Annotated in this window: 62 protein-coding genes and 1 pseudogene (1 of these 63 running past the window's edge); 30 read left to right on the top strand and 33 right to left on the bottom strand. The window is 69.5% G+C overall.

Annotated features, from left to right (window positions below; all coding sequences use genetic code 11):
• The 4 genes in view from VF522_RS18595 to atpE are tightly spaced (at most 49 nt apart) and all read left to right on the top strand, a layout consistent with a single transcriptional unit that may run on beyond the window.
• Positions 1-297, top strand: partial view of an HAD-IB family hydrolase gene (locus tag VF522_RS18595; RefSeq protein WP_330909800.1) — the 3' portion only. It extends 384 nt beyond the left edge of the window; 297 of the gene's 681 nt are visible here — the last part of the coding sequence; its start codon lies beyond the left edge, outside the window; its stop codon occupies positions 295-297.
• Complete coding sequence (pcnB, locus tag VF522_RS18590; RefSeq protein ID WP_330909799.1) at positions 294-1,871, top strand: polynucleotide adenylyltransferase PcnB; 1,578 nt, start codon at positions 294-296, stop codon at positions 1,869-1,871. The genes VF522_RS18595 and pcnB overlap by 4 nt, the downstream gene beginning before the upstream one ends.
• A gap of 6 nt (positions 1,872-1,877) precedes the next feature.
• Positions 1,878-2,363: a 2-amino-4-hydroxy-6-hydroxymethyldihydropteridine diphosphokinase gene (folK, locus tag VF522_RS18585; protein WP_330909798.1), complete on the top strand. Its 486-nt coding sequence runs from the start codon at positions 1,878-1,880 to the stop codon at positions 2,361-2,363.
• Positions 2,364-2,412: 49 nt separating this feature from the next.
• Positions 2,413-2,655: a F0F1 ATP synthase subunit C gene (gene atpE, locus VF522_RS18580; RefSeq protein WP_187074787.1), complete on the top strand. Its 243-nt coding sequence runs from the start codon at positions 2,413-2,415 to the stop codon at positions 2,653-2,655.
• 79 nt (positions 2,656-2,734) lie between these two features.
• Here atpE and VF522_RS18575 read toward each other — a convergent pair whose 3' ends face one another.
• From VF522_RS18575 to VF522_RS18565, 3 genes are read right to left on the bottom strand one after another with little or no spacing between them, the layout of a single operon-like run.
• Positions 2,735-3,208 (bottom strand): protein-tyrosine phosphatase family protein, encoded by a 474-nt coding sequence (locus VF522_RS18575; RefSeq protein ID WP_330909796.1) that lies wholly within the window; start codon positions 3,206-3,208, stop codon positions 2,735-2,737.
• A 16-nt stretch (positions 3,209-3,224) separates the two neighbouring features.
• A complete protein-coding gene (locus tag VF522_RS18570; RefSeq protein ID WP_330909795.1) occupies positions 3,225-4,502 on the bottom strand; it encodes a cytochrome c in 1,278 nt (425 codons plus the stop codon).
• The gene (locus VF522_RS18565) at positions 4,499-5,263 is read right to left on the bottom strand and encodes a c-type cytochrome (protein ID WP_330909794.1); all 765 of its coding nucleotides are present in this window, start codon (positions 5,261-5,263) and stop codon (positions 4,499-4,501) included. Before VF522_RS18565 ends, VF522_RS18570 begins: the two co-directional genes overlap by 4 nt.
• A 114-nt stretch (positions 5,264-5,377) precedes the next feature.
• Between VF522_RS18565 and VF522_RS18560 the strand changes: the two genes are divergently transcribed.
• Complete coding sequence (locus VF522_RS18560) at positions 5,378-5,566, top strand: hypothetical protein (RefSeq protein ID WP_330909793.1); 189 nt, start codon at positions 5,378-5,380, stop codon at positions 5,564-5,566.
• A gap of 30 nt (positions 5,567-5,596) precedes the next feature.
• On the opposite strand, the gene VF522_RS18555 is transcribed toward VF522_RS18560, so the two are convergent.
• A complete protein-coding gene (locus tag VF522_RS18555) occupies positions 5,597-5,878 on the bottom strand; it encodes a 2Fe-2S iron-sulfur cluster-binding protein (RefSeq protein ID WP_330909791.1) in 282 nt (93 codons plus the stop codon).
• Positions 5,879-5,926: 48 nt separating this feature from the next.
• Here VF522_RS18555 and VF522_RS18550 point away from each other — a divergent pair, with 48 nt between their 5' ends.
• The 4 genes from VF522_RS18550 (at position 5,927) to VF522_RS18535 (ending at position 8,673) form a co-directional block, all read left to right on the top strand.
• Positions 5,927-6,847 carry a DUF808 domain-containing protein gene (locus VF522_RS18550; protein WP_330909790.1) on the top strand — a complete coding sequence of 307 codons (921 nt, stop codon included), beginning with the start codon at positions 5,927-5,929 and terminating at the stop codon, positions 6,845-6,847.
• Positions 6,848-6,956: 109 nt separating this feature from the next.
• Positions 6,957-7,121, top strand: a complete 165-nt coding sequence (locus VF522_RS18545; protein ID WP_330909789.1) for a hypothetical protein — start codon at positions 6,957-6,959, stop codon at positions 7,119-7,121.
• Between the two features lie 100 nt (positions 7,122-7,221).
• Positions 7,222-8,115, top strand: coding sequence for a hypothetical protein (locus tag VF522_RS18540; RefSeq protein ID WP_330909788.1), 894 nt, complete (start codon positions 7,222-7,224; stop codon positions 8,113-8,115).
• Between the two features lie 192 nt (positions 8,116-8,307).
• Positions 8,308-8,673: a proteophosphoglycan ppg4 gene (locus tag VF522_RS18535; RefSeq protein WP_330909787.1), complete on the top strand. Its 366-nt coding sequence runs from the start codon at positions 8,308-8,310 to the stop codon at positions 8,671-8,673.
• Positions 8,674-8,744: 71 nt separating this feature from the next.
• On the opposite strand, the gene VF522_RS18530 is transcribed toward VF522_RS18535, so the two are convergent.
• From VF522_RS18530 to VF522_RS18520, 3 genes are all read right to left on the bottom strand, one after another.
• The gene (locus VF522_RS18530; protein WP_330909786.1) at positions 8,745-9,233 is read right to left on the bottom strand and encodes a DUF4864 domain-containing protein; all 489 of its coding nucleotides are present in this window, start codon (positions 9,231-9,233) and stop codon (positions 8,745-8,747) included.
• An 11-nt stretch (positions 9,234-9,244) separates the two neighbouring features.
• On the bottom strand, positions 9,245-9,385 hold the full coding sequence (locus VF522_RS18525) for a hypothetical protein (RefSeq protein WP_330909785.1): 141 nt from the start codon (positions 9,383-9,385) through the stop codon (positions 9,245-9,247).
• 364 nt (positions 9,386-9,749) lie between these two features.
• Entirely contained in the window at positions 9,750-10,619 is an 870-nt protein-coding gene (locus VF522_RS18520; RefSeq protein WP_330909784.1) for an NUDIX hydrolase, read from the bottom strand.
• A gap of 68 nt (positions 10,620-10,687) precedes the next feature.
• Here VF522_RS18520 and VF522_RS18515 point away from each other — a divergent pair, with 68 nt between their 5' ends.
• Positions 10,688-11,743, top strand: coding sequence for a serine hydrolase domain-containing protein (locus VF522_RS18515; protein ID WP_330909783.1), 1,056 nt, complete (start codon positions 10,688-10,690; stop codon positions 11,741-11,743).
• Positions 11,744-11,754: 11 nt separating this feature from the next.
• Here the strand turns inward: VF522_RS18515 and VF522_RS18510 are convergent, their stop codons facing one another.
• The 3 genes from VF522_RS18510 to VF522_RS18500 form a co-directional block, all read right to left on the bottom strand.
• On the bottom strand, positions 11,755-12,726 hold the full coding sequence (locus VF522_RS18510; protein WP_330909782.1) for a PA2778 family cysteine peptidase: 972 nt from the start codon (positions 12,724-12,726) through the stop codon (positions 11,755-11,757).
• Positions 12,727-12,733: 7 nt separating this feature from the next.
• Positions 12,734-13,093, bottom strand: coding sequence for a PA2779 family protein (locus VF522_RS18505; RefSeq protein WP_330909781.1), 360 nt, complete (start codon positions 13,091-13,093; stop codon positions 12,734-12,736).
• A gap of 252 nt (positions 13,094-13,345) precedes the next feature.
• Complete coding sequence (locus VF522_RS18500) at positions 13,346-13,729, bottom strand: HPF/RaiA family ribosome-associated protein (protein WP_330909780.1); 384 nt, start codon at positions 13,727-13,729, stop codon at positions 13,346-13,348.
• Positions 13,730-13,868: 139 nt separating this feature from the next.
• Between VF522_RS18500 and VF522_RS18495 the strand changes: the two genes are divergently transcribed.
• Together VF522_RS18495 and VF522_RS18490 are read left to right on the top strand one after the other, a co-directional pair.
• On the top strand, positions 13,869-14,534 hold the full coding sequence (locus tag VF522_RS18495; protein ID WP_330909779.1) for an alpha/beta hydrolase: 666 nt from the start codon (positions 13,869-13,871) through the stop codon (positions 14,532-14,534).
• An 86-nt stretch (positions 14,535-14,620) separates the two neighbouring features.
• Positions 14,621-15,208: a YidB family protein gene (locus VF522_RS18490; protein WP_330909778.1), complete on the top strand. Its 588-nt coding sequence runs from the start codon at positions 14,621-14,623 to the stop codon at positions 15,206-15,208.
• Positions 15,209-15,295: 87 nt separating this feature from the next.
• On the opposite strand, the gene VF522_RS18485 is transcribed toward VF522_RS18490, so the two are convergent.
• Positions 15,296-15,769, bottom strand: a complete 474-nt coding sequence (locus tag VF522_RS18485; RefSeq protein WP_330909777.1) for an SRPBCC family protein — start codon at positions 15,767-15,769, stop codon at positions 15,296-15,298.
• 168 nt (positions 15,770-15,937) lie between these two features.
• Here VF522_RS18485 and gshA point away from each other — a divergent pair, with 168 nt between their 5' ends.
• A complete protein-coding gene (gene gshA / locus VF522_RS18480) occupies positions 15,938-17,491 on the top strand; it encodes a glutamate--cysteine ligase (RefSeq protein ID WP_330909776.1) in 1,554 nt (517 codons plus the stop codon).
• A gap of 101 nt (positions 17,492-17,592) precedes the next feature.
• A complete protein-coding gene (locus VF522_RS18475; protein ID WP_330909775.1) occupies positions 17,593-18,096 on the top strand; it encodes a hypothetical protein in 504 nt (167 codons plus the stop codon).
• An 84-nt stretch (positions 18,097-18,180) separates the two neighbouring features.
• On the opposite strand, the gene VF522_RS18470 is transcribed toward VF522_RS18475, so the two are convergent.
• Both VF522_RS18470 and VF522_RS18465 read right to left on the bottom strand, forming a co-directional pair.
• Positions 18,181-19,683, bottom strand: a complete 1,503-nt coding sequence (locus tag VF522_RS18470) for a tripartite tricarboxylate transporter permease (protein WP_330909774.1) — start codon at positions 19,681-19,683, stop codon at positions 18,181-18,183.
• Between the two features lie 9 nt (positions 19,684-19,692).
• A complete protein-coding gene (locus tag VF522_RS18465; RefSeq protein WP_330909773.1) occupies positions 19,693-20,157 on the bottom strand; it encodes a tripartite tricarboxylate transporter TctB family protein in 465 nt (154 codons plus the stop codon).
• Positions 20,158-20,289: 132 nt separating this feature from the next.
• On the opposite strand from VF522_RS18465, the gene VF522_RS18460 reads away from it, so the two are divergent.
• Positions 20,290-20,727: a MarR family winged helix-turn-helix transcriptional regulator gene (locus tag VF522_RS18460; protein WP_330909772.1), complete on the top strand. Its 438-nt coding sequence runs from the start codon at positions 20,290-20,292 to the stop codon at positions 20,725-20,727.
• 141 nt (positions 20,728-20,868) lie between these two features.
• Complete coding sequence (gene infA / locus VF522_RS18455; RefSeq protein ID WP_330909771.1) at positions 20,869-21,129, top strand: translation initiation factor IF-1; 261 nt, start codon at positions 20,869-20,871, stop codon at positions 21,127-21,129.
• Positions 21,130-21,175: 46 nt separating this feature from the next.
• On the opposite strand, the gene VF522_RS18450 is transcribed toward infA, so the two are convergent.
• The 3 genes from VF522_RS18450 to VF522_RS18440 form a co-directional block, all read right to left on the bottom strand.
• The gene (locus VF522_RS18450; protein ID WP_330909770.1) at positions 21,176-24,364 is read right to left on the bottom strand and encodes a response regulator; all 3,189 of its coding nucleotides are present in this window, start codon (positions 24,362-24,364) and stop codon (positions 21,176-21,178) included.
• Complete coding sequence (locus VF522_RS18445; RefSeq protein WP_330909769.1) at positions 24,321-24,965, bottom strand: hypothetical protein; 645 nt, start codon at positions 24,963-24,965, stop codon at positions 24,321-24,323. The genes VF522_RS18450 and VF522_RS18445 overlap by 44 nt, the downstream gene beginning before the upstream one ends.
• A gap of 178 nt (positions 24,966-25,143) precedes the next feature.
• On the bottom strand, positions 25,144-25,638 hold the full coding sequence (locus VF522_RS18440; RefSeq protein ID WP_330909768.1) for an RcnB family protein: 495 nt from the start codon (positions 25,636-25,638) through the stop codon (positions 25,144-25,146).
• A 171-nt stretch (positions 25,639-25,809) separates the two neighbouring features.
• Between VF522_RS18440 and VF522_RS18435 the strand changes: the two genes are divergently transcribed.
• From VF522_RS18435 to VF522_RS18420, 4 genes are all read left to right on the top strand, one after another.
• The gene (locus VF522_RS18435) at positions 25,810-26,478 is read left to right on the top strand and encodes a response regulator transcription factor (protein WP_330909767.1); all 669 of its coding nucleotides are present in this window, start codon (positions 25,810-25,812) and stop codon (positions 26,476-26,478) included.
• The gene (locus VF522_RS18430; RefSeq protein WP_330909766.1) at positions 26,478-28,334 is read left to right on the top strand and encodes a sensor histidine kinase; all 1,857 of its coding nucleotides are present in this window, start codon (positions 26,478-26,480) and stop codon (positions 28,332-28,334) included. The genes VF522_RS18435 and VF522_RS18430 overlap by 1 nt, the downstream gene beginning before the upstream one ends.
• Positions 28,335-28,451: 117 nt before the next feature.
• Positions 28,452-28,679, top strand: a complete 228-nt coding sequence (locus tag VF522_RS18425; RefSeq protein WP_330909765.1) for a hypothetical protein — start codon at positions 28,452-28,454, stop codon at positions 28,677-28,679.
• Positions 28,663-29,061, top strand: a complete 399-nt coding sequence (locus VF522_RS18420; RefSeq protein WP_330909764.1) for a hypothetical protein — start codon at positions 28,663-28,665, stop codon at positions 29,059-29,061. The genes VF522_RS18425 and VF522_RS18420 overlap by 17 nt, the downstream gene beginning before the upstream one ends.
• 34 nt (positions 29,062-29,095) lie before the next feature.
• Here VF522_RS18420 and VF522_RS18415 read toward each other — a convergent pair whose 3' ends face one another.
• The 3 genes from VF522_RS18415 to VF522_RS18405 form a co-directional block, all read right to left on the bottom strand.
• A complete protein-coding gene (locus VF522_RS18415; protein ID WP_330909763.1) occupies positions 29,096-30,529 on the bottom strand; it encodes a UdgX family uracil-DNA binding protein in 1,434 nt (477 codons plus the stop codon).
• Between the two features lies 1 nt (position 30,530).
• Positions 30,531-31,805: a putative DNA modification/repair radical SAM protein gene (locus VF522_RS18410; protein WP_330909762.1), complete on the bottom strand. Its 1,275-nt coding sequence runs from the start codon at positions 31,803-31,805 to the stop codon at positions 30,531-30,533.
• 79 nt (positions 31,806-31,884) lie between these two features.
• Positions 31,885-32,247, bottom strand: coding sequence for a hypothetical protein (locus VF522_RS18405; protein WP_330909761.1), 363 nt, complete (start codon positions 32,245-32,247; stop codon positions 31,885-31,887).
• 114 nt (positions 32,248-32,361) lie between these two features.
• On the opposite strand from VF522_RS18405, the gene VF522_RS18400 reads away from it, so the two are divergent.
• The gene (locus tag VF522_RS18400) at positions 32,362-33,306 is read left to right on the top strand and encodes a LysR family transcriptional regulator (protein WP_330909760.1); all 945 of its coding nucleotides are present in this window, start codon (positions 32,362-32,364) and stop codon (positions 33,304-33,306) included.
• Here VF522_RS18400 and VF522_RS18395 read toward each other — a convergent pair.
• The 5 genes from VF522_RS18395 to VF522_RS18375 all read right to left on the bottom strand — a co-directional run bounded on the left by VF522_RS18395 (position 33,287) and on the right by VF522_RS18375 (position 36,050).
• Entirely contained in the window at positions 33,287-33,601 is a 315-nt protein-coding gene (locus tag VF522_RS18395; RefSeq protein WP_330909759.1) for a hypothetical protein, read from the bottom strand. The genes VF522_RS18400 and VF522_RS18395 overlap by 20 nt on opposite strands.
• A gap of 172 nt (positions 33,602-33,773) precedes the next feature.
• Positions 33,774-34,694 carry an EamA/RhaT family transporter gene (locus VF522_RS18390; protein ID WP_330909758.1) on the bottom strand — a complete coding sequence of 307 codons (921 nt, stop codon included), beginning with the start codon at positions 34,692-34,694 and terminating at the stop codon, positions 33,774-33,776.
• Positions 34,691-35,086 carry a hypothetical protein gene (locus tag VF522_RS18385; protein ID WP_330909757.1) on the bottom strand — a complete coding sequence of 132 codons (396 nt, stop codon included), beginning with the start codon at positions 35,084-35,086 and terminating at the stop codon, positions 34,691-34,693. The genes VF522_RS18390 and VF522_RS18385 overlap by 4 nt, the downstream gene beginning before the upstream one ends.
• Before the next feature lie 58 nt (positions 35,087-35,144).
• On the bottom strand, positions 35,145-35,828 hold the full coding sequence (locus VF522_RS18380; RefSeq protein ID WP_330909756.1) for a hypothetical protein: 684 nt from the start codon (positions 35,826-35,828) through the stop codon (positions 35,145-35,147).
• Between the two features lie 3 nt (positions 35,829-35,831).
• A complete protein-coding gene (locus VF522_RS18375; protein ID WP_330909755.1) occupies positions 35,832-36,050 on the bottom strand; it encodes a hypothetical protein in 219 nt (72 codons plus the stop codon).
• Between the two features lie 114 nt (positions 36,051-36,164).
• Between VF522_RS18375 and VF522_RS18370 the strand changes: the two genes are divergently transcribed.
• Positions 36,165-38,966, top strand: coding sequence for a PAS domain-containing protein (locus tag VF522_RS18370; RefSeq protein WP_330909754.1), 2,802 nt, complete (start codon positions 36,165-36,167; stop codon positions 38,964-38,966).
• 12 nt (positions 38,967-38,978) lie between these two features.
• On the opposite strand, the gene VF522_RS18365 is transcribed toward VF522_RS18370, so the two are convergent.
• Entirely contained in the window at positions 38,979-39,854 is an 876-nt protein-coding gene (locus tag VF522_RS18365; RefSeq protein WP_330909753.1) for a hypothetical protein, read from the bottom strand.
• Between the two features lie 549 nt (positions 39,855-40,403).
• Between VF522_RS18365 and VF522_RS18360 the strand changes: the two genes are divergently transcribed.
• The 3 genes from VF522_RS18360 (at position 40,404) to VF522_RS18350 (ending at position 43,994) form a co-directional block, all read left to right on the top strand.
• Complete coding sequence (locus tag VF522_RS18360) at positions 40,404-40,778, top strand: hypothetical protein (protein WP_330909752.1); 375 nt, start codon at positions 40,404-40,406, stop codon at positions 40,776-40,778.
• A 79-nt stretch (positions 40,779-40,857) separates the two neighbouring features.
• Positions 40,858-42,009, top strand: a complete 1,152-nt coding sequence (locus tag VF522_RS18355) for an aminotransferase class V-fold PLP-dependent enzyme (protein ID WP_330909751.1) — start codon at positions 40,858-40,860, stop codon at positions 42,007-42,009.
• 152 nt (positions 42,010-42,161) lie between these two features.
• On the top strand, positions 42,162-43,994 hold the full coding sequence (locus tag VF522_RS18350; protein WP_330909750.1) for a long-chain fatty acid--CoA ligase: 1,833 nt from the start codon (positions 42,162-42,164) through the stop codon (positions 43,992-43,994).
• Positions 43,995-44,008: 14 nt separating this feature from the next.
• Here VF522_RS18350 and VF522_RS18345 read toward each other — a convergent pair whose 3' ends face one another.
• Positions 44,009-44,377, bottom strand: a complete 369-nt coding sequence (locus VF522_RS18345; RefSeq protein ID WP_330909749.1) for a DsrE family protein — start codon at positions 44,375-44,377, stop codon at positions 44,009-44,011.
• Between the two features lie 115 nt (positions 44,378-44,492).
• On the opposite strand from VF522_RS18345, the gene VF522_RS18340 reads away from it, so the two are divergent.
• A complete protein-coding gene (locus VF522_RS18340; RefSeq protein ID WP_330909747.1) occupies positions 44,493-45,458 on the top strand; it encodes an AraC family transcriptional regulator in 966 nt (321 codons plus the stop codon).
• Here VF522_RS18340 and VF522_RS18335 read toward each other — a convergent pair.
• From VF522_RS18335 to VF522_RS18320, 4 genes are all read right to left on the bottom strand, one after another.
• Positions 45,455-45,763 carry an MTH1187 family thiamine-binding protein gene (locus tag VF522_RS18335; protein ID WP_330909746.1) on the bottom strand — a complete coding sequence of 103 codons (309 nt, stop codon included), beginning with the start codon at positions 45,761-45,763 and terminating at the stop codon, positions 45,455-45,457. The genes VF522_RS18340 and VF522_RS18335 overlap by 4 nt on opposite strands.
• A 19-nt stretch (positions 45,764-45,782) precedes the next feature.
• Positions 45,783-45,926 (bottom strand): hypothetical protein, encoded by a 144-nt coding sequence (locus VF522_RS18330; protein ID WP_330909745.1) that lies wholly within the window; start codon positions 45,924-45,926, stop codon positions 45,783-45,785.
• A gap of 129 nt (positions 45,927-46,055) precedes the next feature.
• The gene (locus tag VF522_RS18325; RefSeq protein WP_330909743.1) at positions 46,056-46,577 is read right to left on the bottom strand and encodes a hypothetical protein; all 522 of its coding nucleotides are present in this window, start codon (positions 46,575-46,577) and stop codon (positions 46,056-46,058) included.
• Positions 46,578-46,626: 49 nt separating this feature from the next.
• The gene (locus tag VF522_RS18320) at positions 46,627-47,631 is read right to left on the bottom strand and encodes an AraC family transcriptional regulator (protein WP_330909742.1); all 1,005 of its coding nucleotides are present in this window, start codon (positions 47,629-47,631) and stop codon (positions 46,627-46,629) included.
• Positions 47,632-47,712: 81 nt separating this feature from the next.
• On the opposite strand from VF522_RS18320, the gene VF522_RS18315 reads away from it, so the two are divergent.
• From VF522_RS18315 to VF522_RS18295, 4 genes and pseudogenes are all read left to right on the top strand, one after another.
• A complete protein-coding gene (locus VF522_RS18315) occupies positions 47,713-47,985 on the top strand; it encodes a DUF4242 domain-containing protein (protein ID WP_330909741.1) in 273 nt (90 codons plus the stop codon).
• Positions 47,986-48,145: 160 nt separating this feature from the next.
• Positions 48,146-49,026 (top strand): annotated as a pseudogene (locus VF522_RS18305) (restriction endonuclease).
• A 48-nt stretch (positions 49,027-49,074) separates the two neighbouring features.
• Positions 49,075-49,380 (top strand): hypothetical protein, encoded by a 306-nt coding sequence (locus VF522_RS18300; RefSeq protein ID WP_330909738.1) that lies wholly within the window; start codon positions 49,075-49,077, stop codon positions 49,378-49,380.
• 4 nt (positions 49,381-49,384) lie between these two features.
• On the top strand, positions 49,385-49,678 hold the full coding sequence (locus VF522_RS18295) for a hypothetical protein (RefSeq protein ID WP_330909737.1): 294 nt from the start codon (positions 49,385-49,387) through the stop codon (positions 49,676-49,678).
• A gap of 15 nt (positions 49,679-49,693) precedes the next feature.
• Here the strand turns inward: VF522_RS18295 and VF522_RS18290 are convergent, their stop codons facing one another.
• The 3 genes from VF522_RS18290 to VF522_RS18280 all read right to left on the bottom strand — a co-directional run.
• On the bottom strand, positions 49,694-51,337 hold the full coding sequence (locus VF522_RS18290) for a pentapeptide repeat-containing protein (RefSeq protein WP_330909736.1): 1,644 nt from the start codon (positions 51,335-51,337) through the stop codon (positions 49,694-49,696).
• 273 nt (positions 51,338-51,610) lie between these two features.
• On the bottom strand, positions 51,611-51,901 hold the full coding sequence (locus VF522_RS18285; protein WP_330909735.1) for a nucleotidyltransferase family protein: 291 nt from the start codon (positions 51,899-51,901) through the stop codon (positions 51,611-51,613).
• Between the two features lie 64 nt (positions 51,902-51,965).
• Positions 51,966-52,913 (bottom strand): glutamate--tRNA ligase family protein (locus VF522_RS18280; RefSeq protein ID WP_330909734.1); only part of this gene is annotated, 948 nt, incomplete at its 5' end.

Genomic DNA, 52,913 nt, shown 5'->3' with positions numbered 1-52,913 from the left:
GGCGTGGCCGAGCTGATCTCGGTCGAGCTCGAGCGCGACGCCTCGGGCTGGATCACCGGCGCCATCGCCGGCGTCGCCTCCATGCGCGAGGGCAAGGTGGTGCGCGTGACCCAATGGCTCGCCCGGCGCGGCCTCGACTGGCTCGACGTGGAAACGATGTTCTACTCCGACTCCACCAACGACGTCCCGCTGCTGGAGCGTGTGGACCACCCGGTGGCGACCAACCCGGATGCGCGGCTGCGCACGCTCGCACTCGAGCGAGGCTGGCGCATACTCGACCTCTTCCCAAGACAATGATCAAGAAGTTCATCGACAAGCTCCTCGCGGGCACCACCGGCCGCAAGCCGAAGTTCGGCAAGCGCATGGAAGTGGGGCCCCAGGAGCACGCGATCGATCCCACGCTGGTCGACGAGCGCGCCCTCAACGTGGTGCACACGCTCAAGGAGGCCGGCTTCGAGGCCTACATCGTCGGCGGGGCGGTGCGCGACCTGCTGCTCGGCCTGCGGCCCAAGGATTTCGACGTCGCCACCAACGCCACGCCGGAGCAGGTCAAGGGCCTGTTCCGCCGCGCGTTCATCATCGGCCGGCGCTTCCGCATCGTGCACGTGGTGTACGGCCGCGGGCGCGAACACGAGGTGATCGAGGTCTCCACGTTCCGCGCCTACCTCGACGCCGCCGCCGCCGAAGCCGTGAGCGGCAACGAGCGCACCAGCAAGAGCGAGCTGGCCGGCATGCACCACGCGGTGGACGCCTCCGGCCGCGTGCTGCGCGACAACGTGTGGGGTCCGCAGGAAGAGGACGCCGCGCGGCGCGACTTCACGATCAACGCGATGTACTACGACCCGGAGCGCCGGATCGTGGTCGACTACCACGGCGGCATCACCGACGCGAAGAAGCGCGTGCTGCGCATGATCGGCGACCCCGCCACGCGCTACCGCGAGGACCCGGTGCGGCTGATCCGCGCGGTGCGCTTCTCCGCCAAGCTGGCGGCGCTCGGCTTCAAGTTCGATCCGAAGACCAAGTCGCCGCTGCTGCCCAGCCTGCCGCTGCTCGACGAGGTGCCGCAAAGCCGCCTGTTCGACGAGATGCTCAAGCTGCTGCAGACCGGGCATTCGCTGGCGACGATCGAGCAGCTCAAGACGCTCAACATGGCCACCGGCATCTATCCGCTGCTGGACCTGGTCGTCGAGCGGGCCGAACAGCCGTTCGTGCGCGCCGCGCTGCAGGACACCGACCGCCGGGTGAGCGAGGACAAGCCGGTGGCGCCCAGCTTCCTGCTCGCCTCCGTGCTGTGGTCCGACGTGCGCGATGGCTGGGCCCAGCGCATGCACCGCAAGATGCATCCCTTCCCGGCGCTGCAGGAGGCGATCGACGAGGTGTTCGACGCCCGCATCGGCGACATCTCCGGCCGCGGCAAGCTCGGCGCCGACATGCGCGAGATCTGGATGATGCAGCCGCGCTTCGAGAAGCGCACCGGGACCACGCCCTTCAGCCTGGTGGAGCAGCCGCGTTTCCGCGCCGCCTTCGACTTCATGCGGCTGCGCGCCGACATCGGCGAGGTCGACGTGGTGCTGGCCGACTGGTGGCAGGAATTCAGCCAGGCCAGCGACCTGGTCCGCGAGGACCTCGTGGCGCAGCTGCGCGACGAGCACCAAAAGCAGCAGCGCAAGGTGCGGCGCGTGCCCAAGGCGGCGCCGGAAGGCGAGCGCGAGCCGGAGCGCGGCGAGCGCGAGTCCGCGCCCGAGAGCGCGCCGGCCGAGGGCGCCGCTTCCGATGCGCCGCGCAAGCGCCGGCGCCGCCGCCGCAAGCCGGGGCAGGGCGCCGGCGGTGGCGCGGACGCGCAGGCGCCGTCGGGCGACGGCGCGGAGTAGCGCGCCATGCGGGACCCGGTGACCGCCTTCATCGGGCTGGGCGCCAACCTGGGCGATCCGCTGCGCGCGCTGCGCGAGGCCCTGCAGGCGCTGGACCGCCTGCCCGGCACGCGGCTGGTGCGCAGCTCGCGCGTCTACCGCAGCGCGCCGGTCGACGCCGGCGGGCCGGATTACTTCAATGCCGTGGCGCAGGTCGACACGCGGCTGGACGCGCCCGGCCTGCTGGCGGGCCTGCAGGCGATCGAGCAGGCGGCCGGCCGCGAGCGGCCCTACCGCAACGCGCCGCGCACGCTGGACCTCGACCTGCTGCTGTTCGGCGATGCGCGCATCGCCAGTGCCGCGCTCACCGTGCCGCATCCGCGCTGGCGCGAACGCGCGTTCGTCCTGCTGCCGCTGCACGAGCTCGCGCCGGATCGCGTCGGCGCCGGCGACCTCGCCGCGGTGGCGCACCAGCGCATCGAGCCATTACCTCCCGCGTCATGGCCCGCATGACGTCGGGCGCGCATCATTCGTGCAGGTTCAACAACGAATGGAGCGGATCATGTCGGACACCGGTCTCATCGCCGTCGCGTGCGGCCTCATCATCGGACTGGGCGCCATCGGCGCCTGCCTGGGCATCGGCACCATGGGAGGCCGCTTCATCGACGGCGCCGTGCGGCAGCCGGAGATGATGGAACCGCTGCAGACCAAGATGTTCCTGCTCGCGGGACTGATCGACGCCAACTTCCTGATCGGCGTGGGCGTGGCGATGATGTTCGTGTTCGCGAACCCGTTCGCGAAGTGATCCCGTTGTCATTCCCGCGGAGGCGGGAATCCAGGGCTCCCGACGCCCTGGATCCCCGCCTGCGCGGGGATGACGAAATTCAGAACCATTCGACGATTCCCGACTGCTCCGCATTCTGCGGATTCGATCCCGCAAGCCGCACCCGATGCAGCGCCTCTTCCGATTCCAGCCCGAGCGCCTTCAGCACGCAGGCCGCCGCGGTGCCGGTGCGGCCCATCCCCGCCGCGCAATGCAGGAACACCGCATCGCCCGCGCGGATCCCGTCGGCGATCGCCTGGATGTCGCGGCGAAAGCCGGCCGGGTCTTCGGGCAGGCCGAAGTTCTTCATGGGCACGTGCAGCCAGCGGAAGGGCAGCCGTCCGCGCACCACGGCAGCGTGGTACTCGGGCGAGAGCTCCCGCAGTTCCAGCCGCGGCGTGAGGCACACGACCACGGCCAGGCGCGCGCGGTCGGCCTCGGTCTGGAAGCTGTTCCAGCTTTCGAAGCGGCCCGGCATGGCGCCGAGCCACAGCTCGCCCGGCACCTCGGGCAGGTCGACACGTCGCAAGGCCATGGCGGAATTGTGACGACTACTGGCGGATGCTGCTGCGCTGCTGCGCCACGCCGAGCTCCGAGACCGGCGCGGCGCGGTTGTTCCACGACGAGCGGATGTAGGTGATGACGGCGGCAACGTCCGCATCCGACAGCGTCGTGGCGAAGGGCGGCATGCCGAAGGGGCGCGGGTTGCCGCGCGTGGCCGGCGGGAAGCCGCCGTGGAGCACCACCTGCACCAGGTTCGAGGTCGCGGGCATGGTCACGGCCCGGTTGCCGGCCAGGCGGGGATAGGCGCCGGGCACGCCCTGGCCCTGCTCGCCGTGGCAACTCGCGCAGTGCCGCTCGTAGACCTTGCCGCCGCGATCGAGCACGGCCGTCGAAGCCGTGGGCAGTTCGCGCGGATCGGTCTCGGCCGGCACCGGCGGCAGGCTCTTGAGGTACACGGCCATCGCCCGGATGTCGCCCGGCTCCAGGTGCTGCGTGCTGTGCAGCACCACTTCCGCCATCGGCCCGAGCACCGTGCCGCGCGGCGAGCTGCCGGTCGCGAGCAGCCGCGCGATGTCGTCCACCGACCAGTCGGCCACGCCGGCCTCGCTGGCCGAAGCGAGCGAAGGCGCGTACCAGTTCTGCATCGGGATCAGCCCGCCCGACAGGTCCATCGCGTCGCTGGTGGCGCCGAGCGCATTGCGCGCCGAATGGCAGGCGCCGCAATGGCCCAGCCCCTGCACCAGGTAGGCGCCGCGGTTCCATTCGGGCGTGCGCGAGCGGTCCTCCTCGTACTTGCCGGACCGGAAGTAGAGCAGGCGCCACACGCCCAGCGCGGCCTGCGTGTCGTAGGGCCAGCGCAGGCGGTGCTGCCGGTTCGGCTTGTACACGGGCGGCAGGCTGCGCAGGTAGTCGAACAGGGCGTCCGCGTCGGCGCCGCTCACCTTGGTGGTGTGCGTGTACGGGAACACCGGGTAGAGCAGGCGGCCGTCGCGCGAGCGGCCCTCGTGCAGCGCGCGGCGGAAATGCCCCGCCGACCAGCGGCCGATGCCGCTCTGCGCATCGGGCGTGATGTTGCTGGCGAACACGGTGCCGAACGGCGTCTCGACCGGACGCCCGCCCGCATAGGCGAGTCCGCCGCGCTCGGTGTGGCACAACATGCAGTTGCCCGCCCGCGCGAGATAGGCGCCGCGGGCGACCTGCTCGGGCGAGGGCGGTGCCGTCGGCGGCGCATCGTGCACCCGCGTGCCACCCCAGAAGTTGAACATCCACACCAGTCCCGCGAACACGAGCAGCAGGGCGAGCAGGATCCACAGCACGCGTTTCATCGCGCCGCCTCCGCCACGGGAGGCAGCGCCGCACCGCAGCGCATCGGCGGCGGCTCCGGCGCCGGCGGCGGCTGGGCGCGCCGGCCCTTGCGCTTCACCGGCGCGGGGGCCTCGGCGCCGACCGGCTTCGGGTTCTTCGGCAAGGGCTCCGCCGCGAGGAAGGCCGTCACGGCCGACAGGTCCTCGGGCGGGAGGCGCCGCGCGATGTCGGCCATGCAGTCGGGCGCGAGCGCGCGGCGCTGGCCGGTGCGCCAGGCACCGAGCTGCGCATTGAGGTAATCGCGCGGCAGCCCGAGCAGGCCGGGGAAGCCGGGCGCGACGCCGGTGAGCGCCTTGCCATGGCAGGTCGCGCAGGCCGGGATCCGCTGGTCCGGGTCGCCGTGCAGCGCGAGCGCGCGTCCGCGCTCCAGCGTCTCGGGCGGCAGCGTCGCGCGCGCCGGTTGCGGATAGGGCAGGTCGAGGTTGGCGAAGTGCTGCGCGATGTCGTAGAGATAGGCATCCGACAGCGTGTCGAGCAGGCCGGCCATCAGCCCGTAGTGCCTGCGGCCTTCGCGGAAGTTGAGCAGCTGGTTGTACAGGTAGCCGGCCGGCTTGCCGGCGATGCGCGGGTAGTAGCCGTCCGGACCGGCGCGGCCTTCGCTGCCGTGGCAGCTGGTGCAGGCCAGCGTGCGCTGGGCCATGGTGTCGTGGAACACGATCGGGGCCGCGGGCGCCGCGGCGGCGCCGAACGAAAGCAGGAGCAAAAGAAGCAGGCCACGCATGGGCCGGGACTATGCCATTGTTCTCGCCGGTGCCCCCTGCCGTCGGTGCGTTGCGGACATGGACATGGCCGGCGTCCTACAACGTGCACGAGTTGCGCCTCCTAAGGTGGCCCCATGAACCTCTACCGACGTTCGAGCCGGCCGAAGCCGCAGGCGGAAGCGCCGCGCAGCCGGCGCCAGCCGCCCCCGGGAGACGAGGGCACCAATGCGACGCAGCCCCGGCCCGATCCCAAGGCCGAGCCGATCCCGGACGGCGAGCACAAGTACGTGCCGCGCAGCCCCTATCGCACCGGCAACTACTGACGCGGTGCGGCGCGCCCTGGCCGCGCGTCCTCAATCGCCCAGGACCACGTCCGACTGCGGATACGCCACGCAGGGCAGCACCCAGCCGCCCGCGCGTTCCTCCGGCAGCAGCCCCGGCCATTCGATGCGGTAGCGCACCGATCCCTCGTAAAGCGGCCTCAGGCAGGTGCGGCAGGTTCCGTTGCGGCAGGAGCTGGGCAGCACGATGCCCGCCATCGCCGCAGCGTCGAGCAGCGTGTTCCACGCATCGGTTTCGAAGGTGCGGCCCGAGGGCAGCAGGCGCGCTTGGTACGGCCCGTCGGGCCCCGGCATGGACATCGCCTGATCATAATCAGCGGCCTTCACCACGACCGCACCTCCATGGCCCTCTCCAGCCTGCTCGCCCTCATCGACGACATCGCGTCCATCCTGGACGACGTCTCCGTGCTCACGAAGGTGGCGGCCAAGAAGACCGCGGGCGTGCTCGGCGACGATCTCGCGCTGAACGCGCAGCAGGTCACGGGCGTGAAGGCCGAGCGCGAACTCCCCGTCGTATGGGCGGTCGCCAAGGGCTCGCTCCTCAACAAGGCGATCCTGGTGCCGGCAGCGCTCGCGATCAGCGCGATCGCTCCCTGGGCCGTGACGCCGCTGCTGATGCTGGGCGGCGCCTTCCTCTGTTTCGAGGGCGCCGAGAAGCTGGCGCACCGCCTGCTGCACAGCCGCCTGGAGGACCAGGCCCACCACAAGGACCTGGTGGAGGCGGTGGCCAACCCGCAGGTCGACATGCAGGAGCACGAGAAGGCCAAGATCAAGGGCGCCGTGCGCACCGACTTCATCCTGTCGGCCGAGATCATCGTGATCGCGCTGGGCACCGTGGCGAACGAGGACTTCGTCACCCGCGTGGCCGTGCTGGCCGGCATCGCGCTGCTGATGACCGTGGGCGTGTACGGCCTGGTCGCCGGCATCGTCAAGCTCGATGACTTCGGCCTGCACCTGACGCGGCGCGCCTCGGCCGCCGCGCAGGCGATCGGCCGCGCGATCCTGCGCACCGCGCCGTGGCTGATGAAGGCGCTGTCGGTCGCCGGCACCGCCGCCATGTTCCTGGTGGGCGGCAGCATCCTGGAGCACGGCATCCCGGCGCTGCACCACTGGATCGAAGGCTTCACCGAGGATGCGGGCGCCTGGCACACGCCGGTGGCGATGCTGGCCGATGCCGTCGTGGGACTCGTCGCCGGCGGCATCCTTGTCGCCATCTACGCGCTGGTGCGCAAGATGCGCGGCAAGTCCGCGCTCCCCGCGTAAACCCTGAGCGCGCGTAGGCCAACTCCTACGGCGCGAAGAGAGTTGCGCGGATAAACGCGCTGCGCTTCTGACCCAACAATGGCTCTTCGACACACGAGGGAGAGTCGTCATGCCGGAACTGCAGCCGTCCACGTCCACCGCCACCGCCATGCCGGTGGTGCTCGATGCCACTCCGGCCTTCGACGATGCCGACTACGCGCTCGGATGCGAGTGCGCGGACCCGTCGCTGCAGATCGAACGCTGGGGGCAGGACGCCCCCTCCGATCCGAACTGAGGATCCCTGAGGTCGCGCTCCTACACGGGGTGCATGGATCGGCGCACGCAGCAGTCCCGCTTCCCTCCCTAAGCTGGGCTTCCTCCGAGCGAGAAGCAACATGCAGAAACCCCGTACCGACCGCCGTGGCCGCAACGAGGCCGGACCCTCCGAGTTCCTCGATTGGGTGAAGAAAGGTGCGCTGGCAGGCGCACTCGTCCTGTTCGTCCTGGTCCCGGGGCTGCAGGTGTTCAAGGCGCCGAAGTCGCCGCCGCAGGCGCAGCCGCCGGTGGCCAGCGCGCCGACGCAGCCCCTGCCGCACGCGCCCCGCGCGGCGCCTCCCGCCCCCGGCACGCAGCTCGCCGATTTCCGCGGCGAGGATCCCTCGCCCGACGCGCGCCTCGTGGCCAACTGGGTCGCGCACACCCGCAACAACAAGAACCGCGGCTTCGTGATCGTCGACAAGAAGGACGCGCGGGTCTACGTGTTCGCTCCCGACGGCAAGCTGAGGGACAGCGCCCCGGCGCTGCTCGGATCGGCGCAGGGCGACGATTCGTATCCCGGCATCGGCGACAAGCCCCTGAGCGAGATCAAGCCCTACGAGAAGACCACGCCCGCGGGCCGCTTCGTCGCGGAGATGGGCCTCAACTCCGGCAACGAGGACGTGGTCTGGGTCGATTACGACGCCGCCGTGTCCATGCACCGCATCCGTCCGCTGCATGCCAGCGAGCAGCGCCTGGAGCGGCTCGCCTCGCTCACCACCGACGACAACCGCATCTCCTTCGGCTGCATCAACCTGCCGGTGAGCTTCTACGAGAACGTGCTGTCGCCCACCGTGAAGAAGGAAGGCGCGGTCGTCTACGTGCTGCCGGAGAAGAAGACGCCGCAGCAGGTGTTCGGCGCCTTCGACGTGACCGACCCGATCCAGTGGGCGGCGGCACAGGCGGAGCAGCGCGAAAAGGTGCAACGCGTCGCGCTGCAGGCCGCGGCGACGAAGCCCGCCGTCGCTCGATAGCCCAGCCTTTATACGAGACCGGGACCGCTGCAGGCGGTCTTCGAGCCGCCCTGAAGCCTGCGGGAATGCCTCGGCGCGCGTGACTACAGCGCGGCGCGGGCCGCACTGACATGGCCGCATGGGCCGCTTCTTATCTTGGGGGGCCGGCGATACAGCCGGTGACATACCAACCGAACCAAGGAGCTCCCGACCATGTCCCTGCCCAAGATCCTCGCCGCCACTGCGGCCGCCGCCGCGTTCGGCATCGCGTTCGCCCAGGGCACGCCGCCGCGTCCGGCCGCCGATCCCGCCACGGGCGCGGGCCAGCGCAGCACGCAGAACACGCCGATGGGACAGAGCGGCACGCCCGGTGGCGGTGGCACCGCCGCGCCGGGGTCCACGGCAGGCCCGGCGGCGGGCTCGACTGCCGCGGGCACGGGCACCGGCAACGCCGCCTCCCCGGGTTCCATGAGCTCCGGCGCCACCGCCGCGAACACGACCGAAGGGACGAAGAAGGTCGCCAGCAGCAAATCCGGCGCGAAGAAGGCCACGCGCAAGGTGAAGGCCGATCGCGGCTGAATGCGAAAGAAGAAGGCCGCCCGCGGCGGCCTCCGGGAGACAGGCCCGCTGCGGCGGGCCTCCTTCATGCCTCAGGTGAGGATCTGCCGGCCCTCGGGCGTGACCACGCAGCCGCTGATGCGCCACTGATTGTCCTGCTGGCGATTGAGCAGGTAGGTCAGCGACCAAGCCGAGCCGCCATCGTCGCTGATGCGCACCTTCTGCACGGCGATCGTGCCGTCGGTTTCCGGCTTCAGGAACAGCATGCTCGAGGCCTGCATCAGCATCGGGTACTGCTCCTTCACGGTCGCCAGGAAGGTTTCCGCATTGCCGAACTGCGTGCGCAGCTCGGGGTCGGCCAGGGCGAAGGCGCTGTTGGCGTCCTGCTTGGCGAGCGCGGCGAGCTGCTGCTGCACCACCTGCTGCACCATCTGCGTCGGCACGTGGCGGGGCGCTGCGGCCTGCGGCGGTTCGGACAGGATCACGCCGCCCATCAACACGGCGCTGAAGACCAGCGACCAGGTGACGGCAGGGCTGCGCAGCCCGCGGCGGCGCGTCCGGATCAGGGTGGGGTACTGCACGTGTCGTGTCCTCAGTTTGTCTGGCAGTCGGCCGCCTGCACCTGCCGGGCTTCGGGTACCGCCAGCGTCTCGGCGCGCGCCTTCATCTGCATGCTGGCGGCCGCAAGGGCGATGCCAACGAGGGTGAAGAAGCGCATCATCAGCGGGCTCATCGAGGTTCTCCGGGTGTGCTTGTGGCAGGGCTCCAGACTAGGTTTGGTGCGCATTAAGCCCTGTAGGCCAACGGCGGTGCACCGCGTGGGAGCCTGCATCCCGCTGCTGCCGGTGGCTTCACGGCGGCCGCCCGGCCATGGAATAAGTCGCGGGGAGGGTTCCGCAAGGGAAAGCCAGCGGTCCACTGGACAATGTTCTCGCTGATCGCCTGCGGGAGCGGAGAGTCCGATACCTGTCGTCGTAGCGCGGAACCGGCTGGCTTTGATGGATTGGAGTGCGCGGCCCGCGGACGATTCGCAGGCCTGCCGCGCAAGCCGCTGTAGGCAGGCTTTGGCCCGGCCTGTGGGAAGCCGGGTCCGGGTGCTAGTCGCCCAGGAGCATCGCGAGCCCGCCTTCGGGCTCGAAGCGCTTGTTGCGCCAGGACAGGCGCGTGGGTCCCGGCAGCACCTGCTCGCGTTCCGGGTGCCAGGGATCGCCGGGATAGCACAGCACCCGCACGCCGTCGACGTCGCTGGGTTGCGGGCGGATGCACGGCGGCTTGCGCGCGCGCGCCGCGGCGACCGCCTCCTCCACGCTGCGATGCCGCGCCAGGTGCGCCAGGCTCATGATCTGCGGCGGCGCGAGCTCGATGGCGCCGTCCCAGTACCGGCGCAGCGCGGTGCGCGGCGGCAGCCACAGGCTTTCGGTCGCCTCGTGCTCGTCGTGCGCCGGCTCCTGGCCTTCGGGCACCGCCGCGACGAAGAAGCGCGTGTCGAAGCGCCTGCGCACCACGCTGCTGATCGTGGGCGTGATCCACCGCGACCAGGGCAGCAACGCGCTCGCGGCGAGCGTGGGTGCCAGCGGAGCCAGCACTTCATCGAAACGCGGGCCTTCGCGCAGCGCCGACCACAGCGACCGGGCCTGCGCCGGCGGCAGGTCGGCGAACAGCACGCCGGTTTCCTCGAACACCTCCCGGATCGCGGCGACGAACAGGGCGGCGGCTTCTTCCGCCTGCAGCTCCGGTTCGCCGAGCCGCGCATGCAGTTGCGCCGGCGTGGCGTCGAGGCGGTCCGCCCAGTCGGCATCCTCGCGATCCAGCTTGCCGCCGGGAAACACGTAGGCTCCGGCCAGCACGTCCGATTGCGCGTGGCGGCGCAGCAGGAACACCTCCAGCTCGCCCGCGCGATCCCGCAGCAGCACCACGGTTGCGGAAGGAGCGGCCGGGCCGTGATTGTGGAAGGTCTGCAACTCCATCCGCGCAGGCTATCAGACCGGCCGGCGCGCCGGAACGGCCGCGGGCGCGGGCGTCGTATCCTTGCCGCATGAACGACTTCCACGACGCCATCTCCTACGCCCAGTCCCACGAGGTACCCTGGACCCGGGACCCGCAGGCCGACCTGGCGCACTGGGGCGTGCACCACGCGGATCCCTCGCCGTTCAACTGCCTGCGCGGGCCGGTGCATCCGCGCGGCGGCGTGTCCGGCGTGATCCGCGTGCGCGGCGAGGAAGTCGCGAGCTGGGGCGACCCGGAGCGGGCCGACCAGACCTTCAGCGTGGCCAAGACCTACCTCGCGCTGCTCGCGGCCGTGGCGCATGCGCGCGGGCTGCTGCCCGATCCCAATGAGACGATCGCCTCGCGCCTGCCGGGCATCGGCTTCGACGACGCGCACAACCGCGCGATCACCTGGGCCCACATGCTGGAGCAGACCGGCGAGTGGCAGGGCAGCTGCTTCGGCATGCCGGACCAGGTGGAGCACCACCGGCACGTGGCGCACGATCCCAAGCCGGCGCAGGGCCGCAAGGGCGAGCAGCGCGCGCTGCTCGCGCCCGGCGGCTACTGGGAATACAACGACGTGCGCATCAACCAGCTGTCGCTGGCCCTGCTGCACCTGTTCCGCCGCCCCTTGCCCGAGGTGTTCATGGAGGACGTGCTGCGGCCGCTCGGCGGCGGCGCGGACTTCCGCTGGGAGGGCTACGACGATGCGTGGGTCGAGATCGACGGCGCGCGCATGCAGTCGGTGCCGGGCGGCACGCACTGGGGCGGCGGCGTCAGCGTCAGCACGCGCGACCAGGCGCGCATCGCGCAACTGCTGCTCGACGGCGGCCGCCACGCGGGACGGCAACTGCTGCCCGCGTCCTGGATCGCGCGCATGCAGCAGCCCTGCGCGATCGCGCCGTTCTACGGCTGGCTCGTATGGCTGAACCGCGCCGGCACCTTGTTCGCGGATGCGCCGCGCGACAGCTGGTTCATGATCGGCGCCGGCGGCAACTACGTGTGGATGGATCCGGCGCACGAGGCGGTGGTGGTGGTGCGCTGGCTCGATCCGGCGCGCGCGCCGGGGTTCGTCACCCGCGTGGCGCGCGCGCTGGGGCAGTAGCCTGAAAACTCCTAGCCGCCCTTGCGCAGCCGTTCCTCGATCAGCTGGCGCGTGGTCCGCACTTCGCCGGCGAAGGGACTCTGCGGATCGCCGGCGCGGCGGATCACCCCGAGCGCTTCCGTGTTGCGGCCCTGGTCCGACAGCGTCTGCGCGAGATTGTTGAGGACGATCACCGATTCCGGATTCTTCTGCAGCGCCGTGCGCAGCACGTTCGCAGCCTCCTCCAGCGAGCCGCGCTCGTGCAGGTGGTTCGCGAGGCCCACCGCCGCGGGCAGGCTGTCGGGCCAGCGCTTGAGCGCCGCCGCATACCCCTGCACCGTCGCGTCCTTGTCGCCGCCGCGCGCCAGGCCCAGCAGCGCCTCGAGCCAGCGCTTTTCGGTGGCGCTGGCCGGGATGCGGTCGGGCGGTGTGACGACCATCGCCCAGTAGCCGCCCTGGATCCAGGTGCGCTCGAAGGCGGTGAACGACGTCTCCTGCCGCCGCTCCAGTCCCGAGCGCAGCAGGATGGTCCCGGTCTCGTAGTCGTAGCCGTTGACGACGGCGTAGTGCCATTGCGCGAACATCGGCCCGACGTCCTGCAGCACGATCACCGGATTGCCCGCCGCCACTTCGCGCAGCAGGTCGGCGTAGCTGGGCTCTAGCCGGTAGCTCACGCGGCCATGGCGGCGCGGCGTGGCGAGCATCTCCAGCTGCAGGCTGCCGCGGCGCGACGGCAGCCACACGTCGTTGACGAGCGATGCGGGCGTCATGTTCCGGCCGCTGAATGTCATCGCCGTCGCGAGCGCGGCGGGCCCGCACTGGTACTGGTCGTCGGGATAGAAGGGCACCTGGGTGAGCTCGGCCGCGCGCGGTACGCCGGCCGGCCACGCGTCGCGCAGGCCGACCGTCTGCGGGATCAGCGAACTGCAACCCGCCAGCAGCAGCACGGCGGCTCCGAGCAGGAGCCGCCGTGCGAGGTGCGGAGTCGTGGGGGACGCCGGCATCCCGTGCTTACCTGCGGATCACGTAGTACCAGATCAGCGCCGCGACCACCACGATCGCGACCCAGCCCCAGGTGCTGATGCCGCCCGCTGGAGCGGTCTGGATGTCCTGCGCCAGCGCCTGGACTTCCTGCTCGGACATTGCCTTCACACGTTCGCGCGCCGCGGCGGGATCGACGCCTGCCGCCTGCAGTTGCGTGATCACTTCCGCACGGTCCAGCGAGCCGAGCACGAGGCTGCGCTCCGGCGACACGGTTCCCGCGGCTGCCTGGTCTGCACCGATCAACCCGGCCTGCGCGGTCTGGAATGACAGCGCGAGGAGGGAGGCCACCAACGCGCGACAGGTCGTTTTCTTGAATGCGAGGTTCATGGATCGCTCCTTGATTGTGGTTCCGCACCCGGCAGGAGCGCCGAAAGCGGAGCGACATTTACGCACGCGCGCAGAGGGCATGGAGCCGCGCTCCACCTAAACGAAACACGTTGGCACAAGTGTTGCGGGCAGTGTCTGCACCCGGCCATGGCCGGGCGGCGGAGCCTTCCTCGCGCCGGCACAGGAGCTGGCGGCCGATCGTGCGTGGCACCGCGACCGCGGCATGCCACGCCCGATGGCGGATCGAAAGGATCAGGCCTGCGGCGGCACCAGGTCGATGACCTCGGGGTCGCGGCGGATGGTGTCGCGGGCGCGGTGCTCGCGCCGGTCCAGCTTGCCGAAGGCGTGCTCCAGCGCCTTGGCCAGCTTGTCGGCCGCGCCACGGAAGGCGAGGTTCTGGTCGGCGCCGTAGTTGGTCACGGCGATGGGGTCGCGGCCCGCGACGCGCGCTTCCATCATGCAGCGCTTGTCGATGCCGCCGCCCTTGGCCGCATGGTTTTCGTCGGTCAATTGCACTTCGATGCTGGTGAGGTCCTGCTCGAAGCGCCCGAGGTGCTCGTTGAGGTAGTCGCCGGCCCAGCGTTCCAGGGCGTCCTTGTTGTCGATGTCGTTGCTGGTGTTGACTTGCACTTTCATGCGGTTTCCTTTCCTCGTTCCCACCACTGTGACGACGGCCGGGTTGCCCCGCAAGTCGGACGCCTTCGATTGCCCTGTCGGACACGGCTTGCCTCCCGCCTCAGGCTATGCTCGGCCATCCCAGAAGGAGAACATCGCAATGCTGGACATGATCGAGGCGGAATCGGGCGACAACCCCACCGCGAGCATCATCATCCTCCACGGCCTCGGGGCCGATGGCAACGATTTCGTGCCGATCGCGGAGGAGCTGGACCTCGACGCCGTGGGCCCGGTGCGCTTCCTCTTCCCGCACGCCCCGGAGATGCCCATCACCATCAACGGCGGCTATCGCATGCGGGCCTGGTACGACGTCGTGTCCTTCGACGCCGATGCGCCGCAGGACGAGGCCGGGCTGCGACGTTCGCAGGCGCTGGTGGAGGCGGTCCTCGCGCGCGAACAGGAGCGCGGCATCCCCGCGCACCGCATCGTGCTGGCCGGCTTCTCGCAAGGCTGCGCCATGTCGCTGCTCGCCGGCCTGCGGCATCCGCAGCGCCTGGCCGGCATCTGCGGCCTGTCGGGCTACCTGCCGATCGCGCACACCACGGCCGCGGAACGCAGCGAAGCGAACCGGCAGACGCCGATCTTCCTGGCGCACGGCACCCACGACGAAGTGGTGAGCTTCGATCGCGCGGAAGCCTCGCGCGATGCGCTGCTTGCGCTGGGCTATCCGGTCGAATGGCACGAGTACCTGATCGGCCACGGCGTGCATCCGCTGGAAGTGACGCAGCTCAACGACTGGCTGTTGCGGGTGCTGTCCGCCTCCTAGCGCGGGCAAGCGGCGACCGCCGCCTACACCGCGGCCGCGCTGCATCCGTAGGCTCGAAGGCATCCAAGGAAACATAGGAGCTTTCGATGATGAATCCGATGCTCGGGCAGGTGCTCGGCGGCCTCTTCGGCCAGGCAATGGGGCGGCGCGGCATGCGCACGGGTGGCATGGGCAGCGGCATGGGCGGCCTCGGTGGCGCCCTCGGCGGCGCGGTGCTGGGCGGCATGCTCGGCGGACGCCGCGGTCCCGCGGGGGTCCCGGCCGGTCGCGGCATGGGCTCGAACCGCACCGCGCTCATGCTGATGCTGCTGCCGATGGCGATGCGCTGGGTGCAGCGCAACGGCGGCATGGGCGCCGTGCTGGACCGCTTCCGCCAGAAGGGTTATGGCTCGCAGATGCAGTCCTGGGTCTCCACCGGCGACAACCAGCCGCTCGACGAGCGTGCGGTGGAACAGGTGGTCGGCCAGCAGGATTTGCAGGAGATGGCGCAACGCCTCGGCGTGCCCGAGGAGGAAGTGCGCCAGGCCTTCGCCGAGGTGATGCCGGAGATGGTGAACCAGCTCACGCCCGACGGCCGTCTCGAAGCGCAGGCGGACGACGTGCTGGACGAAGGCCGGCAGGCGCTGGAGAAGGAGATCGAGGACGCGCAGCAGCGCGAGGCCTCGCCGCATTGAGGCCACGTCGTCCTTCCCGCGGAGGCGGGAATCCAGGGCACTGGAAGACAGGAAGCCCTGGTTCCCCGCCTCCGCGGGGATGACGAGTCAGACCTCCCCGCCGAACGCCTTCACCAGGTTGTCGATGTACTTCTCGACGAGTTTCTCGAACTCCGACGCCACCACCGGCTCGACGACCACCTTCATCAGCCCGGGCACCGGCACGTCCACCGTGCCGTCGGTCTGCAGCACGATCTGCGTGGACTTGCCCTGGTTGTCGCTGATCTTCCAGCTGCCGCCGACCAGCGCGTTGCCGACGCCCTTCACCGGCGTCCACTTCACGCTGCCCCTGGCCTTGTCGCTGCTGTATTTGCTGGCGTAGACGGTCTGGATGTGCACCTGCGCCGTGCCGACCTTCTGCATCTCCCACTGGTAGACGCCGTCGCCGAGGTCGGTGAGCTTCTCCACCTTGGGGAAGTACGACACGGACTTCGGCACGTCCGACAGCACGGCGAACACCTCGTCGTACTTCGCCTTCACTTCGAACTCGTAGCCCAGGTCGATGCGCACGCTGACGGTCATGGCGGTCTCTCCTCGTGGTGGCCGTCCCATTCTGCCAGCCGGGGCGCGATTCGCCCCTACCACAAGCGGGGGGACGATGCTTGATTCTCCCCAAGCAGGTTTTCCCCAAAGGTGTTAACTTCGCACGCGAACGAGAAGAGCAGTCCCCCGGGCGCGAGACGAACATCCATGAGCAACCTGCAAGAAGCCTTGAGCACGCTGGCGCCCGCGCGTCTGCAAGGCATCCGCCGCGGCATCGAGAAGGAAAGCCTTCGCGCCGCGGCCACCGGCGCATTGGCGCCGACGCCGCATCCCGACGCGCTGGGCTCCGCCCTCACGCACCCGAACATCACCACCGACTACAGCGAGTCGCAGCTCGAACTGATCACCGGCGTGCACGCCAGCGTGGAGCAGTGCCTGGAAGAGCTCACGCAGGTGCACCAGTTCGTGTACCGCGCGCTCGGCGACGAACTGATGTGGGCGAGCAGCATGCCCTGCACGCTGCCCGCCGACGAGACCATCCCGATCGGCCGCTACGGCTCCTCGAACGTCGGCCGCGCCAAGAGCGTCTACCGCATGGGCCTGGCGCATCGCTACGGCCGCCGCATGCAGACGATCTCCGGCATCCACTACAACTGGTCGCTGCCGGGCGTGAGCGATGCGCAGTACTTCGGCCTGATCCGCAACTTCCGCCGCCACGCCTTCCTGCTGCTGTACCTGTTCGGCGCGTCGCCGGCCGCGTGTTCCAGCTTCGTGACGGGCCGCAAGCATGAACTGCAGACGCTGTCGCCCGGCACCGTGTACATGCCGTACGGCACCTCGCTGCGCATGGGGCGCCTGGGCTACCAGAGCGATGCGCAGGCGAGCCTCGCGGTGAGCTACAACAGCCTGGAAGGCTATGCCGATTCGCTGTACGAGGCGCTCACGAAGCCGTACCCCGCGTACGAGGCGATCGGCATCGTCAATCCCGGCGGCGAGTACAACCAGCTGGCCACCAGCCTGCTGCAGATCGAGAACGAGTTCTACGGCACCATCCGCCCCAAGCGCGTGATCCGTCCGGGCGAGCGTCCGCTGCACGCGCTGCGCGAACGCGGCGTCGAATACGTGGAAGTGCGGCTGATGGACCTCGATCCCTTCGTGCCGGTCGGCATCAAGGCGCAGACGATCCGCTTCCTCGACATCTTCCTGCTGCACTGCCTGCTGTCCGATTCGCCGCACGACACGCCGGCGGAGATCGCGGCGCTGGGCCGCAACCAGCACCGCACCGCCGCCTTCGGCCGCGACCCGGCGCTCGTGCTGGAACGCGATGGCCGCGAGGCGAAGCTCACGGACTGGGGCGCGGAGATCGTCGCCGAGTGCGCGCCGATCGCGCAGCTGCTGGATCGCGTGCACGACACCAGCGACTACGGCGATGCGCTGCGCGCCGCCGAGGCGCTGCTGGGGAACCCCGACATGCTGTCGTCCGCCCGCGTGCTCGCGGCGATGGCGCGAGACCACTCCAACAGCTTCTCGGCCTTCTCGCTCGCGCAGTCGGAACAGCTCAAGGCCAAGCTGCTCAAGCTGCCGTACGGCGGCACCCTGCACGCGCACCTGGAAGCGGTGGCCCGCCAGTCCGTCGAGGACCAGAGGGCGGTCGAAGCCGCGGACACGATGCAGTTCGAGCAGTACCGGCAGCAGTACATCTCCGCCGAGCGCCTGGGCCTGGGCAAGGCCGCTGTTGCGCCGGCGCTCGCCGCCGTCTGACCGCCCGGCCGCCACCGGCGACCGTTCGGGCACAACTGCGCTGGTGCGCGGGCGATTCCGGCTATTCCTACGGGGATGCGAATCTCAAGGAGGACCACTGAATGAAAACAATGCGCTCCCAGCGCCTGCTGGCCGTGCTGATGTCAGCACTGATGACCACCACTTCCGCTCTGGCGGGCCCCCCGCCGTGGGCGGGCGGCGGCAAGGGCGGCGGTGACGAGGACCATGGCCACAAGCACAAGGGCTCCAAGAAGTCCGACGGCCATGGCTCGCGCAAGCCGGAAAACGGCGCGTTCTTCAACGACCGCAATCGTGACTCCGTGCACGTGTACTACGCCAACGCGGGCAAGGGCGGCAAGTCCTGCCCGCCCGGCCTGGCGAAGAAGAACAACGGCTGCATGCCCCCGGGCCAGGCGAAGAAGTGGAACATCGGCCAGCCGCTGCCGTCCGACGTGGTGTGGGTGGCCGCGCCGCCGCAGATCGTGGTGAGCCTGCCCCCGGTGCCCGTCGGCCACAAGTACGTGCAGGTCGCAGGCGACATCCTGCTGATCGCCGTCGGCACCAAGATGGTGGTGGACGGCATCAACGGGCTGGCGAGCCGGTAACCGTCACCCCCGCGGAGGCGGGGGCCCGGGGCATCCAAAAAAAATGCGGCGCATGCGCCGCATTTTCAATTGCGCAGGCAATGCCTACGCCTCCTGGAACGCGTCCTCTCTCGTCTTCTTGATGGCGGGCAGCGCCACGATCACCAGCAGGGCCAGCGTCGCGAGCAGCAGGCCGAGCGACAGCGGGCGCGTCACCAGCGTCGAGAACTCGCCGCGAGACAGCAGCAGCGCGCGCCGCAGGTTCTCTTCCATCATCGGGCCCAGCACGAAACCGAGCAGCAGCGGCGCCGGTTCCATTCCGCAGCGCGAGAAGACGTAGCCGAGGACGCCGAAGCCGGCCGTCATGAAGACGTCGAAGGTGTTGTTGTTGATCGAGTAGACGCCGATGCAGCAGAACACCAGGATCGCCGGGTACAGGTAGCGGTAAGGCACCTTCAGCAGCTTCACCCACAGGCCGATCAGGGGCAGGTTCAGCACGATCAGCATCGCGTTGCCCACCCACATGGAGGCGATCAGGCCCCAGAACAGCTCCGGGTTGCTGGTCATCACCTGCGGCCCGGGCTGGATGTTGTGGATGGTCATCGCGCCCACCATCAGCGCCATCACCACGTTGGACGGGATGCCCAGCGTGAGCAGCGGCACGAAGGAGGTCTGCGCGCCGGCGTTGTTGGCCGCTTCCGGTCCCGCGACGCCTTCGATCGCGCCGTGGCCGAATTCGGCGTTGCGCTTCGACAGCTTTTTCTCCAGCGTGTAGGCGGCGAAGGAGGACAGCGTCGCGCCGCCGCCCGGCAGGATGCCGAGCACGGTGCCCAGCGCGGTGCCGCGCAGCGCGGCGGGCATCATGCGCCGGAAGTCGTCGCGCGTCGGGAACAGGTTCGTGACCTTGTTGGTGAAGGTCTCGCGGTGCTCGCGCTGCTCCACGTTGGTGATGATCTCGGCGAAGCCGAAGATGCCCATCGCCACCCCGACGAAGTTGATGCCGTCGGTGAGTTCCGGGATGTTGAAGGAGTAGCGCGCGACGCCCGAGTTGACGTCGGTGCCGACCAGGCCCAGCACGAGGCCGAGCAGGATCATGCCGATCGCCTTGACCAGGGAGCCCGAGGCGAGCACCACCGCGCCGACGAGGCCCAGCACCATCAGCGAGAAGTATTCGGCCGGGCCGAAGTTGAAGGCGAGTTCCGCCATCGGAACGGCGAACGCGGCAAGCACCAGGGTGGCGAAGCAGCCCGCGATGAACGAGCTGATGCCGGCGGTCGCAAGGGCCGCGCCGGCGCGCCCCGTGCGCGCCCTCAGGTAGCCGTCGATCGCGGTCACGACCGAGGATGACTCACCGGGCAGGTTGACGAGGATGGCGGTGGTGGAGCCGCCGTACTGCGCGCCGTAGTAGATGCCGGCAAGCATGATCAGTGCCGCCACCGGCTGCAGCGTGTACGTGATTGGCAGCAGCATCGCGATGGTGGTCGACGGGCCGAGGCCCGGCAGCACGCCGATCAGCGTGCCGAGCAGGCAGCCGACGAACGCGTAGAACAGGTTTTGCAGGCTGAGGGCGGTCTCGAAGCCCAGTGCGAGGTGGGAGAGCAGTTCCATGCGCGTTCCTCAGCGGATGAAGGAGGGCCACAGCGGGATCTGCAGGTTGATCCCGTAGATGAAGACGCCGACGCTGAAGGCGATCAGCACCACCAGCGCGAGCAGAGTCCCGCGCCAGGTGAACTCGTGGCTGCCGCGGCTGGAAACGAGCACGAGGGCGGCGAGGGCGAGCACGAGGCCGCCCTTCGTCAGCAGCAGGCCGAACAGCACCACCGACCCGATGATCCAGGCCAGGGCGCCCAGCTCGAGCCGCTGCAGCTTGTCTTCGGCGGTGTGGGGCCTCAGTCCGGTGGCCGCCGTCGCGATGCCGACCGCGACCAGCAGGACGCCGATCCAGAACGGGAACCATCCCGGCCCCATGCGGGCGGGGTCGCCGAGGTGGTAGTTGAGGGCGCCGAGGCTGAAGCCGGCGCCTGCGAGGACGTAAATCAGGCCTGCGGCCACGTCCTTCTGGCTGCGGATGCGTAACTTCATTGCATCTTGTCTCCGTGGAAAGGCCCGATTTATATCATGGCATGATCTAAATGCATCATGTTGTGAGGTAACCCCGAGCGGCGCCGGGGTGTACAGTGGCGCCGCCGGGCAGGGTCTGGCAGGACGGGGACGATGGACAAGAGCAGGACGCGCCCGCTGGACAAGGCGGGACTGGAGCGGCAGTCGCGGTTTCGCTACGAGCTGCGGAAATTTCTGCGTTTCGGCGAGGAGGCCTCGCGCTCGGCGGGTGTCACCGCCGTGCAGCACCACCTCATGCTGCACACCCAGGGTTTCCCAGGACGGGAATGGGCCAGCGTCGGCGAACTGGCGGAGCGGCTGCAGACGGCGCCGCACGGCGTCGTGGCGCTGGTGTCGCGCTGCGAAGAGGCCGGGCTCGTGCGCCGGCAAGCCAACGCCGGCGATGGGCGCCTGGTCGAAGTGCACCTCACGGCCAAGGGCCGCCGGATCATGGAAAAACTCGCGGCGCAGCACCACGCGCAGCTCGGCGGGCTGGCGGCGGTGATCGACGCCGCGCGGGCCAGCGCGGTGCACGAGGCGGGCGAGGCCTAGGTCCCGGGCACGCGACACCCGGCTGCTGTTACGCGCGGCCCCGCTGCGGCTTACAATGTGGTAGTCGGGGTGGAAGCGCCTTCAGGCGCGGCCGGCCCTCCAAGCTGCTCACGGCGCCTCGGCCGTGCCAGAAGGAATTGCATGGCGAAGGAAGAACTGATCGAGATGAACGGCCGCGTGGCCGAAATCCTGCCGGACTCGCGCTATCGCGTGATCCTCGACAATGGGCACGAGCTGGTCGCGTATACCGGCGGCAAGATGCGCAAGAACCACATCCGCATCATCGCGGGCGACCTGGTGAGCCTGGAGCTCTCGCCCTACGACCTGACCAAGGGGCGCATCATGTTCCGCCACCTGCCCAACCGCGCCGCGGGCGCCCCGCAGCACCAACGCCGGCGTTAGCAAAGCAAAAGCGGCCGCCGGCCGCTTTTTTTCGCCCGGTCCGCGCTCAGACCACCTGCACGCTCGCCAGGTGTTCGCGCAGGCGCTCGATCTCCTGCCGCAGCGCCACCGCATCCGCTTCCGGCGCGCGGGCCGAGATCGCCCGGCTTTGCCAGGCGGCCCAGGCGAAGCCGAACAGGGCCAGGCCACCCGCCGCGCGGTGCGCCATGCCGCGCAGCTGCTTGCGGTCGCCGGCGGCCAGCGCGCCCGCCATCGCTTCCACCATCTGCCGCCGCGATGCGAGAAAGGCCGGCACTTCGGCCAGCAGCTCGGGGTCGACACGCACCGGTGCGCCAGCCGGCACCGGCGACTGCTGCGGCGCGCGGGTGGGCAGCGGCAATTCCAGCGGCACCTGCGTGGACGGGCCCGCCCCGCGCTCCTCGAGATCGTGCAGGGCTGCCAGCAGCGCCTCGCGCGTGAAGGGCTTGGTGAGGAACAGGTTGCTGCCGGCCGCCAGGCCGCGCGCGATCGAATCCGCATCGTCGTTGGACGACATCATCACGATCGTGCAGGCCCGCCGGCCTTCGCGCGCTTCCCGCGCGCGGATGCGCTGCACGGCACCGGTGCCGTCCAGCACCGGCATCTCCATGTCGATCAGCACGATGTCGGGCCATTGCCGCGCGACGGCGTCCAGCGCGGCCTGCCCGTGGGCCGCGGTTTCCACGGTGAAAGGCGGCGAGGGCAGGTAGCGCAGCAGCAACACGCGGTTGTACTCGTCGTCGTCCACCAGCAGCACCCGCCGCGGCGCGAAATCGGCGGCGCTGACCGCCGGCCGCGCGGCCACGTCGGCCTGCGCCTCGCGCGGCGGCGGCAGCGGCTCCGCGCCGAGCGCGCTCAGCGTCAGCGTGAGCACGGTGCCGGCATCGCCCGTGTCCATCTCGAGCTCGCCTTCCTGCACGCGCGCCATCAGCCGCGCCGAGTAGGTGCCCAGCCCGGTGCCGCCGCTCTTGCCCGCGGTGGCGTACTTGTCGAAGAAGCGGCTCGCCACCGTCGCCGGCACGCGTCCCGGATTGCGCACGAGCACGCGCAGCGGATCGCCGGCCTCGAGCGCCATCGTCACCGTGCCGCCGGGCGGCGCCGCCTCGATCGCGTTCTTCACCAGGTTGGCGAGGATGGAGTAGCACAGCAGTTCCTCGGCGCGCGCGTACACGGGCCCGTGCTGCGGCTGCTCCACGCGGATGCGCACCCGCGCGGCCTCGGCCAGGCCCTGCAGGTCCAGCAGCACGCGCTGCGCCACGTCCACCAGGTTCACCGCCTGCGGCTTGAAGTCGTAGGTGCCCAGCTCCATGCGCGAGAGGTCCAGCGACAGGTTGACCATCTCCAGCATGCGGTAGCCGGCGCGCTCCGCGATCGTGAGCAGCTCGCGGTGTTCGGGCGGGACCGCCGCGTCCTCGCGCAGCAGGCGGGCGACGCCGATGATGCTGTTCAGCGGCGTCTTCAGGTCGTGGCGCGACATGCGCTCCACGTCCTCGCGCAGCCGCGCGTTCTCGGCGAGCGCCTCGTTCTGGCGCTGCAGGCCTTCGGCCAGCCGGCGCTGGTCGGTCACGTCGTGGAAGGAGCAGATGTAGCGCAGCGTGCGGCCGTCGCCGCCGCGCAGGCTGATCGCGTCGGCGTGCACCCAGACCGGGCTGCCGTCGCCGCGCATCAGCCGGTATTCGTGCGCTGCGTGCTTCATCTCGCCGCCGCGCACCGAGCGGTCGCGCAGCTGCTGCAGGAAGGCGTCCTGGATGCGGTCGCGGTCGCGCGGGTCGATCAGGTCGATGAACACGGGCCAGTCCGAGGTGTCGGTCCCCGGCGGATGGCCCATGATCTCCAGCAGCCGCGGCGAGTAGCGCGTGAGGTTGCGCGTGTAGTCCCAGTCCAGGATGCCGGCGTGGGTCGCGCGCACCAGCAGGTCCACCTTGCCGCGCTGCTCCTCGCTGCGCCGCTCCTCCGCGGTGAGCGCGCGCGCCAGCCGCCGCAGCATCACGATCGCCGGCGACAGCACGAAGGCCAGCAGGCCGAAGGCGATGATGCCGCGCTGCGTGACGTCGGCATGGAACTGCACGAGGTTGGCGGCGAGCGCGGCCAGCAGGAAGGCCATGCCCGCCAGCAGCACGCCGGCGTCCTTGCGGCCCTGGCGCATGACGCGGGCCACCATGGCGGTGACGTACAGCCCCATCGCCACGCCGAGGCCCTGGCCGAAGAATGCCGTGTGGCTGTAGACGCGCCCGGGCGTGAGGGCCGCCACCAGGACCAGCAACAGGCAGATCGCGACGAAGCCGCGCACCACCGGGCGCCGCAGCGTGCGCGGGAAGAGCCGGTCGACCAGCGCCGCGAACAACGCCATCGACGCGAACCAGGAAAGGTACTCCAGCTTGAGGTAGATCTCCCAGGGCGTGTCGGTGCCGGCCAGCTGCAGCAGCAGGCGTTCGCCGGTCATGTCGGCGTACACGGCCTGCGCCAGGCAGAACAGGCCGAACAGCAGCGGCTCCTTCTCCTTGGGGCGCGCGAGGAAGAAGAACACCGGCGAGATGCCCAGGACCAGGTAGGCGCCCAGCAGGATGGTGTCGAGGGCGAGCCGCTGCTTGTAGTCGCGCGCCAGTTCGTCGATCGGGCCGGCCACCGGCGGCCGCACGAAGCCGCCGGCGCGGTGCGAGAAGTTGGACACGTGCGCGGTGATGCGCAGCGGGCAGGGGAAGGGATCGGTCAGCACCGCGCGGCGTCCCACCGTGGGCCGCGCGGTGTCGGCGGTCGCGCCCGGAAAACCCTGCGTGACGACCAGGCGCCCGTTGACGTACAGCTGCATCGCCGAGCGCTGCATCGGCACGACCAGTGCGAGCTGTTCGCCCGCGGGGCACCGCACCTGCAGCTGGTAGGTGGCGTAGCCGTCCGGGCCGGGCGTCTTGCCGTCCGCGACGACGTCGTTCCAGCTGCGTCCGACCGCGGCCGTCGCCGTCAGCGGCCCGCCGAATTGCGGATCGACGAACGCCTGCCAGGCGAAGGCCCATTCGCCGCGCAGCGAATGGATGCGGGCGGTCGCGCCGGGCGCGGTGAGGTCCAGCACGCCGCCCTCGGCCTCCTCGTGCGCCGCGAGCGCGAGGCTCGACCCGAACAGCAGCGCCAGCGCCGCCAGCGCGCGCGCGGCGCGCGAGCGCCAGCGCGTGGACGGGCTAGAGGCCGGCAGGGCGGGTCGGCGCGAAGTTGTCGCCGCCATCGCCGTGGCGCTTCATGTCCTGGTCGCGCAGGGCCAGCAGGCGTTCGAGATCGGCCCGGACTTCGTCGATCGGGCGCGGGGTGAACATCGGGCCTTCGATGATGCCGGCGGGGCGGGTGACGGGCGCCACGGACGCGGGGCCGGTATCGAACACGCTCTGCGGCGGGGCCATCCAGGAGCCCGGGTGCGGCAGGGCCGGGCAGGCGGCCTTGTCCTCCAGTGCGAACTGCCAGGAGAAGCCGGCGAGCCAGGCGTGGGCCTGCGGGTCGAGCATCAGCAGGCGCTGCTGGAAGTCGTCCTCGAGCGCCACGCCGTGCAGCATCAGGCGCGGATCCCAGTGATGGATCAGGAAGCGCACGTGCATGCCGGCCTCGCGCTTCGGGCTGTTGGTCCGCAGCATGTCGGCCGAAACCCAGCCCGGCGGGATGCCGTTGCGGGTCAGGGTCTCGCGCAGGGCCACGCGCAGGAGGTCCTTGCGCACCGAGTGCACCGAGGAGCTGCCCTGGGTCATCTGCGACTGGCGGAACTGCGTGCTGTTGCCGCCCGGGCGCGAATCGCGGGGCTTGCCGGCAGCCGCCTTCTTTCCGAACAAATCGAACATGCCCATTGCTGACCCCTGCTGTCGAGCGCCCGAGTGTTACACGCTGATGCAAACGGGCCAAGCACGTCCGGCTTGCTTGGGGGGCCGTCGGGCGGGAAATCGCGCCGTCTGTTGCATCCAAGCCATGGGTACGAGGGCCCGACCCGGACTCGGGCTGCCCTCGGCGGTCGACCCCGGCTCAGTTCACCAGCAGGTTGGCGATCAGGCCGGTGGCCAGCGCCACCAGGAGGAAGTCGGAGCCGACCTGTACCCACTGGTGGCCGTACGGCGGCGCGTAGAGGCCGGGATAGGCGTTCCAGTCGTTCACGTAGTAGCTGTGCGCGCGGTACTGCGTCGGCAGGTAGCCGCCGCGGTAGAAGTGCGGGGTGTAGCTGCGGTAGCCGGGCTGCGTGTGGACGTAGCTCGGCTGCTGGACCGCGTAACGCCGCTGCGGCTCGACGTAGCGCGGCTGCGCGGCGCGGTAACCCTGCTGCCAGGCGCGGTCGACGCGCTGCTCCTGGCGGTCGCGGCGGTCGTCGCGGCGCTCCTGGCGCGCCTCGCGCCGTTCCTGGCGCTGCTCGGCGCGGTCGTGGCGGCGATCGTCGCCGTGGCCGCGCCAGTCCTGGGCCGACGCCACGCCGGTGATCCCGAAGGTGCCCGCCAGGACGGCGCAGACGATGGCTGATTTCTTCATTGCGTACTCCTGATTTCGATAGCAGGATGGTGCGCGCGCCCCTTGTCGCCCCTGCGAAGGGGGAGCGCCGCCCGTGCAAAGGCTGGTGACAGGATGTGCACGGGGCTTCCGATCGGCAGATGGCCGCGGCGGGGCCCGGTGCAAGAATGCGGGCGCACCTGGGGAGTTGCGATGCCGACCACCGTGCTCATCGTCGACGACGAACCGGAATTCATCCGGCGCTTCACCAATGCCGTCCTGACCGACCCGGAACTCACCCTCGCCGGCAGTGCCGCCAGCGCGCGCGCCGCGATCGCCATGCTCGATGCCCAGCCGCCCGACGTGATGCTGCTGGACCTGGGCCTTCCCGACCGCAACGGCGTCGAGGTGATCCGCCATGCGGTGCAGCACCACAAGTCCTGCGACGTCCTGGTGGTCACCATGTTCGACGACGACCAGCACGTGATCGACGCCATCGAGGCCGGCGCCGCCGGCTACCTGCTGAAGGACGCCACGCGCGAGAGCATCGTCACCAGCATCCGCGAGCTCAAGGCGGGCGGCTCGCCGATCAGCCCGGGCATCGCGCGGCGCGTGCTGCAGCGGTTCCGGGTCGCGGTCGCGCCGGTGCAGGAGCCCGCGCCCGCCGCGGCGAAGGCGCCTGCCGCGCCGTCGCCGCTCACCGATCGCGAGACTGAGCTGCTGCGCCTGACCGCCAAGGGCCTGAGCTTCGACACCATCGGCGAGCTGATGGGGATCTCGCCGCACACGGTGGTGGCGCACGTGCGCAAGATCTACCGCAAGCTGGCGGTGCATTCCCGCGGCGAGGCGGTGTACGAGGCGACGCAGCTGGGGCTGCTGTGATGCGGCGCTCCGCCCTGCGTTGCGCCTGCGCCTGGCTGCTGGCGACACTGGCCTGCGCGGTGCAGGCGGCGCCCGGCGTGCAGGAAGTGCTGCGCGGCGAGATCGCGATCGTCGACGCCGCGCGTCCGCCCGGTGCCGCCGCGGCCTGGCAGCCGGTCTCGCTGCCCGATCTCTGGCCCAAGTCGCGGCCCGAGGCCCCGCGCTCGGTGGCCTGGTACCGCATGGCCTTCGACTATCCGCAAGGCGTGGGCGAACCCTGGGCGGCCTATCTGCCCTATCTCTACGACGGCGGCGAGGTGTGGGTCAATGGCGCGCTGGTATCGCGCATCCAGGAGACGAGCGAGCGGGCGCGCGTGCGCTGGATCCGCCCCCACCTGGTGCAGCTGCCGCCCGCCTTGCTGGTGCCGGGGCGCAATGAACTGCTGGTGCGCGCGCCGATGCCGCGGGCGGGCCAGGCCATCCGCTTCCCGCGCGTCACGGTCGGCCCCAACGAGGCGCTCGCGCACATGCACGACATCCGCCTGTTCTGGACCAGCGTGACGCCGCAGATCTCCGCCGTGGTGTGCTTGCTGGCGGCGCTGTGCGTGGGCTTCATCTGGCTGCGCCGCCCCGCCGAGGTGATCTACGGCCTGTTCGGCGTGGCGGTGACGCTGTGGGGCGTGCGCACGCTCAACTTCGTGGTCGAAGTGGTGCCGGCCGAATGGTGGACGCCGTGGCGCACGATCTACCACGCGTCCACCGGCGGCTTCATCGTGGCGATGACCATGCTGGCGTGGCGCATGGCCGGCGTGCGGCTGCCCTGGTTCGAGCGCGGCATCTTCGCCTACTGGCTGATCGGGCCCTTGTGGATGCTGGCGCAGGGCGCGGCCGGCGAGCCTTTCGTCAACCGCTGGTGGCTGGCCGGCTTCCTGCCGATCGGCGGCAGCATCGTCGCCGTCTCGGTGTGGTCGCTGCTGCAGCGGCGCACGCTGGAAGCCGCGGCGCTGCCCATCGCCATGGTGATCGGAGCGCTCGCGGGCATGCACGACTACATCGTGAACTGGGAGCTCGATCCTCCCTTCATGGCGGCCTGGACGATCCACCGCGTGAACCTGCTGCACTTCGGCGCCGACCTCGTGCTCGTGGCCATGGGCGGGTTGCTCACGGCGCGCTTCGTGCGCACGCTGCATTCGATCGAGCTGATGAACCAGAGCCTGGAATCCCGCGTCGACGACCGCGAGCGGGAGCTGGCCGCCAACTACGCGCGGATGGCCGCGCTGGAGCGCGAGAACGCGGCCGCGCAGGAGCGGCAGCGCATCATGCGCGAGATCCACGACGGCATGGGTTCGCAGCTGTTCGTGTCGCTGTCGCGGCTGGAGCGCGGCGAACTGGGGCCCAAGGAAACGGCCGATGCGCTGCGCGGCTGCATCGCCGAGATGCGCATGGCGCTGGATACCCTCGCGCCGCAGGAGCTGGACTTCCGCTCCACGCTGGGCAATTTCCTGTTCCGCTGGCGCAACCAGTTGCTCGCATGCGGCATCCGTCCGAGCTGGGAGATCGCCGTGCCCGACGAGGACCTGCAGGTGTCGCCGCACGCCGCGCTGCAGCTGCTGCGGGTGGCGCAGGAGGCGCTGACCAACGTGGTCAAGCACGCGCAGGCCACGGCAGTGGATGTGCAGCTGCGGCTGGCCGGCGAGCAGCTGGAGCTGGAGGTGCGCGACAACGGCGTCGGTGCCTCCGCCGGGACGGGTGGCGGCCACGGCGTCGGCAACATGCGGGTGCGGGCCGAGCAGCTCGGCGGCCGCCTCGACGTGCAGCACGGCCAGCCGGGCACGCGGGTCACCGTGCACGTGCCCCTGGAGGCCGTCCGCGCCTGAACGCAATCGCGTGTTCATGCGATGCCGGGCACGCCCTTGCGCTATTTGCCTGGGGCCCATTGCTTCCTAGATTGACCGGACTCGCCGCAGCAGCGGCGCCCCACCGGAGGAAGCACCATGAAGAAGCAGCAGCCCCGCAAGTCCCCGGGCGACATCAGCGCCGCCTGGTTCGTCATTCCGCTGTCCATTGCCGCGGCCGTGCTGATCGCGATGGGTGACCAGCCCGTGGACATCCCGTTCCCGTCCTCGTCGCAGGCCGCGCCGGTGCCGGTGCCGGCGGTGCCGGCCGTGCACCAGCCGCCGCAGCCCCGCAGCCAGGGGATGGACCATGCGAAGGTTTCCTGAACATGCGCTGCTGCTGGCGCTCATCGGCGCCAGCGCCGCCGCCTTGCTGGCAGCCACGCCCGTGCCGGCCACGGGCCATCCGCTGGACGCCGAGCTGCCGGAACGCGTGCGCGCGCTCGCTGCTTCGGATGCGACGATCGACGAGCTGCGCGCGAGCGCGGTGCAGGGCAACCCCGAAGCCAGCACGGCACTTGCGTCGCGCCTGCTGGACCGCTACGAGAACACCGGCGACCGCACCGACCTGGACGAGGCCATGGAGTGGATCGCACGGGACTGGGAGGAGACGCACTTCCGGCGCAGCGACGTGGCGAACCTGGTCACGAGCGGGCACTGCGTGCGCAAGGCGCTGAAGACGCACTGGTTGTGCCGGCCGGAGGATTGATTGCTGGGGTTGCACCCCAGCCTGCGGGACCCAGCTACGGGGACGAGGGCCGGCAGGCCAGCGCGAGGTCGCGCACGAAGGCATCGAAAGCCTCCGGCAGCTGCCGCGGCTCCATCCGCAGCAGCGCCGACGGGTGCAAGGTGACGAGCACGCGCAGGCCGTCGGGGCGCTCGAACCATTCGCCGCGCTCCGACATCACCGCGAGCGTGCGCCCGAGCAGGGAGCGTGCGGCGGTGGCGCCGAGCGCGACGATCGCCCGCGGCTGCACGAGGGCGATCTCCTCCTCCAGCCAGTGACTGCAGGCCGCGGCTTCCTGCTGCGTCGGCGTCTTGTGGATGCGGCGCCTGCCCCGCAGCTCGAACTTGAAGTGGCGCACGGCATTGGTGATGTACACGCTGCCGCGGTCGACGCCCAGCTGCGCCAGGGCCCGTTCCAGCAACTGGCCGGCCGGCCCCACGAAGGGACGCCCGCGCAGGTCTTCCTGGTCGCCAGGCTGTTCGCCGACGAACATCAGCGCCGGACGCAAGGGGCCTTCGCCGGGCACCGACTGGGTCGCGTGCTCCGCGAGCGGGCACTCCCGGCAGCGCTGGACCTGCTCGTGCAGGAAGGGCAGCGCCTCGGGCGCCGCGATCGCAGGCAGTTCCCGCACCGGCCGCGGCAGGCGCCGCAGCGGCGCCGAGGGCGCCTGCTCGATCATCCGGCCGCTGCGCTCGCGCGACTGCGCCGCCAGCGGCGCGATCAGCTGCGCCTCCGGCAGGTTGTGCCAGTACTTGCGCGGCATCTCCTTCTGCATCGTCTGCAGCTTCAGGCGCGCGGGATTGAAGATGCTGCGGTAGTAGGTGAGCCAGAGCTGTTCGCCGGCATCGGCGGGCGGCGCGTCGCCGCGGCTCGCGCCGCCGCGAAAGTGCAGCTCGCGGCGGTCCCACTCGACGCAGCGCTCCGGCGTGAGGATGGCCCAGCGCATGTTGGCGAAGCGGCGGCGGAACCACGGTGCGTTCGCTTCGACGATGCGATGGTCCGGTTCGAACCAGGCGACGTGCAGCGGATCGTTCGCGTCCTCGCCGTCCTGCACCTGCCGGAAGCGCGCGAAGGCGTGCATCTTGTGCATGTCGCGCCGCACCGCCTGCGCCATCTGCCGCGCCAGCAGCATGTCGGCATCGAGCGGGTCGTGCCGCAGGCCGGGTTCGTGCACCAGCCGCCACAGCAGGCGATAGAGCAGCGCCAGGCGCTGCGGCTCGCGATGCAGCACCACCACGTGGCACAGCTCGAGGAAGTCGGCGGGAACGCGGATGGTGCCGTCGCCGGCAGACCCGGTCGCGGCGGGCCCGGATGCTTCGGCGAACAGGTCCTCGTCCCCGGCGCCCGCGGACCAGTGCACTTCCGAAGGCGGCACGCCGCGCGCGAGCAGCGCGCGCGCTTCGCGCCGGAAGCCCGCGAGGTCCGTCTCGTCCGCCAGGCGCACCAGCATGTCAGAAGGGCAGGGCTTGCTGCGCGGGCACCGGCGCGGCCGAGCGCACAAGGGTCTGCACGTCGGGCCCGCGCGAGGGCCGGTGGTCCGCCAGCACCACGAAGGGCAGCACCTTGTGGGTGGGCACGTGGAGGCGCTTGAGGTCCTCCACGCGCAGGCGCCTCACGCGGCGCGCGAGCACCAGCCGGTCCACCGCCTTCACGCCCAGCCCCGGCACGCGCAGCAGCAGTTCGCGCGGCGCGCGCTGCAGGTCCACCGGGAAGCGGTCGGGATGCGCCAGCGCCCAGGCGAGCTTGGGATCCACTTCCAGCCGCAGCATGCCGCCGCCCTGCGCCGGCGCGATCTCGTCGGCCGCGAAGCCGTAGAAGCGCATCAGCCAGTCGGCCTGGTAGAGGCGGTGCTCGCGCATCAACGGTGGCGCCTTCAACGGCAGCCGTGCCGATGCATCTGGAATTGGGCTGAAGGCGGAGTAGTAGACGCGCTTCAGGCGATAGGCGCCGTAGAGCTGCGCGCTGGTGGACAGGATGGTCGCGTCGTCGGTGGCGTCGGCGCCGACGATCATCTGCGTGCTCTGGCCCGCCGCGGCGAAGGCGTCGGCCTTGGCGCGCGCAGGGCGGGCCTTCGGCATCGAAACGACGGACACGCGCTGCGCGTCCTGCGCTTCCGCCTGCGCGTCGTCGATGTGCACCCGCAGCCGCGCCATCGAGCGGCGGATCGCGGCGACGTCCTTTTCCGGCGCCAGCGTGGCGAGGCTGCGTTCGGTCGGCAGCTCGATGTTGATCGAGAGCCGGTCGGCGTAGCGGCCGGCGCGCTGCAGCAGCTCCGGGGCGGCGTCGGGGATGGTCTTGAGGTGGATGTAGCCGCGGAAGTCGTGCTCTTCACGCAGCCTGCGCGCGACCTCCACCACCTGCTCCATCGTGTAGTCGGGGTTGCGGATGATGCCGCTGGAGAGGAACAGGCCCTCGATGCAGTTGCGGCGGTAGAAGTCCAGCGTGAGCCGCACCACTTCGTCGACGGTGAAGCGGGCGCGGGGGATGTCGGAGCTGACGCGGTTGACGCAGTACAGGCAGTCGTACTGGCACCAGTTGGTCAGCAGGATCTTCAGCAGGGAGATGCAGCGGCCGTCGGGGGCATAGCTGTGGCAGATGCCCGCTCCCTCGTTGGAGCCGAGGCCGCGGCCCTGGGTGGAATCGCGGCGGACGCCGCCGCTGGACGCGCAGGAGGCGTCGTACTTGGCGGCGTCGGCGAGGATCGCGAGCTTGGCATTCAGGTCCACTGGATGATCGTACAGTGTTCCTCGCCGGCCCAGGCTGGTTGCCCCGCATCGTGCGGGGCGCATGCCAACTATTCCGCGATTACTGGGCGTTGACGGGCTGGCCGGCGACGGTCGCACCGGTTGCGACGGGCTGGCGGGTGGACAGGTACGCCGAGCCGCTGTCCTCGCCGGTCAGGGCGGAGACGGCCGCGCGGTTGCGCAGGTACTCGGCGCGCACTTCGGCGCGGGTGCGTTCGCCGCGGAAGGTCTTCAGGGGGTTGTACGTGGTCGACCAGGGGTTCACGCCCTCGGCGCGGTACTGCTGGAACTGCTGGGCCACGGCGGCGCGGGTCTGCGTGCCGGCGGTGCCGATGGCGAACTGGCCGGACGGATCCGCGTCGTCGGCGTAGGCGGTGGCGGCGGCGACGGACAGGACGGCGATGACGAGACGGGAGAGCTTCATGGTGTTCCTCTGTGGGGTTGTTGCGATGCGATGGAAGAACTGTATTCCTCCGTCGATTCGCAAAAAACTACCTTGTTCTCAATCTTCCATTTCAATCGGCGCAATAATCCGGCCATGGACCGACTCCAATCGATGCGCGTGTTCCAGCACGTGGTGGACGAAGGCGGCTTCGCGGCGGCGGCCCGCAGGCTGGAGATGCCGCCGGCGGCGGTGACGCGGCTGGTCGCCGACCTGGAAAAGCACCTGGGGGTGCGGCTGCTGCATCGCACGACGCGGCGGCTGTCGCTCACGCCCGCCGGCGAGGTCTACCTCAACCGGCTGCGCGCGATCCTCGGCGACATCGACGAGGCCGACGCGATGGCGCAAGCGCACAGCCGCGAGATGAGCGGCACCGTGCGCATCCTCGCGCAGCCGGTGGTCGGCACGCACATCATCGCGCCGGCGATCCCGAGCTTCCAGCGCCAGCATCCGGAAGTGGTGCTCGAGCTCGACGTGCACGACGTGATCGACCCGAGCGTGGAGGACTACGACCTGACCATCGTCAACGGCGCGGTGCCGCTGCATTCGACGGTGGTGGCCCGCACGATGATCGAGACCGAGGCGGTGTTCTGCGCCGCGCCGGCCTACTTCGAGCGTTACGGGGAGCCGTCCTCGCCGGAGGAGCTGCGCGCGCACCGCTGCCTGCGCCTGCGCACGCCGGGCATGCGGCTGCGCGCCATGACGCTGATCGACACCGCGAGCGGCCGCACGGTCGAAGTGGACGTGCCCGCCGTCGTCAGCGCCAACCACACCGACACGCTGCTGCGCGCCACCATCAGCGGGGGCGGCATCAGCAGCCAGCCGCTGGACCTGATCGCGCCGATGCTGAAGGCCGGAGTGCTGAAGCGCGTGCTCGCGCCATGGATCACCAACCGCCTGAGCCTGGTGGCCGCGCTTCCGAGCCGCAAGTTCATGCCGGCGCGCACCCGCGCCTTCCTCGATCACCTCGTGGAGTACACCCGCAATTCGCTCGCGGGGCTCGAAGCGCCCGGGGCGGCGTTCAGGCCTGCGCAGGAATAACGCGCAGGCCGACCCAGGCCGCGCCGATCACCGCGTTGACGGGCACGGCCAGCGCCGACGGCACGTAGAAGATCACCGAAGCGCCGGGCGCCTGCATCAGGGACTCGACGAGGTGGCCGAGCGCGTACAGCGAGATGCCGCACCAGAACCAGCGTCGCATGTAGGTGGGAAGCCAGCGCGCCTGGTCGCGGTTGTGCCGCCAGGCAGCGGCGCGCTCGAGCAGGTTGCCGTGATTGACATCCTTGAACAGCCAGCCGAAGAAGAAGTACCGGTACAGCAGTGTGCCGAAAGACATGATTCGTACTCACTCGTTGCCGGGCGCGGCCTCGCGGCGTGACCCGGGTTGCTGCCATGTTCGATCCTTGTAGCGCCAAGGACCGTGCGTGTCCATGCTGCAATCGTGTAGGACCGTGAGGCGGCACGCACGAGTTCGCGGCAGGCACTTGCCTGGTGCCTGCCGCACCGGTTCAGAGCTGCAGTCCGAGCGCGAGCAGTCCCGCGACGACCATCGCCAGGCCGCCTTGCTCCACCGGCGCGAGCTTCTCGCGCAGGAAGCGGCGCGAGACCAGGTAGCTGAACACCACTTCCACCATGCCCAGCGTGCGCACGTTGGCGGCGGTCGTGAGCGCGAAGGCGGTGAACCAGCCGATCGAGGCGAGGGCGCCCGCGGCGCCGGCCAGGGTGGACACGCGCCAGGCGGTTGCCGTGGCCTTGAGCGCATCGCGCTGCCGCCACGCCAGCCAGCCTCCGAGCAGCAGCGTCTGGATCGTCTGCGCAAGCAGCACGCCCCAGGCGCCCGCGAACCAGGCCGAGGTTTCGGGCAGTTGCAGCGCCGCGCCGCGGTAGCCGACGGCGGACAGCGCGAAGCCGGCGCCGGAGGCGAGTCCGTACCACGCCGCCTTGCTGGTCCAGGCGCGGCCTTCCAGCGCCGCGCCTTTCTGCGGCAGCGACAGCAACACGACGCCGGCGGTGGCCAGCGCGATGGCCGCCAGCGTCACGGGGCCGGGCAGCTCGCGCAGGAACAGCGATCCGAATAGCGCGACCTGCAGCGCATCGGTCTTGGAATAGGCGACGCCCACCACGAAGTTGCGCTGCTTCATCGCGGCCAGCAGGAAGGCCGTGGCGGCGAGCTGGCCCAGCGCGCCCAGCAGCAGCCAGCCGAAATAGCCCGTGCCGAAACGCGGCAGCGGCGCGGCGGTCGCCGGCATCAGGTGCAGCAGCGCGACCCACGCGGCCGCGAACGGGATGCCGTAGAGGAAGCGGGCGAGCGTCGCGCCCAGCGTGCCGGCCTGCGCGACGAGGGAGCGCTGCGCGGCGTTGCGCGCGGTCTGGGCCAGCGCGGCCCAGAGGGTGATCGGCACCCAGAGCCACGCGGCCGCGGCGCTCAATGGGTGCAGCTGGCGCCGATGGCGCGCGTGAAGAACTGGCCCTTGGCGAGCGAGAGCACGCCCGTGGCGCCGATGATGCGCAGCTCGTTGCCTTCGACCAGCAGGTCCATCGTCTCGTTGCGCTGCGGATCGGTGCGCACGCGCACGCCTTCGACCCGGCCGGTGATCTGGCGGATCTTGTTCTTGCGGATCAGGCGCGCCTCGAAGTTCTGGTACTGCTGCGCCACCTCCAGCGTGAACTCGCGCAGCAGGCCGGCGCCGCACCACAGGCCGCCCACGACGGCGGGAGCGCCGCGCAGGGCAACCTGTTCGACCGGAGGCGTGGCGCTCGCGGCGCCGGCAAAGGCCAGCGCAAGCGCAGCCGCGACGGCGGATCGGATGGGGTACGGCATGGGGCGCAAAGATAGCATCGGCCGCCCGGCCGCGCACGCGCCGGGTTCGGCGCCCGGCTCAGCGGTGGGGTCGTTGCACGCGCTGCATCCGCGCGCGCGCCGGCCGGGCCAGGTAGAGACCCTCGCTCCACGTGGCAAGCCACTGCGGACGCCAGGCGACCAGCAGGCTGGCGATCGCGCAGCTCCAGGAGGCTTCTCCCATCGCGAGGAGGGCGATCGCGATCCGCTGCAGCTCCCCGGCCGCGCCGGACACCCATCCGTGGCCCAGCAGCGACGCCGCCAGGCCGCAGCCCCCCAGCGCGAGCAGCGGCACCAGGAAAGCGCGGCCCAGCATGTAGGCCACCGGGTTGGCACCGAGGGTCTTGCGCACGGCGTGGCCCATGACCAGCACCAGCGTGGCGGGCAGCACGCCCGACCACACCGTCAACGCGATCGCCTCGGCCAGCGATGCGCCGGTGCTCGCCATCGTGCTGAAGCCCGCCACGGTGAGCAACGGGATCGCCAGCGGCCATCCCACCAGCAGCACCGCCAGCGGCGCGCCCGACCAGTGCAGCGGCACCGGCAAGGCCGCAAGGCCCGGCCAGGCCCACAGCCAGGGCAGCACGGTCAGGCAGGCGAGGAAGGGCGTGGCCAGCGGCACTTGGCCCTGGTGCGGCCGCAGCAGCCGCCACGGGCGCACCGCGAACGCCGCCATCCAGGCGAGCGCCAGCAGGGTGGCTTCGGTGGCGGCGCCCGCGTCCATGCGCTAGTGGGCGGCGGGGCGGATCTTGCCCTCGCCCACGTAGCGCTCGTATTCGTCGCGCGTGATGGCGGCGTGGCTGGCGTTGCCCTCGCCGTCGGTCCAGCCGAGGGTGACGCTGTCGTCGGCGACGTCGATGTCCACCGGTCCGTCCGGGATGGGCATCAGCACGCCGTCACCGGCGCGAAAGCAGACTTCTCCCCGGATCATGGCGTGTTCGGTCATGTCGGCCTCCTGTGTCGTGGCAAACGGCCAGTTTCCGGGCCAACCGTGGCGGCGCGCTGTCAGCCGACTGCCCGTCCGGATGCCGGATAGCTGATCCAGCGGACAATGCTGGCGATGAGGAGACCACTGAGGGACGCGGGGGCGTTGTTGGCCATTGCGGTGCTGACGGGTGCGCTGCTCCTGTTCGCGCTGCTGTACCAGCGCGAGGCGGCATTGCGCAGCGGCGAGGAGCTCACGGATTCGCTGTCGCGGGTGATCGCCGAACAGACTTCGCGCACGCTGCAGTCGGCCGACCAGACGCTGCGCCTGGCGAGCGCCAACCTGGAGGGGCTGCGGCGCGCGGGCAAGCTGGACGAGGCGTCCGCGCGCGAGGTGCTGCGGCAGGAGCTGGCGGGGCTGCAATTCCTGCGGGCCCTGTGGGTGCTCGATGCGCAGGGGCGCGTCCTGTACAACTCGGACGCCGACGGGCAGATCGGGGAATCGATGGCCGAGCGGCCCTACTACGAGGTCTACCGCGAGCGGCCGGCCACCGACTTCTCGATCGGCCCCGCGTTGCGCAGCCGCGTGCGCGGCACCTGGATGGTGAGCGTCTCGCGCCCGATCCGGAATCGCGACGGCAGCATCCGCCAGATCGTGGTGGGCTCGCTGGAGCCGCCGTACTTCGAGCACCTGTGGCGCGGCATCGACCTGGGCGCGAACGGCGCGATCGCGCTGTACCACCGCAGCGGCCAGCTGCTGGCGCGCAGCCCGCCGGACCCGAAGCTGACCGGCCAGTACCTCCCCAACCTGTCGGTGTTCAGCGAGCACCTGCCGCGTTCGCCGCAGGGCACCTTCATCCGCGAGAGCACTTTCGACGGCGTGCGGCGGGTGGTGGCGTACCGGCAGCTGCCGGCGTACCCGGACCTGGTGGTCGTCGTCGGATCGGGCTACGGCGAGATGCTCACGCCCTGGCGCCGCTTCGCCGCGCTCACCAGCCTGGTGTGGGCGGCGGCGATGCTGATCGCGATCGCGCTCACGGTGCAGTTGCGCCGCCAGGCGCGCAGCCGCGAGCGCACGGAACAGCGCTTCCAGCAGCTCGCGCAGGCGATGCCGCAGGTCGTGTTCATCGCCGACGCGCGCGGCTCCGTGCGCTTCGTCAGCCGGCGCTGGACCGAAGTCACCGGCCGCGGCACCGAGGCGGCGCTGGGCTCCGGCTGGCAGCAGGCGGTCCACCCCGAAGACCGCGAGGTGATGGTGCAGCGGCTGGCGGAGATGCTCAAGACCCGCCAGGAACTGCAGATCCAGCACCGGCTCTGCTATGCCGACGGCAGCTACCGCTGGCAGCTGCTGCGCGCGGTGCCCGTGCAGGACGGCGCGGACGACGGCAGCATCTCCTGGTTCGGCACTGCCACCGACATCGACGCCCTCCAGCAGGCGCAGCAGCAGCTGCAGGGGCAGGCCGAGCAGCTGCGCGTGGCCGGCCGCCTCACCCGCATCGGCAGCTGGCGCGCCGACCTGCTCACGCAGCGCGTGACGCTCTCCGAGGAAGCGGCGACCATCCTCGACCTGCCGCCGGACAGCGAGCCGGCCCTGCCGGAACTGATCGCGATGATCGCGCCGGAGTCGCTGGAGGCGACGCTGGCCGCGATCCGCGGCACGGCGGAAGAGGGCGCGGCCTTCGACATCGAGACCGAGCTCGTGACGCACACCGCGCGCCACGTCTGGGTGCGCAGCGTGGGCGAGCCGGTCTGGGACGCCCACGGCAAGGTGGTCGCGATCCAGGGCGCGCACCAGGACATCACCCTGCGCGTGCTGATGATGGCCGAGATACGGCGGCTCAACGCCAGCCTGGAGGAACGCATCGCGCAGCGCACCGGCGAACTCGCGCGGCAGGAAGCGCTGTTCCGCACGCTCGCGGAGCAGGCGCCATTGCCGTTCTGGACGGTCGATCCCAGGGGCTGCGTCACCTTCCTGAGCCGCGCCTGGTACGAGCTGGCCGGCGGCGCGCCGCCCGACTGGCTGGGCCACGACTGGATCAAGCTGATCCACCCCGACGACGTGGTGGCCATGCAGCAGAACTGGGTGCGCAGCGCGGCCAGCGGCGAGCCCTACGTGGGCACGCGCCGCATCCGCGCGCGCGACGGCTCGTACCACACCACCACCTACCGCGCGCTGCCGGTGCGCGACGCGGACGGCGCGAACGTGTTCTGGGTGGGCGTCGACACCGACATCACCGACCTGATGGCCAACGAGGCGGCGCTGCGGCTCGCCAACAAGCAGCTGGAGTCCTTTTCCTACTCCGTCTCGCACGACCTGCAATCTCCGCTGCAGCGCGTCGCCTCCTATGGCCGACTGCTGGAACAGGAACTGGAGCCGCTGCCCGCCGCTCGCGCGCAGCATTACCTCGCGCGCATCCAGGCCAACGCCGACACGATGGCGGAGCTGATCGAAGGACTGCTCGCGCTCGCGCGCGTGTCCGAGGTCGAGATCATCTGCGCCCCGGTGAACCTGGGCGAGCTCGCCAGCGAGATCCTGCAGGGCCTGCAGGCGCAGGAGCCGGCGCGCCGCATGCACTGGCAGGTGGAGAGCGGGCTGGCGGTGATGGGCGATGCGCGCCTGATGCGCTCGGTGATGGAGAACCTGATCGGCAACGCCTGGAAGTTCACCCGCGACGTGCCGGTCGCCGAGATCGTCGTGGGCGGTTCGCGCGAGCGCGGGGAGTACTACGTTCGCGACAACGGCGTGGGTTTCGACATGGCCTATGCCGATCGCCTGTTCGGGACCTTCCAGCGCTTGCACGGCGCTGACGAATTCCCCGGCACCGGCATCGGGCTGGCGACGGTGGCGCGCGCGATCACGCGGCAGGGCGGGCGGGTGTGGGCGCACTCGGCGCCGGGCAGCGGCGCGACCTTCTACTTCACGCTGCCCCCGGGCTGAACGCCCGCGCGCTCAGAGGGACGGCGGCCGCGTGTGCGCGAACTCGGGATGGCGCGGGTGCGCCACCTTCTTCGTCGCGCGCTGGACCAACGCCGGCTGTTCGCCGGAAGCCGCCGGCGCATGGCCGAAGAGCACGCGTGCCAGCGTGCCGGCGCGGCCCACCAGGAAGCGTGCCATCGCGCGCACGATCAGCAGGCCGTTCACCGGGATGTAGGTGGCCAGGCCGTGGCCCTGGGCGAAGCCGGGGTTCCTGTCGACGTAGAAGCGCGTGTCGGGACGCCGGCTGGTCGTCCAGCGGGCGCGCTCTTCCGCGCTCTCCAGCGTGATCCAGTCCACCCGGCGGATCAGCGGGTTCTCCGGGTACACGCGCTGCAGCTTGAAGGCGCCGGCGAGTTCCTCGAGGATGCCCAGGATGCGCGGCGGCATCTCGGGACGCTGCGCATGCGGCCACACCACGGGCGCGTAGTGCGACAGGTGCGTGTAGCTGCTCGGATGGGTGAGTGCCGCGAAGATGCAGAAGGGCCGCCACGGCTCGTTGAGCCATACCCGCATCAGGCGGAGCAGGCCGTGCACCATGGTGAGGTCGCGTCCGCGCCAGGCCGGCAGCGTGCCGGCTTCCATGCGCAGCACGGTGCAGGGCCGGCCTTCGACCTGCATGCGGAAGAAGTGCAGCGCGGTATAGCCCACCAGCTGGCCGGCGGCGTTGTGCTTGGTGTAGATCCAGGTGCGCCAGGAGTCGCGGTTGACCACGTAGCCCCGGAAGGCCTGGTAGTCCAGTCCCGCGAAGATCTGCGAATGCACGGCGAAGAGCTCGCGGGCCAGGGCCTCGCGGTCTTCGGGGGCCATCCGGTGCACGGCATGGCCGGTCATGCGGGAGAGGGATGCCATTGCTTTAGGTGTTTTGCTTAGTATGGCAGGGCATTACGAATTGCAACAGTACATGGGGCCGCCTTCCGACCGGCGTCGGCGCATGACGTCAGTTTCCGAGGGAAAACAGCCCATGTGCAGGAGTGCAAGCGCCTTGGAAATGCCCGGAAAGCAAGCAGGTACAAGGGGGTCTTGCTGGACCGCTAACTGAAACCAGGTGTGTCAAAAATCCGGTTTGACGCCATTCGATCCCGGATGCCGACCGCTCGTCTGCCACCCTGGACCGGGACAGCCATCGACGGTGACGACCCGCCCCGGCACTGACGTCTTGCTGACGCGGCATGCCCCCGCGTGGTTTCGCGCGACGAGCGGCGCGCCACGCGTCCGTCGATTCCGGGCCGCTGCGCCGAGACCCGGCATGCCGGTCGATCGCTACGGCACGCCGTGGATGGTGGCGGCGACCACCAGGCGGCGTGATCCGCGCGACGGGCGGCGCGGGTGTTGGCGCCGCGCGTCGCGGATACCTCTTGTAGTGGCGTACGGTGCGCGACGCGTCCTAGCATCCGGACCATGAACGGACGGAGGACCCTCCCCACCTGCCTCGCGGCAGCGGCGCTGCTGCTCGCCGCCGGCGGCGTGTCTGCGGAAAACGCCGCGTACAAGTGCGGCAGCGCCACCTACAGCGACGTCGCGTGCAGCGGCGGCCAGGTGGTCGGCCCCCAGGGCCATCGCGCCACGAACAGGAGCCAGGCGGTGCCGCAGGACCGCGCCACCATCGCCCGCCGCGCCACCCTGACCGAGGAGGAGCGCGCCGAGTGCCGCACCCTCGACGTGAAGAAGGCGGAGCAGGAAAAGGAACTGAAGGCCAAGGGCGACGGCGTCACGCTGCAGGACGAGATGCCCCTGGTGTTCACGAAGAAGCGGCTGCGCGAACTGCGCTGCTGAGGGGGATCTCCCTGGGAGGGCAGGGTGTCAGCGACGGGTGTTAAGCTGCCCGATCGCCAACTTGCAACCCAGAGACAACATGCCCGGACTGCTTCCCGATGTCGATCCCGACGGCCTGCTGGAGTTCTCGGTCGTCTACACCGACCGCGCGCTGAATCACATGTCGCGCAGCTTCCAGGGCGTGATGAAGGACATCTCCTCGATCCTGAAGGAGGTGTACAACGCCCGCTCCGCCGTGCTCGTTCCGGGCAGCGGCACCTTCGGCATGGAATCGGTGGCGCGCCAGTTCGCCAACGGCAAGGACGTCCTGGTGCTGCGCAACGGCTGGTTCAGCTACCGCTGGACGCAGATCTTCGACATGGGGAGCATCCCCGCCTCGTCCACCGTGCTCAAGGCGCGCAGGCAGGGCAGCGGCCCCACCGCGGCCTGGGTGCCGGCGCCGATCGCCGAAGTGACGGCCGCGATCCGCGAGAAGAAGCCCGCGGCGGTGTTCGCCCCGCACGTCGAAACGGCCAGCGGCATGATCCTGCCGGACGACTACATGCGCGCGGTGGCCGACGCCGTGCACGAAGTGGGCGGCCTGTTCGTGCTGGATTGCATCGCGAGCGGCGCGATGTGGGTGGACATGAAGTCCTGCGGCATCGACGTGCTGCTCTCCGCGCCGCAAAAGGGCTGGAGCAGCTCGCCGTGCTGCGCGATGGTGATGCTCAGCGAGCGCGCCCGCACCGCCATCGACGGCACCACCAGCAGCAGCTTCGCCATGGACCTGAAGAAGTGGCTGCAGATCATGGAAGCGTACGAAGGCGGCGCGCACATGTACCACGCCACCATGCCCACCGATGCGCTCACGCGCCTGCGCGAGACGATGGTGGAGACGAAGAAGTACGGCTTCGCGAAGATCAAGGCGGAGCAGGAAGACCTGGGCCGCAAGGTGCGCAAGCTGTTCGAGAGCCGCGGCTTCCCCAGCGTGGCCGCCGAGGGCTACAAGGCGCCGGGCGTGGTGGTGAGCTACACCACCGACCCCGAGATCCAGAGCGGCAGGAAGTTCGTCGCGGAAGGCCTGCAGACGGCCGCCGGCGTGCCGCTGCAATGCGACGAGGGCGCGGACTTCAAGAGCTTCCGCGTCGGCCTGTTCGGCCTGGACAAGTGGCACCACGTGGACCGCACGGTGAAGTCGCTGGCCGACGCGCTGGACCGCATCGGGATCGTGGCGCCCGCCAAGGCGGCTTGAACCGTCGTCCCCGCGCAGGCGGGGACCCAGTGCGTCGAAGGGCCGCGCAAGCGGCCTTTTTCATTCCCGCTGCGCGTCAACACGCAACGCAGCATTCCATCCCGCAGCGCAATCCCGCGGCCACAATGGCAGGTTGCGCCTCGCGACCCGCCATGCCGAACGCTTCCGTCCCTTCGCATCCGCCTGACCTCGAGAACATCCGTACCCTGCCGGGGTTGCTCGCCCGCCGCGTCGCCCTGACGCCGGACGGCGAGGCCTACCGCCACTTCGACGAAGGCCGCGCCGCCTGGGTAGGCGTGAGCTGGCGCGAGTTCGGCGCCCGAGTGGACCGCTTCGCCAGCGCGATGGCGTCCCTGGGCCTGCCGCAAGGCGCGCGCGTGGCGATCCTGCTGCCCAACGGCCTCGACGCCGTCTGCGTGGACCAGGCCGCGCTGGCGCTCGGCTACGTGCCCGTGCCCATGCACGTCGTCGACAACGCCGGCAGCATCCTCTACATCCTGCAGGACAGCGAGGCGGCGCTGCTGGTCGCGGACTCGGGTGCGCGCTGGGACTCCATCGCGGCCGCGGGACCGTTGCCGCCGACCTTGCGATGGGTGGTGATCCGGCAGCCGCAGGCGGAAGGCGCGACGCAAACCGCGGGCGTTCCAGTGCTCGGGCTGGAAGCCTGGGTCGACGACGCTGCGGCAAAGTCGGTCGCCCGTCCGCCCGCGCCCACCGAGGACGACCTTGCCGGCATGGTCTACACGTCGGGCACCACCGGCAAGCCCAAGGGCGTGATGCTCACGCACCGCAACGTGGTCGCCAACGTGCAGGGCGTGCTGCAGCGCGTGGTGGCGCGCACCGACGACGTGTTCCTGTCCTTCCTGCCGCTGTCGCACACCTTCGAGCGCACGGCGGGCTACTACCTGCCGGTCGCGGCGGGATCGTGCGTGGCCTTCGCGCGCTCGACGTCCAAGCTGCCGGAGGACATGAAGACGGTGCGGCCCACGGTGCTGGTCTCGGTGCCGCGCATCTACGAACGCGTCCAGGCGAAGGTGCAGGAGAGGCTCGCGGCGTCGCCGCCGAAGCAGCGGCTGTTCCGGGCGGCGCAGGCCGTGGGCTGGCGCCGCTTTGCCCGGGCGCAGGGACTGGCGCTGGAAGAGGGCGGTTCATCCCTGCTGGACGCGCTCGCCTGGCCGCTGCTCGATCGCCTCGTGGCGCGGCCCCTGCTCGCGCAGTTCGGCGGCCGCCTGCGCGTGGCGGTGAGCGGCGGCGCGGCGCTGTCGCAGCCCATCGCGCGCACCTTCCTCGGCCTCGGCCTGCCGGTCGTGCAGGGCTACGGCATGACCGAGAGCGCGCCGGTGGTGGCGTGCAACACGCCGGAGGACAACGACCCGGCGACCGTCGGCCGGCCGTTGCCCGGCGTGGAGGTCCGCATCGGCGACAACAAGGAGCTGCTGGTGCGCGGCCCCAGCGTGATGCGCGGCTACTGGAAGCGCGAGGAGGACACGGCGCGCGTGCTCGCGGACGGCTGGCTGCACACGGGCGACCAGGCCGCCCTCGAGAACGGCCGCATCCGCATCCTGGGCCGGGTGAAGGAGATCATCGTCACCTCCACCGGCGAGAAGATCGCGCCGGTGGACCTGGAGCTGGCGATCGAGGCCGATCCGCTGTTCGAGCAGTCGTACTGCTTCGGCGACAACCGGCCCTTCATCGCGGCGATCGTGGTGCTGGCGCGCGAGGGCTGGCAGCGGCTGGCGCGCGAGCTGCAGCTCGATCCGGCCGCGCCGGACTCCCTGCGTGCGCCAACGGCGGTCAAGGCCGTGCAGGACCGCATTCGCGAGCTGACGAAGGCCTTGCCGTACTACGCGCAGCCGCGCGCCGTGGCGCTGACGCTGGACCCCTGGACGGTGGAGAACGCGCTGATCACGCCGACGCTGAAGCTGAAGCGCAACAACCTGGCGGCCCGGTTCGCCGACGTGATCGAGCGGCTCTACGCGCGCTGAGCGCGGGAGGCCGCTCAGAAGCTGAGGCTCGCCGCACCCGCCTTCAGCTTCTCGTGCATCACGCTGGCGCCGGCGATGGTGACGCCTTCCAGCAGCTGCTCCTGCGCATAGCCGCGCGCCTTGACGCAAGGCGTGCAGGCCACGATGGTGCCGCCGCGGCCCATGAAGTCTTCCATGGAGACCTTGATCGGGTCGAGCGGCGCCACGTGCGTCAGCTCCACGCCGCGCCGGCGCACCAGGTCGACGGCGGCGCTGGTGAGGAAGGCGGTGACCTTCATGCCGGCGGTGATCGCACCGCAGGCGATGGTGAATCCGACCGACGACAGTTCGTGGTCGGCGCCGTGCGTCATGAGGACGACGAGTTCGCGGGCTGGCTGGTCCATGGAAGGCTCCTTCGGGTCAATAATGAAAAGGAGATCCGATGGTCGCGGCCGGACGCACGCGGGTCCTGTCCGGGCGTCCGGAGTTGTTGACCGAAACACCGGCAAGGGGTTGTCCATGGACGATGCGCTGTCGCAGCTGGTGCGCCAGATCCGGTTGCAGGGGGCCTTCTTCATCAACGGCGTGTTCCACGAGCCGTGGTGCGTGGACGCGCCGCCGGCCGCGCGCTTCGCGCCCCGGCTGTGCCCGGGCGCGCCCGAGCTGGCCATCCTCCACATGGTGCTGGAGGGCCGGTGCTGGGTGCACATGGAGGGCAGCGAGCCGATCGAGCTGGTGGCCGGCGACGTCGTGGCCTTCCCCCGCGGCGACGCCCACCGCATCGGCAGCGGCGTGCGCCACGCGCCGGTCGAGTTGCAGCACGTGGTGAACGTGCGCCTGCCGGAGGTGGCGCAGGTGCGCTACGGCGGCGACGGGCAGGGCACGGTCCTGGTCTGCGGCTGGTTCGCCTACGAGCGCGACGTGCCGCATCCGCTGCTGTCGGCCCTGCCGCGCGTTTTCCGCGTGCAGGTGGGCAACCGGCGCGCCGGTCCGTGGCTCGAGCAATCGATCCGCTATGCGCTGCAGGAGGCCGCCGCCGGGACGGCCGGGTCCGACGCCATGGCGGCGAAGATCGCCGAGGCGCTGTTCGTCGAAACGGTGCGGGGCTACCTGGAAGGCCTGTCGGGGGTCGAGACGGGCTGGTTCGGGGCCGTGCGCGATCCGCAGGTGGCCCGCTGCCTGGCCCTGATGCACGGGCAGCCCGCCCGCGACTGGTCGGTGGAGTTGCTGGCGCGCGAGGTGCACCTGTCGCGCAGCGTGCTGGCGGACCGCTTTGCCGCGCTGCTGGGCGTGCCGCCCATGCAGTACCTGAAACGCTGGCGCCTCACGGTGGCGGCGCGGCTGCTGCGGGCCGAGCGCACCAGCGTCATCCAGGTCGCCGAGGCCGTGGGCTACGAATCGGAAGCTTCGTTCAGCCGCGCCTTCAAGGGCGAATACGGCGTGCCGCCGGGGCTGTGGCGAAGCGGGGGAGAAAAGGCCGCCTAGGTGCGCAGCTTGCGCCCGACGTGCCCTTCGACGGCGTCGACCTTGCTGCGCAGGCGCGGCTCGCCGCCCGCGCGGTAGTCCATCTTCAGGTGCATGGACACGCGCGGGCAGTCCTTCTGCAGCTCGCGGAAGCAGGCCGCCACCACGAGCATCACCTCGTCGTAGTCGCCTTCGAGGATCGTCCCCATCGCGGTAAGCTGGTACGTCACGCCGCTGCGGTCGACGATGTCCAGGATGCGGGCGATGTGCCGCGAGAGCGACTGGCCCTCGCCGGTGGGGGCCATCGAGAATTCGAGGAGGACCATGGCGGGCTCCGGCGTGGCCTCAGGGAGCCTTCTTCAGCTTTCCCTTGGGCATCACGGTGGTGGTCGGCGGGACCGGCCGGTCGCTCGTGTAGTCCTTCGGAGCCGAAGTGTCCTTCTTCGGCTTCTTCGCCATCTTGTTGCTTTTCTGTTCGCCTTTGGGCATGGGGATCTCCTCTGTGATTTGAAAACTGTAGCAGTGAACCGTGTGGGGCCGGGCCTGTCGCCCAGCCAGGATGTTCGCAAAGGAGGACGCGCGTGGCAAGAAGCAGACGGCAGGGCGCGGGCCAGGAGGTCAGGGTCCCGGCACTTGTCCTTTCGCCACCGCAGTGTTCCCCGCCAGCAGGTGGAATTCCGATCCAGGCGGGAGCGCGGCGAGTCCCAGCGCCGGGCGCAGCAGTTCGAGCGCCAGCATCTTGTCGCCGGGGGTGGCGATCATTTCCTCGAGCGGCACGGACAGCCGCGCCCGGAACGCGTGCGTCCCGACCAGGACGATGCAGCGGCGCTCCCCGGGCGCGATCGCGTCCAGCAACTCCCTCGTGGCGTCGAGGGCCTGCAGCCGCACCTCGAGATGCGGCGTGAACACCGACCCCGGCGCGAAGTCGTTCGCCTGCGGCGCCCGCCGCGGGATCTTGCGAATCAGGTAGCCGATCAGGTTGCCCACCGCGGGCAGCCACAGCACCAGCATCAGCGTGCCGATATCGCGCAGCGTCGACGGGTTCTCGGCGAAGTGCCGGATCACGCCTCCCGCGACGGCGAGCAGCAGGAGCAGCGCCATCGCGAGGCGGCGTCGGAAGGGAGTCGCAATGATGGCCATGCGGCATTTTCGCGCACCCGAGGGTGCGCTTCCCCGCAGCGGCTTGCGGTCAGTTGCCCTGCCGGCTCCAGCTGGCGGGCGCGCAGCCCACGTGCCGCTTGAAGGCGCGGCTGAACGCCGCTTCCGACTCGTAGCCCACGCGGTCGGCGATCGCGGCGATCCCCAGGTGCGATTCGGTGCGCAGCATCTGCGCCGCGAGTTCCATGCGCCACTGGGTGAGATAGCGGATGGGCGAGACCCCCAGCACCTGCGTGAAGCGATCGGCCAGCACGGAACGCGAGGCGGCGACCTGGTTGGCCAGCGTGTCGACCGTCCAGGGGTGCGCCGGCTGCGCATGCAGCAGCGTCAGCGCGCGGCACAACAGCGGATCGCGCAGCGCGCCCAGCCAGCCGGCCTGGCCCGCCGGCAACTCCTCCGCGTACTGGCGCAGGCAATCCACCAGCACCAGTTCCGGCAGCCGGTCCACCAGGGCCGGCACGGGGCGCGCCTGGCCTTGCGCCTGCGAGAGCGCGTAGCGCAGGCTGCCCTGGCGCCATTCGGCGGCCTGTTCCGAGACGGGCCTCACGTGGATCAGGGGCGGCAAGGCGCGCAGCAGCGGGTTGAACAGCAGCTCCGCGCAATGCAGGTAGCCGCACAGGATGCGCGTAGGCGCGCCTCCGCCGCCATGCCGCACCACCGGCATGGCCGCCCAGGGCGGCGGCGGCACGAGCGAAGCGATTGCCACCGCAGGCGTGTCCTTCGGCCAACCCATCGTGTGGACGTCGCAATAGGGAAGCACCACCGCATCGCCCGCGTTCACCGTCGCCGTCACGCCCGAATCCAGGGTGATCGTGAAGCGGCCCTCCACCGCGACGTGGAACAGCACGAGGTGCTGCGCACCGGGCTGCACGATGGCGCACAGGGTTTCCTCGTCGGTGGAGCGGAAGGCCCAGGGCTCCGAGAACTCGCCGGCGAGGAACACCGCGCTGGCGAGGCGCACACGGCCGAGCACATCCGACAGCAGCTCCGTGCCGGCTGACGGCGAGTCGTTCGTGCGATCCGGAGCCTGGGGCATGAGATTCGGTGCCGCGGTGCTTGTGGAAGAGGCTGGCGGCGATGATAGTTCCCGCCTCCCTCAACGCACAAGGAGATGGCCATGCCCAAGTTCGTGATCGAGCGCGAGATTCCCGGCGCCGGCAAGATGTCGCCGATGGACCTCAAAGGCGCCGCGCTGAAGTCCTGCGACGTGCTGCGCGCCATGGGGCCGCGCGTGCAGTGGCAGCAAAGCTATGTCACCGACGACAAGATCTACTGCGTCTACTTCGCCGAGAGCGAGGCGGACGTGCGCGAGCACGCGGAGAAGAGCGGGTTCCCGGCGAACAAGGTGTCGGCGGTGAGGGCCGTGATTGATCCGGCGACGGCGGAGTAGAGCTGCGCTGCTTTCCCCGGAGAAGCGGTAATCCAGTGAGCTTGTCATGCCGGGCTTGACCCGGCATCCATGCCTTCGTCCTTTCGACTGAACGGGCTTGCCCGGGGACGACCTGCATTCTCCTGTCGATACCATCCTCCCCAATAAGGGGAGGAAGTCAATGGCGCGAAGGAAACGGCAAAGCACGGCCGAAGACATCATGGATCTGGTCGCGCTCCTGCCGTGGTGGGCAGGCGTGGCGGCCGCGGTGGTCTCCTGGCTGTTTTTCCGATCGGTTGCCAACAGTCCGACGCCTGCCGTCACGAGCCCCGGTCAAGTGAACACCAGCTTGTTTCTGGGCGTCTGGTTTCGTGGCGTGTCGATGGCACTCCAGTACGTCGTGCCGTTCCGTGCCTGGCTGGCGCGCTGATCTCGTTCGTCAAGCGCAGGAAGCGCGCCGCGTTGATCACGAACGTCACGCAGTCTCCCAGCGCAGATGCGCTCAACGGAATGTCCTGGCACGAGTTCGAGATGCTCGTCGGCGAAGCGTTCCGCCTGCAAGGCTATGCCGTGGAGGAGCAAGGTGGGGCGCAGCCAGATGGCGGTGTGGATCTGGTGGCGCGCAAGGGCACCGAAACCTTTCTCGTGCAATGCAAGCAGTGGAAGGCGCTGAAGGTTGGTGTCGATGTCGTCCGGCAGCTGTATGGCGTGATGGCTGCACGAGGCGCCGCCGGCGGCTTCGTCGTCACCTCCGGTCGGTTCACCGATGATGCAATCTCGTTCGCCGCGGGGCGGAACGTCCGTTTGGTCGACGGCCCGAAGCTCTTTGGCTTGTTGCAGCAGGCGAGGGCAGCGCGGCCCACAAGAGCCCCCGCAGCTTCTTCGACCGCGCAAGCAGTAAGGCCGGCTGCCGTACGTTCCAGTCCGTCTGATTCTGCGAGCACGCCGCCATGTCCGGTTTGCAACGCGCCGATGGTTCGTCGCACTGCCCGAAAGGGTACGAATGCGGGCTCAGAGTTCTGGGGCTGTTCCACCTTCCCGAAGTGTCGCGGGGCGCGGTGATGGACCGCCAGAAGCAGCTTCGGACGCCCCGCACATCCTGACTGAGAATTGGAGAAGCTGACGGCGTCGATTGACCGCGCTATCGGGCGGAATCTGGTCGCCCTCCAGCAGGTGGAGGCGATCCTTCGCTCAATCGTGACCCATTCGGAACACTCAGGACTGATATCGCAGTTCGAAAAGCTTCGGCGGCAGCGAATCAAGCAATTTGGCAAGAAGGGGCTGGGTGAGCTGGCGCAGCGATTCGGGGCCTGGGTGTTGACGTCTGGTGAAGCTGTTCCGAGTGACACCAACGAGCCCGAGACTTTGATCGAACCCTTTTGTCGCTATCCGATTTCAGCTGCAAATGGAGCCTGACCACGTGCGCGACAGAAAGAATTCCTTGGCGCGCGCGGTGAGAGAGAGATACAGGCTTGTGCACAGGCAGCTCGTCGAGTGGCAGCAGGATTCGATAGAGAGCGGCCGCGAGCTGCTACAGCGACTAGAAGACCAGCATGGCAGTATCTCCGTCGAGATCCAGGCCTTGAAGCAGCATCTGACAGCCCTCGATGGAGTCGCGCAGGGGCTTGCCGAGTTGCTTCAAGCGGCGGAGTCGAAACGTCTGATGTGGGAGATGCTGCAGGAGTCGTCGAATTTGGGTTCTGACCCCAATTAAGCCCCCAGTTAATGTTCAATCAGGAACACTCGGCAGATTCGCGTCCACACCTGTTGCAGGAGTTGCTCTTGCCACCTCATCGCTAGGTTTTGGTGGTGAAATTGCACCCAAGTGCAGGAGAGGAGTTGAATGGGGCCACCTCGTGTGAAGATCACACATGGCCAAATGAAACACGGCTCCTTCGACTTGGGTGTCCGCGAACGTAGCCCCCTTAATATCTGCCCCATCGAACCGAGTCGCGGCCAGTTTCGCCCCGCAGAGGTCGGTCCCCACAAGACTGGTCCCTTTCAAATTGGCGTAGCTTAGGTCTGAATTGCGAAAGGTGGCGCCATCCATCCGGCAGTTGGAGAAGTTCACTCCCTGAAGGTGGCAATCGTCGAGGTGCGCGCCAGAGAAGTTAATGAAGGCCAGATCAACTGCGGCTCGTTCAGAGGGTGAGGCTTGAAGAAACCAAGCGACGGCCATTTGATTCATGAAATCAGTCGTGCGCACCGAACGCTTCTTAGCAACTGTGGGATTCGCGAGCAGATATTCGAGAACCAGGAATTCCTGGATGCTGTAGTGGGAAAAGCGGTAGTTGCCGTTGGAGTCGCGGTTCAGCAGAGAACGTCCACCTAAGTCGATCGAACGACCGTCTGTCGCACCAGCCACTCTGTTGAGAACTTCAGTTTCGACGCGCGAGAAGTAGGCGCGCTCAGACTGATGCATCTGAAAAGCGGCGTACCGACATGCCAACCTTAGACGATCAGAGTACAGGGGATCGTTCTCGTATGCCTTCCGCTGCTCGCGGAGCAACCATGCATCGACAAGAGCTCGGTAAATTGAATACTCGTTCCAGATGTTCTCGCGAGACTCCATTAGGTCGGGCAAATGGGCCAGAAGCATCGGTCGCATTCGCAGAAAGCCCATTTTGTTTACGATGTACTTGGCTCGGGCGACCCAGGCTTCATCCATCATTTCCGTGGGGAAGCGCAGCCTAATGTATTGAATTACCTGTTGATCGGTGAACAGTGAAGCGTATACGACGGGGCACAAAAAGCCCCCGATCTCGACTTGGCCCCGCCGATTGAACGGATCGTGGCGTGCCTGAAAGAATTGAGTTCTACAGGTGATGATGACGCGCAAGAACGGCTTTGTAGCGCGAAGAATATCGGTAAGCCTCTCCGCTACGTGTCCCCATGCGGTTGGATCTTCGTCTAGCGCATCAAGTAGGAGGACGGTCTTTCGCTTCTCATTTACCGCACTGATGTCTTCCAGTGACTTTGATCCGAGCTTGAGCAGAACGCAGTCGTAGTCCTTTGGCCAGAAGGACATCATGTGCCCGAGCTTGAGCATGAGCAGTGCAGACGTTTTGCCCATTCCAGCATCGGACAGAATGAACAACTGGTTGTTCTGTCGGGTTGACGCCCCCGAGATAAAGGTTTGAATGCGATTGAACAGTGGTTCGCGAACGATGGCCTCGTCCTCAAGGTAATCAGCTGGATTCACCTGCTGACAATCGGGTTCAATGTAAAACCTTGCGAGCTCTACTGGGTCGCCGAAGATGTCCGCGAGAGCGTTCAACTCCTTTTCGCGCTCCCTGCGAAGGTTCGTTAGTTTTTGCCAGAGCAGGGAAACCCAACCTTGCGCTAGCTGGAATACGTTAAGCCCTAAATCCATGACGAGTGCGGCTGTTACTTGCCTCGGCCAACTATCCTTCAACCCCGTTCCCTTGTTGACGCGGACTTACCCTCTCCGCCGGATAGATGATTCGACTCGCGTGCCGGAGCGACACTGGGCCCGCGCCTTCACCGCTTTCGAGTTCGCATGGATTGAGGTTTCTCGAACGGGCCTAACCGGCGAAGCGAATCGCGGCTCGGCCAATAGGTCGTCGCTACTGATGGGACGGAACGTCCGTCTACGCATCAATAAGGCGCTTGATACGGTATCGGGTCATAGCTGGGCGGACTCTTCGAGAATCCGCGAGCGGTGCGCTTCGGGAAAGGCATTGGGGGTCACGATATCCACGTCAACACCCAGCAGTTGCGTGAGCTCCTGCTGGATGGCGCCGATATCGAGCAGGGTGGTTGCCTCGGTGGGCTCCACCAGCAAGTCGAGGTCGCTGCCTTCGGTGTCCTCACCTCGTGCAATGGACCCGAAAACGCGCACGTCCCGCACGCCGTGACGCAAGGCGATCTGCCGTACGCGGCCGCGGTGCTGGGCAAGGACTTCCGAAGGGCGCATGTCGCAATTCTGGCGAGTCGAGCTTCGATTGGCAAACGCCGGAGACGGGATGCCCAGGCGCCGGCTACTTCGCCCAGCTGTCCTTCAACCCCGTCACCCGGTTGAACACCGGCTTCCCCTCGCCCGGCTTGTGATCCTTCCGATCCGCCACGAAGTACCCATGCCTCTCGAACTGGAACTTCTCATCCCCGTTCGCCTTCCCCAGTGACGGCTCCACATAGGCCGTCACCACCTTCAGGTTGTCCGGATTGAGTTCCTCGAGGTAGTCCTTCTCCCCGGTGTCCGGCTGCGGCACGGAGAACAGGCGGTCGTACAGGCGCACTTCCGCCTTCACGCCATCGGCCACGCCCACCCAGGTGATGTTGCCCTTCACCTTCACCGCATCCGCGCCGGGCGTGCCGCTCTTGGTGTCCGGAACCAGCCTGGCCTGCACTTCGGTCACGACACCCGACGCATCGCGCGATGCGCCGACGCACTCCACGACGTAGCCGTACTTCATCCGCACCTTGTTCCCCGGGAACAGGCGGAAGAAGCCCTTGGGCGGCGTCTCTTCGTAGTCGGTGCGCTCGATCCACAGCTCGCGGCCGAACATGAACTCGCGCTTGCCGCGTTCCGGCGCGTGCGGGTGCACGGGCGCGGAGCAGGGCTCCAGGTGGCCGGCGCCCATCAGCTCGTCCCAGTTGGTGATGACCATCTTCACTGGCTCCAGCACCGCCATCGCGCGCGCGGCCTTGGGGTCGAGGTCGTCGCGCAGCGCGATCTCCAGCGTGCTGTAGTCGATCCAGCTGTCCGCCTTCGTCACGCCGATGCGCTCGCAGAACAGGCGGATGCTCTCGGGCGTGTAGCCGCGGCGGCGCATGCCCACGATGGTGGGCATGCGCGGGTCGTCCCAGCCGCTCACGTGGCCCTCGTCGACCAGTGCCTTCAGCTTGCGCTTGCTGGTCATCACGCCGTTGACGTTCAGGCGCCCGAACTCGTACTGCTTCGGCAACGGCGTGGCCAGGAGGCCCAG

This window comes from Ramlibacter sp. (assembly GCF_036383835.1).
Lineage (GTDB): Bacteria > Pseudomonadota > Gammaproteobacteria > Burkholderiales > Burkholderiaceae_C > Ramlibacter.
This window is presented reverse-complemented; position numbering and strand designations above follow the sequence as displayed.

Coding starts and splice junctions, on each gene's coding strand:
- VF522_RS18360 (WP_330909752.1), top strand. CDS start 40,404: ATGAACGGACGGAGGACCCTCCCCACCTGCCTCGCGGCAGCGGCGCTG.
- VF522_RS18335 (WP_330909746.1), bottom strand. CDS start 45,763: ATGGTCCTCCTCGAATTCTCGATGGCCCCCACCGGCGAGGGCCAGTCG.
- VF522_RS18355 (WP_330909751.1), top strand. CDS start 40,858: ATGCCCGGACTGCTTCCCGATGTCGATCCCGACGGCCTGCTGGAGTTC.
- VF522_RS18430 (WP_330909766.1), top strand. CDS start 26,478: ATGCGGCGCTCCGCCCTGCGTTGCGCCTGCGCCTGGCTGCTGGCGACA.
- VF522_RS18345 (WP_330909749.1), bottom strand. CDS start 44,377: ATGGACCAGCCAGCCCGCGAACTCGTCGTCCTCATGACGCACGGCGCC.
- VF522_RS18420 (WP_330909764.1), top strand. CDS start 28,663: ATGCGAAGGTTTCCTGAACATGCGCTGCTGCTGGCGCTCATCGGCGCC.
- VF522_RS18435 (WP_330909767.1), top strand. CDS start 25,810: ATGCCGACCACCGTGCTCATCGTCGACGACGAACCGGAATTCATCCGG.
- VF522_RS18415 (WP_330909763.1), bottom strand. CDS start 30,529: ATGCTGGTGCGCCTGGCGGACGAGACGGACCTCGCGGGCTTCCGGCGC.
- VF522_RS18545 (WP_330909789.1), top strand. CDS start 6,957: ATGCCGGAACTGCAGCCGTCCACGTCCACCGCCACCGCCATGCCGGTG.
- infA (WP_330909771.1), top strand. CDS start 20,869: ATGGCGAAGGAAGAACTGATCGAGATGAACGGCCGCGTGGCCGAAATC.
- VF522_RS18325 (WP_330909743.1), bottom strand. CDS start 46,577: ATGGCCATCATTGCGACTCCCTTCCGACGCCGCCTCGCGATGGCGCTG.
- VF522_RS18290 (WP_330909736.1), bottom strand. CDS start 51,337: ATGGATTTAGGGCTTAACGTATTCCAGCTAGCGCAAGGTTGGGTTTCC.
- VF522_RS18560 (WP_330909793.1), top strand. CDS start 5,378: ATGAACCTCTACCGACGTTCGAGCCGGCCGAAGCCGCAGGCGGAAGCG.
- VF522_RS18515 (WP_330909783.1), top strand. CDS start 10,688: ATGAACGACTTCCACGACGCCATCTCCTACGCCCAGTCCCACGAGGTA.
- VF522_RS18475 (WP_330909775.1), top strand. CDS start 17,593: ATGAAAACAATGCGCTCCCAGCGCCTGCTGGCCGTGCTGATGTCAGCA.
- VF522_RS18400 (WP_330909760.1), top strand. CDS start 32,362: ATGGACCGACTCCAATCGATGCGCGTGTTCCAGCACGTGGTGGACGAA.
- VF522_RS18395 (WP_330909759.1), bottom strand. CDS start 33,601: ATGTCTTTCGGCACACTGCTGTACCGGTACTTCTTCTTCGGCTGGCTG.
- folK (WP_330909798.1), top strand. CDS start 1,878: ATGCGGGACCCGGTGACCGCCTTCATCGGGCTGGGCGCCAACCTGGGC.
- VF522_RS18460 (WP_330909772.1), top strand. CDS start 20,290: ATGGACAAGAGCAGGACGCGCCCGCTGGACAAGGCGGGACTGGAGCGG.
- VF522_RS18550 (WP_330909790.1), top strand. CDS start 5,927: ATGGCCCTCTCCAGCCTGCTCGCCCTCATCGACGACATCGCGTCCATC.
- atpE (WP_187074787.1), top strand. CDS start 2,413: ATGTCGGACACCGGTCTCATCGCCGTCGCGTGCGGCCTCATCATCGGA.
- VF522_RS18405 (WP_330909761.1), bottom strand. CDS start 32,247: ATGAAGCTCTCCCGTCTCGTCATCGCCGTCCTGTCCGTCGCCGCCGCC.
- VF522_RS18510 (WP_330909782.1), bottom strand. CDS start 12,726: ATGCCGGCGTCCCCCACGACTCCGCACCTCGCACGGCGGCTCCTGCTC.
- VF522_RS18490 (WP_330909778.1), top strand. CDS start 14,621: ATGATGAATCCGATGCTCGGGCAGGTGCTCGGCGGCCTCTTCGGCCAG.
- VF522_RS18535 (WP_330909787.1), top strand. CDS start 8,308: ATGTCCCTGCCCAAGATCCTCGCCGCCACTGCGGCCGCCGCCGCGTTC.
- VF522_RS18340 (WP_330909747.1), top strand. CDS start 44,493: ATGGACGATGCGCTGTCGCAGCTGGTGCGCCAGATCCGGTTGCAGGGG.
- VF522_RS18440 (WP_330909768.1), bottom strand. CDS start 25,638: ATGAAGAAATCAGCCATCGTCTGCGCCGTCCTGGCGGGCACCTTCGGG.
- VF522_RS18565 (WP_330909794.1), bottom strand. CDS start 5,263: ATGCGTGGCCTGCTTCTTTTGCTCCTGCTTTCGTTCGGCGCCGCCGCG.
- VF522_RS18495 (WP_330909779.1), top strand. CDS start 13,869: ATGCTGGACATGATCGAGGCGGAATCGGGCGACAACCCCACCGCGAGC.
- VF522_RS18540 (WP_330909788.1), top strand. CDS start 7,222: ATGCAGAAACCCCGTACCGACCGCCGTGGCCGCAACGAGGCCGGACCC.
- VF522_RS18520 (WP_330909784.1), bottom strand. CDS start 10,619: ATGGAGTTGCAGACCTTCCACAATCACGGCCCGGCCGCTCCTTCCGCA.
- gshA (WP_330909776.1), top strand. CDS start 15,938: ATGAGCAACCTGCAAGAAGCCTTGAGCACGCTGGCGCCCGCGCGTCTG.
- VF522_RS18425 (WP_330909765.1), top strand. CDS start 28,452: ATGAAGAAGCAGCAGCCCCGCAAGTCCCCGGGCGACATCAGCGCCGCC.
- VF522_RS18365 (WP_330909753.1), bottom strand. CDS start 39,854: ATGGCATCCCTCTCCCGCATGACCGGCCATGCCGTGCACCGGATGGCC.
- VF522_RS18450 (WP_330909770.1), bottom strand. CDS start 24,364: ATGGCGGCGACAACTTCGCGCCGACCCGCCCTGCCGGCCTCTAGCCCG.
- VF522_RS18445 (WP_330909769.1), bottom strand. CDS start 24,965: ATGTTCGATTTGTTCGGAAAGAAGGCGGCTGCCGGCAAGCCCCGCGAT.
- VF522_RS18285 (WP_330909735.1), bottom strand. CDS start 51,901: ATGCGCCCTTCGGAAGTCCTTGCCCAGCACCGCGGCCGCGTACGGCAG.
- VF522_RS18470 (WP_330909774.1), bottom strand. CDS start 19,683: ATGGAACTGCTCTCCCACCTCGCACTGGGCTTCGAGACCGCCCTCAGC.
- VF522_RS18525 (WP_330909785.1), bottom strand. CDS start 9,385: ATGAGCCCGCTGATGATGCGCTTCTTCACCCTCGTTGGCATCGCCCTT.
- VF522_RS18500 (WP_330909780.1), bottom strand. CDS start 13,729: ATGAAAGTGCAAGTCAACACCAGCAACGACATCGACAACAAGGACGCC.
- VF522_RS18385 (WP_330909757.1), bottom strand. CDS start 35,086: ATGCCGTACCCCATCCGATCCGCCGTCGCGGCTGCGCTTGCGCTGGCC.
- VF522_RS18375 (WP_330909755.1), bottom strand. CDS start 36,050: ATGACCGAACACGCCATGATCCGGGGAGAAGTCTGCTTTCGCGCCGGT.
- VF522_RS18555 (WP_330909791.1), bottom strand. CDS start 5,878: ATGCCGGGGCCCGACGGGCCGTACCAAGCGCGCCTGCTGCCCTCGGGC.
- VF522_RS18315 (WP_330909741.1), top strand. CDS start 47,713: ATGCCCAAGTTCGTGATCGAGCGCGAGATTCCCGGCGCCGGCAAGATG.
- VF522_RS18575 (WP_330909796.1), bottom strand. CDS start 3,208: ATGGCCTTGCGACGTGTCGACCTGCCCGAGGTGCCGGGCGAGCTGTGG.
- pcnB (WP_330909799.1), top strand. CDS start 294: ATGATCAAGAAGTTCATCGACAAGCTCCTCGCGGGCACCACCGGCCGC.
- VF522_RS18465 (WP_330909773.1), bottom strand. CDS start 20,157: ATGAAGTTACGCATCCGCAGCCAGAAGGACGTGGCCGCAGGCCTGATT.
- VF522_RS18320 (WP_330909742.1), bottom strand. CDS start 47,631: ATGCCCCAGGCTCCGGATCGCACGAACGACTCGCCGTCAGCCGGCACG.
- VF522_RS18570 (WP_330909795.1), bottom strand. CDS start 4,502: ATGAAACGCGTGCTGTGGATCCTGCTCGCCCTGCTGCTCGTGTTCGCG.
- VF522_RS18350 (WP_330909750.1), top strand. CDS start 42,162: ATGCCGAACGCTTCCGTCCCTTCGCATCCGCCTGACCTCGAGAACATC.
- VF522_RS18380 (WP_330909756.1), bottom strand. CDS start 35,828: ATGGACGCGGGCGCCGCCACCGAAGCCACCCTGCTGGCGCTCGCCTGG.
- VF522_RS18370 (WP_330909754.1), top strand. CDS start 36,165: ATGAGGAGACCACTGAGGGACGCGGGGGCGTTGTTGGCCATTGCGGTG.
- VF522_RS18505 (WP_330909781.1), bottom strand. CDS start 13,093: ATGAACCTCGCATTCAAGAAAACGACCTGTCGCGCGTTGGTGGCCTCC.
- VF522_RS18330 (WP_330909745.1), bottom strand. CDS start 45,926: ATGCCCAAAGGCGAACAGAAAAGCAACAAGATGGCGAAGAAGCCGAAG.
- VF522_RS18485 (WP_330909777.1), bottom strand. CDS start 15,769: ATGACCGTCAGCGTGCGCATCGACCTGGGCTACGAGTTCGAAGTGAAG.